Source organism: Novipirellula artificiosorum, from assembly GCF_007860135.1.
Lineage (GTDB): Bacteria > Planctomycetota > Planctomycetia > Pirellulales > Pirellulaceae > Novipirellula_A > Novipirellula_A artificiosorum.
Genome location: NZ_SJPV01000013.1, coordinates 130,373 through 188,043, shown reverse-complemented (window position 1 = coordinate 188,043; position 57,671 = coordinate 130,373). Strand labels below are relative to the sequence as shown.

General features: G+C 55.9%; 53 protein-coding genes, 1 tRNA gene and 1 pseudogene (2 of these 55 running past the window's edge). 21 read left to right on the top strand and 34 right to left on the bottom strand.

What is annotated here, in order from left to right:
• The 7 genes and pseudogenes from Poly41_RS27420 to Poly41_RS27390 all read right to left on the bottom strand — a co-directional run.
• A pseudogene (locus Poly41_RS27420) lies at positions 1-238 on the bottom strand (sulfatase/phosphatase domain-containing protein); its annotated part reaches 170 nt to the left of the window's first position; the annotation flags it as partial.
• An 88-nt stretch (positions 239-326) separates the two neighbouring features.
• Positions 327-1,862, bottom strand: a complete 1,536-nt coding sequence (locus Poly41_RS27415; protein WP_197231683.1) for an alpha-L-fucosidase — start codon at positions 1,860-1,862, stop codon at positions 327-329.
• Positions 1,863-1,957: 95 nt separating this feature from the next.
• Positions 1,958-3,517, bottom strand: a complete 1,560-nt coding sequence (locus tag Poly41_RS27410) for a sulfatase family protein (protein WP_146530551.1) — start codon at positions 3,515-3,517, stop codon at positions 1,958-1,960.
• Positions 3,518-3,566: 49 nt separating this feature from the next.
• Entirely contained in the window at positions 3,567-5,171 is a 1,605-nt protein-coding gene (locus Poly41_RS27405; protein ID WP_146530550.1) for a sulfatase-like hydrolase/transferase, read from the bottom strand.
• Positions 5,172-5,206: 35 nt separating this feature from the next.
• The gene (locus tag Poly41_RS27400; RefSeq protein WP_146530549.1) at positions 5,207-6,721 is read right to left on the bottom strand and encodes an alpha-L-fucosidase; all 1,515 of its coding nucleotides are present in this window, start codon (positions 6,719-6,721) and stop codon (positions 5,207-5,209) included.
• 108 nt (positions 6,722-6,829) lie between these two features.
• Positions 6,830-8,236, bottom strand: coding sequence for a FecR family protein (locus tag Poly41_RS27395; protein WP_197231682.1), 1,407 nt, complete (start codon positions 8,234-8,236; stop codon positions 6,830-6,832).
• The gene (locus Poly41_RS27390) at positions 8,233-8,772 is read right to left on the bottom strand and encodes a sigma-70 family RNA polymerase sigma factor (protein ID WP_146530547.1); all 540 of its coding nucleotides are present in this window, start codon (positions 8,770-8,772) and stop codon (positions 8,233-8,235) included. The genes Poly41_RS27395 and Poly41_RS27390 overlap by 4 nt, the downstream gene beginning before the upstream one ends.
• A 214-nt stretch (positions 8,773-8,986) precedes the next feature.
• Between Poly41_RS27390 and Poly41_RS27385 the strand changes: the two genes are divergently transcribed.
• The gene (locus tag Poly41_RS27385; RefSeq protein ID WP_146530546.1) at positions 8,987-10,420 is read left to right on the top strand and encodes an IS1380 family transposase; all 1,434 of its coding nucleotides are present in this window, start codon (positions 8,987-8,989) and stop codon (positions 10,418-10,420) included.
• Positions 10,421-10,901: 481 nt separating this feature from the next.
• On the opposite strand, the gene Poly41_RS27380 is transcribed toward Poly41_RS27385, so the two are convergent.
• From Poly41_RS27380 to Poly41_RS27345, 8 genes are all read right to left on the bottom strand, one after another.
• A complete protein-coding gene (locus tag Poly41_RS27380) occupies positions 10,902-12,428 on the bottom strand; it encodes a sulfatase family protein (RefSeq protein WP_146530545.1) in 1,527 nt (508 codons plus the stop codon).
• On the bottom strand, positions 12,425-13,813 hold the full coding sequence (locus Poly41_RS27375; protein ID WP_197231681.1) for a sulfatase family protein: 1,389 nt from the start codon (positions 13,811-13,813) through the stop codon (positions 12,425-12,427). The genes Poly41_RS27380 and Poly41_RS27375 overlap by 4 nt, the downstream gene beginning before the upstream one ends.
• Positions 13,814-13,892: 79 nt before the next feature.
• Positions 13,893-15,653, bottom strand: a complete 1,761-nt coding sequence (locus tag Poly41_RS27370; protein WP_146530543.1) for a sulfatase family protein — start codon at positions 15,651-15,653, stop codon at positions 13,893-13,895.
• A gap of 55 nt (positions 15,654-15,708) precedes the next feature.
• Complete coding sequence (locus Poly41_RS27365) at positions 15,709-17,157, bottom strand: sulfatase-like hydrolase/transferase (protein ID WP_146530542.1); 1,449 nt, start codon at positions 17,155-17,157, stop codon at positions 15,709-15,711.
• 26 nt (positions 17,158-17,183) lie between these two features.
• On the bottom strand, positions 17,184-18,689 hold the full coding sequence (locus Poly41_RS27360; protein WP_197231680.1) for a LamG-like jellyroll fold domain-containing protein: 1,506 nt from the start codon (positions 18,687-18,689) through the stop codon (positions 17,184-17,186).
• A gap of 35 nt (positions 18,690-18,724) precedes the next feature.
• Positions 18,725-19,255 carry a sigma-70 family RNA polymerase sigma factor gene (locus Poly41_RS27355; RefSeq protein WP_146530540.1) on the bottom strand — a complete coding sequence of 177 codons (531 nt, stop codon included), beginning with the start codon at positions 19,253-19,255 and terminating at the stop codon, positions 18,725-18,727.
• A gap of 983 nt (positions 19,256-20,238) precedes the next feature.
• Entirely contained in the window at positions 20,239-21,393 is a 1,155-nt protein-coding gene (locus Poly41_RS27350; RefSeq protein WP_146530539.1) for a hypothetical protein, read from the bottom strand.
• Positions 21,394-21,522: 129 nt separating this feature from the next.
• Positions 21,523-22,665: a hypothetical protein gene (locus Poly41_RS27345; RefSeq protein WP_146530538.1), complete on the bottom strand. Its 1,143-nt coding sequence runs from the start codon at positions 22,663-22,665 to the stop codon at positions 21,523-21,525.
• Positions 22,666-22,806: 141 nt separating this feature from the next.
• Between Poly41_RS27345 and Poly41_RS27340 the strand changes: the two genes are divergently transcribed.
• Genes Poly41_RS27340 through Poly41_RS27330 form a run of 3 tightly spaced genes read left to right on the top strand, consistent with a single transcriptional unit; the run spans position 22,807 to position 25,838 of the window.
• On the top strand, positions 22,807-23,280 hold the full coding sequence (locus Poly41_RS27340; RefSeq protein WP_197231679.1) for a DUF1214 domain-containing protein: 474 nt from the start codon (positions 22,807-22,809) through the stop codon (positions 23,278-23,280).
• 40 nt (positions 23,281-23,320) lie between these two features.
• Positions 23,321-24,769, top strand: a complete 1,449-nt coding sequence (locus Poly41_RS27335; protein ID WP_146530536.1) for a DUF1254 domain-containing protein — start codon at positions 23,321-23,323, stop codon at positions 24,767-24,769.
• A 40-nt stretch (positions 24,770-24,809) separates the two neighbouring features.
• The gene (locus tag Poly41_RS27330) at positions 24,810-25,838 is read left to right on the top strand and encodes a DUF1214 domain-containing protein (protein ID WP_197231678.1); all 1,029 of its coding nucleotides are present in this window, start codon (positions 24,810-24,812) and stop codon (positions 25,836-25,838) included.
• 143 nt (positions 25,839-25,981) lie between these two features.
• Here the strand turns inward: Poly41_RS27330 and Poly41_RS27325 are convergent, their stop codons facing one another.
• The 14 genes from Poly41_RS27325 to Poly41_RS27260 all read right to left on the bottom strand — a co-directional run bounded on the left by Poly41_RS27325 (position 25,982) and on the right by Poly41_RS27260 (position 34,081).
• The gene (locus Poly41_RS27325; RefSeq protein ID WP_146530534.1) at positions 25,982-26,185 is read right to left on the bottom strand and encodes a hypothetical protein; all 204 of its coding nucleotides are present in this window, start codon (positions 26,183-26,185) and stop codon (positions 25,982-25,984) included.
• Between the two features lie 260 nt (positions 26,186-26,445).
• A complete protein-coding gene (locus Poly41_RS27320; RefSeq protein WP_146530533.1) occupies positions 26,446-26,913 on the bottom strand; it encodes a hypothetical protein in 468 nt (155 codons plus the stop codon).
• 43 nt (positions 26,914-26,956) lie between these two features.
• Positions 26,957-27,613 (bottom strand): ThiF family adenylyltransferase, encoded by a 657-nt coding sequence (locus Poly41_RS27315; protein WP_146530532.1) that lies wholly within the window; start codon positions 27,611-27,613, stop codon positions 26,957-26,959.
• Positions 27,610-28,179 carry an MPN domain-containing protein gene (locus tag Poly41_RS27310; protein ID WP_146530531.1) on the bottom strand — a complete coding sequence of 190 codons (570 nt, stop codon included), beginning with the start codon at positions 28,177-28,179 and terminating at the stop codon, positions 27,610-27,612. The genes Poly41_RS27315 and Poly41_RS27310 overlap by 4 nt, the downstream gene beginning before the upstream one ends.
• Positions 28,166-29,218, bottom strand: coding sequence for a hypothetical protein (locus Poly41_RS27305; protein WP_146530530.1), 1,053 nt, complete (start codon positions 29,216-29,218; stop codon positions 28,166-28,168). Before Poly41_RS27305 ends, Poly41_RS27310 begins: the two co-directional genes overlap by 14 nt.
• Positions 29,219-29,440: a molybdopterin converting factor gene (locus tag Poly41_RS27300; RefSeq protein ID WP_146530529.1), complete on the bottom strand. Its 222-nt coding sequence runs from the start codon at positions 29,438-29,440 to the stop codon at positions 29,219-29,221.
• Between the two features lie 150 nt (positions 29,441-29,590).
• Positions 29,591-29,797, bottom strand: a complete 207-nt coding sequence (locus tag Poly41_RS27295) for a hypothetical protein (RefSeq protein ID WP_146529479.1) — start codon at positions 29,795-29,797, stop codon at positions 29,591-29,593.
• Positions 29,798-29,896: 99 nt separating this feature from the next.
• Positions 29,897-30,145 (bottom strand): hypothetical protein, encoded by a 249-nt coding sequence (locus Poly41_RS27290; protein WP_231615988.1) that lies wholly within the window; start codon positions 30,143-30,145, stop codon positions 29,897-29,899.
• An 11-nt stretch (positions 30,146-30,156) separates the two neighbouring features.
• The gene (locus tag Poly41_RS27285; RefSeq protein WP_146530527.1) at positions 30,157-31,125 is read right to left on the bottom strand and encodes a hypothetical protein; all 969 of its coding nucleotides are present in this window, start codon (positions 31,123-31,125) and stop codon (positions 30,157-30,159) included.
• A gap of 130 nt (positions 31,126-31,255) precedes the next feature.
• The gene (locus tag Poly41_RS27280; protein ID WP_231615987.1) at positions 31,256-31,714 is read right to left on the bottom strand and encodes a hypothetical protein; all 459 of its coding nucleotides are present in this window, start codon (positions 31,712-31,714) and stop codon (positions 31,256-31,258) included.
• On the bottom strand, positions 31,632-31,850 hold the full coding sequence (locus tag Poly41_RS27275) for a hypothetical protein (protein WP_146530526.1): 219 nt from the start codon (positions 31,848-31,850) through the stop codon (positions 31,632-31,634). The genes Poly41_RS27280 and Poly41_RS27275 overlap by 83 nt, the downstream gene beginning before the upstream one ends.
• A gap of 121 nt (positions 31,851-31,971) precedes the next feature.
• Entirely contained in the window at positions 31,972-33,459 is a 1,488-nt protein-coding gene (locus Poly41_RS27270) for an AAA family ATPase (RefSeq protein WP_146530525.1), read from the bottom strand.
• 59 nt (positions 33,460-33,518) lie between these two features.
• Positions 33,519-33,716 carry a DUF2997 domain-containing protein gene (locus tag Poly41_RS27265; RefSeq protein WP_146530524.1) on the bottom strand — a complete coding sequence of 66 codons (198 nt, stop codon included), beginning with the start codon at positions 33,714-33,716 and terminating at the stop codon, positions 33,519-33,521.
• Positions 33,713-34,081: a hypothetical protein gene (locus Poly41_RS27260; protein WP_146530523.1), complete on the bottom strand. Its 369-nt coding sequence runs from the start codon at positions 34,079-34,081 to the stop codon at positions 33,713-33,715. The genes Poly41_RS27265 and Poly41_RS27260 overlap by 4 nt, the downstream gene beginning before the upstream one ends.
• Positions 34,082-34,232: 151 nt before the next feature.
• On the opposite strand from Poly41_RS27260, the gene Poly41_RS34430 reads away from it, so the two are divergent.
• The 13 genes from Poly41_RS34430 to Poly41_RS27205 all read left to right on the top strand — a co-directional run bounded on the left by Poly41_RS34430 (position 34,233) and on the right by Poly41_RS27205 (position 44,365).
• A complete protein-coding gene (locus tag Poly41_RS34430) occupies positions 34,233-34,388 on the top strand; it encodes a hypothetical protein (RefSeq protein WP_197231677.1) in 156 nt (51 codons plus the stop codon).
• Between the two features lie 63 nt (positions 34,389-34,451).
• Entirely contained in the window at positions 34,452-34,679 is a 228-nt protein-coding gene (locus Poly41_RS27255) for a hypothetical protein (RefSeq protein WP_146530522.1), read from the top strand.
• Between the two features lie 336 nt (positions 34,680-35,015).
• Positions 35,016-35,225, top strand: a complete 210-nt coding sequence (locus Poly41_RS27250) for a DUF4357 domain-containing protein (protein ID WP_231615986.1) — start codon at positions 35,016-35,018, stop codon at positions 35,223-35,225.
• 276 nt (positions 35,226-35,501) lie between these two features.
• Positions 35,502-35,744, top strand: coding sequence for a hypothetical protein (locus tag Poly41_RS34425; RefSeq protein ID WP_197231687.1), 243 nt, complete (start codon positions 35,502-35,504; stop codon positions 35,742-35,744).
• The gene (locus Poly41_RS35805; RefSeq protein ID WP_197231676.1) at positions 35,686-35,838 is read left to right on the top strand and encodes an HTH domain-containing protein; all 153 of its coding nucleotides are present in this window, start codon (positions 35,686-35,688) and stop codon (positions 35,836-35,838) included. Before Poly41_RS34425 ends, Poly41_RS35805 begins: the two co-directional genes overlap by 59 nt.
• A gap of 148 nt (positions 35,839-35,986) precedes the next feature.
• On the top strand, positions 35,987-36,226 hold the full coding sequence (locus Poly41_RS27240) for a hypothetical protein (protein WP_146530519.1): 240 nt from the start codon (positions 35,987-35,989) through the stop codon (positions 36,224-36,226).
• A gap of 456 nt (positions 36,227-36,682) precedes the next feature.
• Positions 36,683-37,780: a hypothetical protein gene (locus tag Poly41_RS27235; RefSeq protein WP_146530518.1), complete on the top strand. Its 1,098-nt coding sequence runs from the start codon at positions 36,683-36,685 to the stop codon at positions 37,778-37,780.
• Between the two features lie 176 nt (positions 37,781-37,956).
• Positions 37,957-38,205, top strand: coding sequence for a helix-turn-helix domain-containing protein (locus Poly41_RS27230; RefSeq protein WP_146530517.1), 249 nt, complete (start codon positions 37,957-37,959; stop codon positions 38,203-38,205).
• 263 nt (positions 38,206-38,468) lie between these two features.
• Positions 38,469-38,903 (top strand): hypothetical protein, encoded by a 435-nt coding sequence (locus Poly41_RS27225; protein ID WP_146530516.1) that lies wholly within the window; start codon positions 38,469-38,471, stop codon positions 38,901-38,903.
• Positions 38,904-39,568: 665 nt separating this feature from the next.
• Complete coding sequence (locus Poly41_RS27220) at positions 39,569-40,291, top strand: hypothetical protein (protein WP_197231675.1); 723 nt, start codon at positions 39,569-39,571, stop codon at positions 40,289-40,291.
• A gap of 149 nt (positions 40,292-40,440) precedes the next feature.
• Entirely contained in the window at positions 40,441-42,039 is a 1,599-nt protein-coding gene (locus tag Poly41_RS27215) for a DNA polymerase (protein WP_231615985.1), read from the top strand.
• 124 nt (positions 42,040-42,163) lie between these two features.
• Positions 42,164-42,616: a hypothetical protein gene (locus tag Poly41_RS27210; protein WP_146530514.1), complete on the top strand. Its 453-nt coding sequence runs from the start codon at positions 42,164-42,166 to the stop codon at positions 42,614-42,616.
• A gap of 513 nt (positions 42,617-43,129) precedes the next feature.
• Positions 43,130-44,365: a tyrosine-type recombinase/integrase gene (locus Poly41_RS27205; protein ID WP_231615991.1), complete on the top strand. Its 1,236-nt coding sequence runs from the start codon at positions 43,130-43,132 to the stop codon at positions 44,363-44,365.
• Here Poly41_RS27205 and Poly41_RS27200 read toward each other — a convergent pair.
• The 4 genes from Poly41_RS27200 to Poly41_RS27185 all read right to left on the bottom strand — a co-directional run bounded on the left by Poly41_RS27200 (position 44,325) and on the right by Poly41_RS27185 (position 47,741).
• Positions 44,325-44,398: transfer RNA gene (locus Poly41_RS27200), tRNA-Val, on the bottom strand. The genes Poly41_RS27205 and Poly41_RS27200 overlap by 41 nt on opposite strands.
• Before the next feature lie 60 nt (positions 44,399-44,458).
• The gene (locus Poly41_RS27195) at positions 44,459-44,917 is read right to left on the bottom strand and encodes a DUF1559 family PulG-like putative transporter (RefSeq protein ID WP_146530513.1); all 459 of its coding nucleotides are present in this window, start codon (positions 44,915-44,917) and stop codon (positions 44,459-44,461) included.
• Positions 44,918-45,453: 536 nt separating this feature from the next.
• Entirely contained in the window at positions 45,454-47,235 is a 1,782-nt protein-coding gene (locus tag Poly41_RS27190) for a GspE/PulE family protein (protein WP_146530512.1), read from the bottom strand.
• Positions 47,232-47,741 (bottom strand): hypothetical protein, encoded by a 510-nt coding sequence (locus Poly41_RS27185; protein ID WP_146530511.1) that lies wholly within the window; start codon positions 47,739-47,741, stop codon positions 47,232-47,234. The genes Poly41_RS27190 and Poly41_RS27185 overlap by 4 nt, the downstream gene beginning before the upstream one ends.
• Positions 47,742-48,263: 522 nt before the next feature.
• Between Poly41_RS27185 and Poly41_RS27180 the strand changes: the two genes are divergently transcribed.
• From Poly41_RS27180 to Poly41_RS27170, 3 genes are read left to right on the top strand one after another with little or no spacing between them, the layout of a single operon-like run.
• Entirely contained in the window at positions 48,264-53,990 is a 5,727-nt protein-coding gene (locus Poly41_RS27180) for a DUF11 domain-containing protein (RefSeq protein WP_146530510.1), read from the top strand.
• Positions 53,991-54,037: 47 nt separating this feature from the next.
• The gene (locus tag Poly41_RS27175; RefSeq protein WP_146530509.1) at positions 54,038-55,072 is read left to right on the top strand and encodes a DUF6807 domain-containing protein; all 1,035 of its coding nucleotides are present in this window, start codon (positions 54,038-54,040) and stop codon (positions 55,070-55,072) included.
• Between the two features lie 42 nt (positions 55,073-55,114).
• Complete coding sequence (locus tag Poly41_RS27170; RefSeq protein WP_146530508.1) at positions 55,115-56,599, top strand: BNR-4 repeat-containing protein; 1,485 nt, start codon at positions 55,115-55,117, stop codon at positions 56,597-56,599.
• A 249-nt stretch (positions 56,600-56,848) separates the two neighbouring features.
• On the opposite strand, the gene dcd is transcribed toward Poly41_RS27170, so the two are convergent.
• The gene (gene dcd / locus Poly41_RS27165) at positions 56,849-57,427 is read right to left on the bottom strand and encodes a dCTP deaminase (protein WP_146530507.1); all 579 of its coding nucleotides are present in this window, start codon (positions 57,425-57,427) and stop codon (positions 56,849-56,851) included.
• Positions 57,428-57,641: 214 nt separating this feature from the next.
• On the opposite strand from dcd, the gene Poly41_RS27160 reads away from it, so the two are divergent.
• Positions 57,642-57,671: the start of an LON peptidase substrate-binding domain-containing protein gene (locus Poly41_RS27160; RefSeq protein WP_231615984.1), read on the top strand. The gene runs 708 nt beyond the window's last position; only the first 30 of its 738 coding nucleotides appear in the window; the start codon lies at positions 57,642-57,644; its stop codon lies off the right edge, out of view.

The window sequence follows — 57,671 nt, the reverse complement described above, 5'->3', positions numbered from 1 at the left end:
GCTCCTTCAGCTGTGCGGCGATGTCGGTGTATTGGGGATCGCCGTAGAGGTTGTTCATTTCCAGGGGATCGCTCTTGACGTCGTAAAGTTCCCAAGCGGGAGGAGTCGGTGCCGCCCCTTTCCCCGGTTTTTCGTCCACACCGTAGAAGAAGATCAGCTTCCACTGCTTTGTGCGGATTCCGAAATGCGCCGGGTTATAGTGATGCTTCATATGCATCCAATAGCGATAGTAGGTCGCGTTTCGCTGGCGGCGAACGAAACGGTTGCAGAGGGCAACATCCCTGCAAGCAGGGTGAAAACCAACAACGAGAGTCTATTCCCTCGCCTCATTTGGTCAAAATCCTTAACGCGTACGCGAATTCGCACGGTTGTTGGGACGGAAGCGTCACGACCAATCCTTCGGAGGTTTGCCGCCACTGCAACGCGCCTTCGTGTCCGACCAGGTCGATCGATTTGATGTTCACGTCGGCACCTTCGGCGAGTGATTCGACCGTCAACACGCCATCTTCAGGCCAATCCAAAGCGATCGCGTAGAGCGTGTCGTCGTTTGTGGTGAAGCGGATGTCCTGCGACGTAAACTTCTGTCTCCAGTCCCACTGCTCTTTCTCTTCGCCTTTGTTGTTGCGTTTGAGCCCTCGTGTGACCGTTGGACCTTCGGCGTGAATCTTCCATGGTCGCGTTCCGTAGATGGCTTCACCGTTGACCTTCATCCAGCGGCCGATGCCACGCATGATCTCTTGCTCCTCCGGCGGGATCGAACCATCGCCCTTTGGCGTCAGCGACAACAGAAAGACGCCCCCCCGGCTGACCACGTCCACAATGCTGCGTACGTGATAGTCGGCGCCGTCTTTGTATTTCTTGCCGTTGACATAACTCCAAGGATACGCGATTGCGCGGTCGATCAAGAACCACGGGCCGACATCGGTCGGCATGTCGCGACCATTTTCGTAGCACTTCAGACCGACTGGGGCAGGGAAATTGAATTCACCACCATGCTTGTTGCAAATCGTTACCGGCTGGTCAACCGCTTTGGCTTGATTGAAGTAATGCGAGATGACATCCAAGACGACTGATTCCGGCGGGTGATTGCCTCGCATCGACGTTCGCAATCCGTCAAACCAGATCATGTCTGGTTTGTAGGTGTCCACGACTTCGGTGATCTTGGCCCTCCATTGATCGGTAAACTCTTCTGTCGTCCCCGTCCATTGATTCCAATACAGTTCCTTGTACTTCGGATCAAGGACGTCCCATGTCTTTCGCATTTGCTCAGTGACGTCCTTCTCCTTCATTCCACCGGTCGTGTACCCATAGCTGCGGCCGTGATGAAATGTCGCCAACAGCTTCATGTCGTCATGCTTCCGCACGGCGGCGGCGATTTCGCCATAGACGTCTCGCTTCGGGCCCATCTGGGCCGAATTCCAAGGATTGACGTTGCTATCCCACAGTGCGAATCCGTCATGATGAATCAGGCAGATGCCGCCGAATTTCGCACCGGCTTCGTGCATCAGGCCGACCCACTCGTCGGCGTCGAACTTGGGCGCCGTGAACATCGGAATGAAGTCCTTGTAGCCGAACTTTTCAAGTGGCCCATACTTTTCAGTGTGATACGTGAACACACCCTTCGCGTCTTTTCGAGAACCTTCGTAGAGATTCCGGACGTAGTCGGGGCCGCCATAGGCAGGCACGGAAAAGACACCCCAGTGCGTGTAGACGCCGAACTTCGCATCCTTGACCCATTCGGGGAGAGCGTTCGTCGAAAGCGAGTCCCACGTGGGCTTGTAGGGTTCATCCGCGATCGCACGCGTGCCGGCAAGGCCAGCGATGAGGGTCAGTAAAATGACGTAATGGTGGAGGCGTTTCATGTCTAGTGTTTTTGGATAACAAGTGTTACGAGTGATCTGCATCCTTAATGCAGCGACTTTTGCGCGACCACAATGCACGCAAAATCAACCAAGAGTTACGGCTGCTCTTGAGTGAACTCGGCGAACGAACCGGGCACGTTTCCGACTGCTTCTCGAAGCAACTGTTGCATCTCTCCAACACGTGTTTGCTGCGTGGGGTCATCGAACAGGTTGTTTCGTTCCAGCGGGTCAGCGGTGATGCTGTAAAACTGGTCGCGGTCGTAATAGTTGGGGTAAAACTCTTTGGCCGGACCTTCTGACCCACGTCCACCCGGTCGGTCGGCGAGGTGAGTGAACGGTTTGGACGGATTTGTTGGAAGCGAATCGGGCAACCGGAAGGCGAGATACTTCCAGCCATCCTTCAGCACGGCGCGAGTGGCACCGATTTCGAAGAACAGGTGATCGTGAATCTGCTGGTCGCTGCCTTTCAGGACCGAAACAAAGCTTTTGCCATCAGTCGCATGCTGCTTTGCTTTGGGTACGCCGCACAGTTCCATAATCGTTGGTGCGAAATCGATGTTGGAGAGATTGACCTTCGACTTTCGGCCTCCCTGAACGTATTTCGGGGACCAAACAAAACTGACTGACTTGATACCGCCTTCGTACAACGAACCTTTGCCACTTTCGACGCCGTGATCGTCAAAGAAAAAGACGATCGTGTTTTCCAGTGCACCAAGTGATTTGAGTTTTTCAAGGACCGCGCCAATTCCATCGTCGAGCCACAGGACATCGTTTGCGGTTGGCTGATCCGCCAGGCCTGCCTCTCTGACTCGCTGTGGAATCGTATTGCGAGCGGGTTGAACATCGAGCGGCTTTTCGAGCAAGCCGGCCGGAGTTGCCAATGGATCGCCGGTGTATTTTTTATAACGCGGTCCCGGACCGTGGTTCAAAGTAGTCGCCATGTAAAGAAAGAACGGTTGTTCCGTGTCCTTCCACTGGTCCAGGAAATCGATTGCGCCACCTGTGATCCAGTCCATGTTGTGGAATTCGAGAGCCTTGCACGTGTGACCGGGCAAGTTTCCGTGATACAGGCTTGCCGCGAAATCAAATCCGTTTGCTTGAAACGCTTCAACCAGCTTTCTCTGCTTGCCCGCATAGTAAGCCGCGACAGCGGGGCTATTTGGGTCAGCATCATCTGCGGGACCTTCGTTGCGGCCGACACCTTTCACTTCAATAACATGGTTCTTGCCAACAGCACCGGTGAGATACCCGGCCTGCTGCAAAGTCCGTGCAAGGTTAGGAGTTTGCGGATCGATGTGGCAGTTCCAAGTAATATTGACTTGCCCGTTGCTGTTGACCGTCTTTTCAAAATTCGCTGAGCGACTGGCGTAGGTACCAGTCAAGGCGGTGAATCTTGACGGAGTGCAGACCGGGCTCGTCACATATTGGTATGGAAAGACAACGCCTTCGGACGCAAGACGATCGAGGTTGGGACTGAGATTACGAGGCTTGCCTTCCTCGTCGCGTCCCTCCACAAGGAAGTTGAATTCCCGACGCTCCTGATCATCGCTGATGATGAACAGCACGTTCGGACGCTTCGTTGGGGCGACGTCGACGGCGTGCAACGCGGTCGGCAATGCCACGAGCATCGGGAACAATGTGAATAGAGTTTTCATTACGGTCGGTCGGTCTCGTTGTAAATGCGATCGTCGGGAAGGTTCTCGGTTACCTGGCCTTAATCGGCCTTTTTCTTGTCTTGGTTCCCGAATCGCTTGCGCGTGCCGGCGGTGTCAGGCCGTCATCGGGTTGGTTCCACATCCGATAGGGGTCGTCGTGCCGCCGCATTTCGGCCAGCAGCAACGCCTCCATTTCGGCCAGTTTCACTGCGAAGCGAGGGTCGTCCGCGAGGTTGGTTTGAGACTCAGATGGCTTGATGCCTGAGACTGCCATGACATTGGGATCGTGGTGTTGCTGAAGAAACTCGTGCGGGTTCTCCGCCAAGTTGAACAACTGAGTTTCTCGTAGATTCTCTTTTGAGGACTCGTACTTGATCAGTTTCCAGTCACCTTGTTTGACGCAGCGCATGCCCGGTTTAGCTCCGCCGCAGTAAACGCCGTACAGGACGTCTCGCACCGAGTCGCTGTTGCCTTCCAAAAGTGGCTTGAAACTCGTGCCCTCAGTGGTCGGTGGTGAATCGATCCCGGCCAGATCGCACAGTGTCGGCAGCACATCGAGCAGATAGATATTGCCTGTCACATGCGAATTCGAAGGGATACCGGGTCCCTTGGCGATAAAGGGAACACGCCAGGTGTGTTCATAGAGATTCTGCTTTCCCTGCAATCCGTGACGTCCGATCGCCATCCCGTGATCCGCGGTATAGAAGATATAGGTGTTGTCCAGCTCTCCCATCGCCTCAAGTTTTTCAAGCACGCGCCCGATTTGGATGTCGATGTTTTCGCTGCACGCGAACTCTCGCCCCAGTTCATTTCGGATGGTCCGCGGGTCACGTTTGTTCCACACACCACTCACGTTCACTTCGTCTCGCACGGTCATGTGCGTGTTGTCGAACGGGTGGCCCGGCAGGTAGTTGGGCGGTAACGGCGGTTGCCGAGAATCGGCGGGCGGAAGGACGCTCTTGTCGGTGTGGTTCACCGCACCGTACTTGGCCAAGAGTTCCGGTTTGCCGTCGCGCACGTCGTGGGGATGTGAGAAACCGAAGTAGATCAGAAACGGATCCGCGTCCTTGGACGCTTCTCGTTCTTTGAGGTAGTCGAGCACCTGCTCAGCGTGCCATGCACTGCCTGTTTCGTCGGTTCCTCCCCGCCGGGTCTTATCACTACGGACCGCAAACAGCTTATTGGCCGCTTCGAAGGAGTTGCCGTTCTTACAGGTCCGCACCGTGTCGTAGCCGCCACGATTGAAGACCGCCGGCAGCGTGAACGCCGCCAAATCAGGAGGTACCAACACGGGGTTCGTGATGTGCGGGTTGTTGACTCGCCCCGGTTTGTTGGGGATGTGCCAGAGAGTGCGACCCGACATGACCATATGCCTTGACGGCGTACAGACACCGCCCGTCCAGGCACCCATATGATGCGCGGCGTCGAACACCATTCCACCGGCTGCCAGGGCGTCGAGATGGGGAGTCTGCAGCGTCGAATCGGGGTTGTAGACCTTGAGATCAAACGGCGACTGATCGTCGGCGATGATGAACAGAATGTTTGGGCGATTCTCTGCGGCCGATGCGTCTTGAGTGAGACCTTGCGCCGCGAGCGACAACAGGATCAGTAAGAATGCAAACTTCATCGATGGATTGAGTTGTATTAGGGGCATGGTTGAACGCGTGATGGCCTGACTGGGAGCTTGCATTACTTTTTGGGAAGATGGATCTTCAAGCAATACGCGAAATCGCACGGTTTTTCTTTCGGCATCTTGATTCGCAATCCGTCAGGATGGGATTCCCATTGGACGTCGCCTTCATGGCCGAGCAGTTCGACAGATTGAATCTCGCCGATCCGCGTATTCCCAGGAGAAAGAAACGCAAATTCGACATGCGGCCTGTTCTTGGGCGGCCAGTCAAGGAGAAACGCATAGAGGTATTCACCCTTTGTCGTGTATCGAACATCGCGCCAGGTAAACGGTGACTCGACCACAAAGTGTGGGATCTCGTTCGTCTTGCCCTCGCCAAACACGTACCACGGTCGAGTGCCATAGATTCCCTCGCCGTTGATTCTCAGCCAGTCCCCCATGTCCTCAAGAATCTGTGTAGCCTGTGCATCGAGTGTCCCGTCAGCCCGGATGGGAATGTTCAACAACAAGTTTCCGTTCTTGCTGACGATGTCGATCAGTTTGTCGGTTTGTGTGTCAGCTGTCGTGTAGGGACTCGATTTGTTGTAGCCCCACGAACCGATGGAATCATCCGTTTGCCAGGGCTCGGCGAGGATGTGACTGGCTTTCCCACGTTCGTAGTCGAGCGTGGTCATTCCGTCCGCATACAGTCCCTGCCAGGGGCGTTCTTTGACGCACATCACACCCTCCGGACGCCGATTGTAAAAGTCCGCGATCACATCCATGCCTGTCTGCCCCTGATCGGCTCCACGAAACGGTACGGAGCAATCGAAGTACAGATGATCCGGCTGGTAGTCGTCGACGAGCTGTTTGATTCGACGAGCCCAGTCCTCGCGCCATTGTTTCGGCGGGTCCAGCGCGGCGCGAGGGTGAGTGCTCTGTCCATCGTTACTTGGATAGAGGCCCTTTGCTTTGCCCTGCGCCCCGTCGTAGGGAACGCCCTTCATCGGCCCATCGGAATCCGATTGGTTGGCAACATTCAGCCAGCTATAGCTTCGCGAAAGATGGGTCGTGACACCGAACCGCAACCCGGCCTTGATCGTGGAATCACGCCACATTCCGATCAAATCTTTCTTCGGTCCTTTGTTGACCGAGTTCCACTCATGGTGCTTGGAGTCCCAAAGGTCAAAGTTGTCGTGGTGAACCGCACAGGGCGAAAAATACTTTGCACCTGCACGCTTAAAGAGCGCCAGCAGGGCATCCGGATCAAAGTTTTCGGCCTTCCAAAGGGGGATGAAATCTTTGTAACCAAACTTTGACGGATGGCCGTAGTGCTTCACATGATATTCGTAGTCTTCGCCGCCCTCCTCGTACAAACGCCTGGCGTACCACTCGCCACGCTCGGCGACCGAGTAGGCGCCCCAGTGCAAGTAGATTCCGAATTTGGCATCGCGAAACCATTCAGGACACTCGTACTGTTGCAGCGATTCAACGCTGGGATCGTACGTTGCCTGGCCCTGTGCGGCCGCAATTTGTGCAAAAGCGATCCAGCACGTTGAAACGAGCGTGGCTGCGAGCAATCGATTTGCGATCATGTTAGCCAGTTCAATTTGTAGGGTGAGGGGAATTAAAAGTTCGATCTAATCCGAGGACTGATTTTGACATTCATGCTCGGTGTTTTCAAAGGAGCGAGGACTTTGAACTCATTCGGATTGATCGCTCCACGTCGGGCTGGAGTCATCAACAATCACACGGATCTGGTCCAGCGCGGTTCCGGCCGCCAGATTCAGGATTAGTGTCCGTTTGTCCGCGGCGAGAATCACGGAGTCTCGATCTGGCTTTTCCAGAGGAACGCTTTGAGGAGGTTCGATGCCGCGACGATCCTGCCCGTAGACGCCTTCAGGGTGCCCCAAAACCGCGTCCGACTCAGCCAGTTTCTTCGTTCTCGCGATCAATCCCAGAATCGGCTGATCAAAGGTGATTTGCCCCATGGCCATCGCACGTCCGCGGCCGATCGGATTGAGCTGCAGCAAGTAGCTCCGCACCGGATTCATCGTGGAGAGCGATTGGGGTGGTTCATCGCGAAGCCGGCGGTATTCTCCCGGCTCCAAGACGTCGACACGCAACGCAGCGTCCAGGAGTACTCCTCGCCGTTCCGGAAACACGACAATGTGCTCGCTGTCTTCATAACGACCTGGGACGAACCCTGGGTCGGGCGAGACGAACTTCATCACTCCGGTCGTTTGCAACACCCCGGAGTTAATCGGCCAGGCTCTCTCGAATGGGCCGGTTTCGAAATCGACCGGCTCAATCGTCGATGACGTTCGGGTGGCACGGACGGCTTGGCCCTGGACGATGCGCTGTGCCAGGACGTGGCCAGATTCCTCCGCCTGCGGATTCACCTCGACTTCGCCTTCGAACACCGAGACGTTCGTCAGGCCATCGTTGCCGACAGAAACTCCAAAGGCTGTTCCAAGATCCAACACCTGCAGGGCAGGCGTCTCGATGCGAAACCCGATCGCTGATTCCGGAACGTGGGCTGTCAGGATTCCGCTGTGTAGCCGAGCCTGATCACCGCTGATGACCTCAAATTGCGACGGGCCCTGCAACGTCACCGAGGCACCGTTGGCGAAATTCAAATTCGCCAGTCCGGCGTCCAACTGTAGGATTCCGGTTCCAATGACCTCACCTTCTTGTCGTTGACTTGCCCATCGCGCGCCTGACTGATGCACAATCCGGGCAATGCTTGACGTTGTGGTCGCACCGTCTGGATCATCGAAGCCGAAGAATACAAATGCCAGCGTTGCGGCTGTCGCCAGTGCGGCGGCAATCAACCCATAACTCGGCCTCGCCTGCCAGCGAGATTCACGACCGGCCGCAGCGGCGTCATGCAAATCCAACTCATCCGCCTTTTGCACGGTACTCAACGCTTCGTGTTGAATGCCGCGACGCTTCAACGACCTCCTCAGATCGGTATGCAATTCGGCGCGCCGAGCGAGCGACTGTACGTGTTCGCGGTCGAGCTCCAGCCAGTTCACAACGCTTTGATGCTCCTCCGGGGAAATATCGCCGTCGAGGAATCGATCGAGCAGCTCATCATTCACACTCATCGCTCGGCCTCCATCGCGAGTCGTCGATGGATGCATTCAGTCAGCGCACCACGAACCCGCGTAAGCAGAACGCGAACCGAACCAGCCGTCGAATTCGTTGCGGTCGCAATTTGGCTGGCTGGCATTTCCTCGAGATAGCGGAGGTCGAGCAAGTGACGAGATCGCTCCGGCAGATGTTCCAGGCACTGTTCCAGCGCTTCGCGTCGCTCATGTCGTTCAGTGGATTGCTCCGTAATGGCCTGGCCAAGCTGGTCGAGAAGCTCGTCGGAGAACACCAAATGGTCACATCTGCTGCGCCGATAGAAATCGATCACCCGCGACTTGGCAATCCAAAGCGCCCAGGACACGAAAGGACGGTCGGGGTCGTACTGCTCAAATCTCCGGGCCAGTTCCTGGGCGATCTGCTGAACCACGTCCTCGGCATCATGAAATCCGGAGACAGACGCGAATACGTACGCCGACACCGATGGCTCGGCCTGAAGCCATAGGTTCGTAAACTGTTGTCTTGATTCGCTTTCGCGTGATTCTCGGTGCACTCGCTGACCTCCTTTGGGTAGTATGCCGCGTGGCCCCCATGAATCGTTAACAACATAATCGCATCTTGGCTAATAATTGATGCCACCGTAGGCTGGCTACACTTCAGCAAGAGCACTAGCCCGGATTATTCACGACGTTTGAACAGAAAGAGCCTTTGAAGCGTCCAAGTTGGTATCTGACATCAACTTACAACGCCAACAAAGGCTCAGTTCTATGATACGCGATGCACAGCCAGCTTTGTTCGATTTTTTCCCTCGACTTGGCATTGAAATTCTGCAAGTCGACGAACAGGTTAGCTCCGATGGAGGACTGGTTGTTTTCCGACAACTCGACCAAAAACTAAGACTGACCGAAACCTTTACGCAGCAGATCGAAGATGGACGCAGTGATCCCGATCAATCGCTGCTGAGCGTCGTTCGCCAGCGTGTCTTCGGTATTCTCGCCGGCTACGAAGACCAGAACGATCACGACACGCTCCGCAGCGATCCCGTCTTCAAGCTCCTCGCTGATCGCAAGCCAGATGATCGCGACTTGGCCAGCCAGCCAACCATCTCTCGTGTCGAAAACGCGGTCACCCCCGCTGATCTGCTGCGGCTAGAAGATTGGTTCATCGACCGATTCGTCGAATCATTCGACGAGCGTCCAAACCGAATCACCCTGGACATCGACACCTTTGCCGACTCAGCGCACGGCGATCAACAGCTCACGTTTTTCAACAACTTCTACAAGAAGAATATTTATCAAGTTCGCGTGATCACGTGCGCCCAAAACGATCAGGTTGTCTTGCCGGTACTCTTGCACGGAACAGCGCACGTATCGCTTGGTGCGGCCGATGACTTGACTCGCGTGATCAATGCGTTGCGAAAGAAATTTCCGGATATCGAAATCCACGTCCGCGCCGATGCCGGATTCGCCGTTCCCGATCTCTACGAAGTACTTGAATCTCTTCTTGGGGTGACGTACAGCATCGGCTACCAAATGAACAAGTTGATGCGGGAAAAATGCGAAGAATTGATGAGTTTGACGCTGCAGCAATTTGAAGAATCGGGACAGCCAACGAAGAACTATATGTATCTAAGGCATCAGGCGCGAGGGTGGTCCCACGCACGTGATCTCGTCATCAAATGCGAAGCCAATGACCAAGGAACCAATCGCCGAATCGTGGTCACCAATCGTCCCGGAGCCAGCCAATATCCTGATGGCACTTACCAGGAATATGGTGATCGAGGAGAGAGCGAAAATCGCAATAAAGAATTGACGGTTGACTTGAATGCTGATCGCTTGAGTGACCATCGTTACATGGCAAATTTGTTTCGCATCATGATGCATTCTTTATCGTGTAATCTATTGGCGCGTCTCCGCGGAGTGGCCGCTGATCCACCGCCGGAACTCGGTCCAGATGTTGACGGGATCCCGCTGGAAGCGGGAAGCGAAAATCGCAAGCAGACCGCTCGCAACAGACGTCGTCGCAGCGACCCGTTGGGACGCGGTCGAGCGATGACATGGCGGACGCTGGTGATCAAGGTTGCCGCTCGCGTCGAGGCGACAACGCGTCGCGTGCGTCTCTTCATTCCGTCGAGCTGGCCCCATGCCCGTTTTCTTTTCAAGGTGAGCCGTTCTCTTGCGGCATTCTCACCGAGCGGCTAACCGCACCCATCGCGAAACAAACGCAACGCCCAATCGACACGATTATCGCCGGGGGAAGGGGGCCTTCTGCGCGGACGGAAATTTTCGGGTCAAGAATCTCAATTTCAAGCAATTTGCCCATCACCGATGAGGGGACGTGAATAATCCGGGCTAGGCACGCCACATTGGCACCCTGCCCCGGGGATCTATAGGGTGGATTATCAGCCCTTAGCCGCTCGTCACACAACAAGTCTACCTGCGGGCGGTTGCATCGGCCGAAGCGAGTTCGCAAACACGTCAACTCGCGTCGGTGAACACACCGATGCAGATCGAGCAAACTCGCTTCGGTCTCCGACACCGACCGCAGTTTGGTCGATTCGTTCGATGCTGAAGTTGGTCCAACCGAATGCACAAAGGAGACGTGGAAAGCCGCGTCGGTGAAGCGATCGAATGAAGAACGGGAGTCATAATTGAATAGGGAGTCAGAGGCTTAGGTCCATCACTAGTGTGGCAGATCTTGCCCTTGGTATCTCTTGGGCAACTGATTTTTTTGCCTCGCCTGCTTCCTGGTTTCCCTTCTTTTCTGTTTATCAGTCAGCTTTGAGGGTTCCGGCTTTTCCGTCGGCTCGGCCCGCTTCGGTCGTTCGGGTTTTCCTTTTTTGGCCCTCTTGGCGTTCTTGGGATCTACCGTTGAGAACGCATCATTGAGCATCTCCATCTCGGCTCTCAGCTGTGCGTGCATCTCCCGGAGTTTCTTAGTGTACTCAGGGTTGTCGGCGAGATTGTTCAACTCCCACGGATCATTCTTGGTGTTATAAAGTTCAAACTCAGGATGCTTCACCACACGGTCGATTTTTGCCTGAGCTGTAGGATCCGTTTGTGCTTTCTCCAGCCAGGTACTCCATGCTTTGGCAAAGGTCTTACCGCTGTTGGGCTTCATCAAGACATCGAGGTAGTAGTCTACCTCTCGTTCAGGATTCCAAACCAGTTTGAACTCCTTGTTGCGAATGGCTCTTTGCGTATAACCGCCCGCTTGATGGACCAGGTATGCATGGTCGCGATGATGAGAGGTTTCTCCTTGCAACACGGATAACAAACTCTTACCGTCAATCGCAGGAGCCTCTCCTCCGGCAATGTCCACCAACGTAGGAGCGATGTCACAATACATAGCAACTGCGTCGGTGACGGCCGGCTCGATTTTCCCCGGCCAACGCACCAGGCAGAGCGCCCGAGTTCCGTAGTCATAGATCGACCATTTGCCGTTCGGCAAGGCGGTTCCCTGTTCACTCAAAAAGATCAACACCGTGTTGTCGGACAGCTTCATGTCGTCCAGCAACTTCATGGTGGCGCCAACCTGATCGTCGAGAACTTCCACCTCAGCCGCGTGTATCGCCAATGCCTCACGCGTCATCGGAGTATCCACCATGTGGGGCGGAACGACGATCTGATCCAGGGGAAAATTGGACGGATCACCAACGGTCCATGGGTGATGGGCATTCACAGATGCAACCACCACGCAGAATGGTTGATTCTCTGATTGAGATGTTTCCATGAACTGTTTCACCCCACTCATTTCCCAAGCAGGGGCGCTATGATTCCCGTTGCTTTCGAAGCCGGGAATCTTATGGAAATCCGATACGTCGAAATGGGTCTTCCCGGTCAGTCCGACCTTGTAGCCTAAATCTCCCAGGTAGTTCGCGATGTTTTGATAGTCTCCCCTGGGTTTACTGCCATTGCTGTAAACACCACTGGTCGGTGGCAGCAATCCTGTATAGAGCTCGTGCCGCGTAGGGGCACACTGTGCGGAGGAGCATGAGAAATTCGTAAAACGAACCGCCTGGCCAGCAAGCTTGTCGATATTCGGCGTCCGGGTAAACAAGCCCCCATCAACACAGCCAAAACTGGACCAGCTGACGTCGTCCCCCAGCACGATGACAAAGTTGGGCCTGTCGCCTGCTTGAGGATCTGCCGCTTCGGCCCGCAATGGAGCGACGAAGAAAACAGCGAGTAGTAACCAATTAGCTTTCATCTTTTCTTCTCGCGATTCTTCTTGGAAGACTCTTTCTCTCTCGTCTTCAAATAGGCGGCTTGGCCGGCGTCGAACGGCGCCTCCAGCGAGTGTTGATCGAGATCCTTTTGGAAGGCCTCGATCGCGGCTTCAAGCTCCTGCACGACCTCCGGATGTTCCGCCGCAACATCTTTTGTTTCTCCAATTTCCGACTGAAGATCGTAGAGTGCGGGGTTGCCTCTGCTGGTCAGTTTAAAGCGGCTATTGCGCGCACCGGTTATTTTGGGGAGATTGCCCGCATAGTAGATGTACGGATGCGGCGACTTTGCCTCGTGAAGACACTGCATGATCGGGAAGATATTCTTGCCGTCGATCTTTTGAGGGGTCTTCGGCTCATTCCCTGCAAGCGCAGCAAAGGTAGGCAGAATGTCCATCAGTGATGCCATTTCCCCGGTCTCGTTTCCTTCCGGCAAGGTTCCTGGCCAGCTGACGACGAACGGTACGCGAACACCTCCTTCCTCGCTGCTACCCTTCCAACCTTTGAGCGGCAGGTTCGACCCTTTCTCTACATTGCCGTTTCGGTCAGGCTTTGAATCCGCCCCATTGTCCGAGGTAAAAGCGACAATCGTCTTTTTCTCGAGGCCGTTTTCTTTGAGCGCTTGGAGGACTTCGCCTACCGACCAGTCAATCTCCTCGATCATATCCCCGTAGAGACCATGGGCACTCCTGCCCCGGAACGAGGCATCCACAGTGAAAGGGTGATGTGGTGTGTTGTGAGCAATGTAGAGAAAGAACGGCTTGCCCTTGTTCTCTTTGATGAACTCGACCGACTCGAGAGTGTAACGCTTGGTCAGTTGCGTGATGTCCGTCGGCCACTCAATCACTCGAGCATCTCGCATCAGGACCGTTGAACGTCCGTGAGTCCCCTTGTCGGCATCGGCTTGATAATCCTCCATCGTCAAACCTCCGCCCGGTTTAAAGCCGTCGGCAACCGGCAACCCATGATTCATCGCATCGCCGTGGTTGGTTCCCGGAACTCCAAAGTAGGAGTCAAAGCCCTGATCTGTCGGTAGATATCCGAGCGCATGCCCCAAGTGCCACTTTCCAATCAGAGCACTGGTGTACCCTTTCTCCTTCAGCACTTCCGGAATGGTGACGGTCTCCTTGCACATGCCAACACTGGAGTGGGGATAGACGATCGAACCTATACCCACCCGAAAGTTGTAGGCACCACTCATCAGCGATGCCCGGGCCGGAGAACATTTCTGCCGCGCATAGAAGTCGGTAAAACGCACGCCACGGGCAGCCAGCGCGTCGATGTTTGGCGTCTTGATGGTCGGGTGTCCATAGCAGCCCAGATCGCCGTATCCCTGATCATCAGTCATGATGAACACAAAATTCGGCAACTCCTTGGCATGGCCGTGAGTGCACCAGGCAACTGCGGGCAGGCTCAGAAGAAACAGCGTGAAAAGAAATCTCATGGGATTACTTGCCCGATTCGTTTTTCTTCTTTGACTTGGCTTCTATGCGAGCCTTTCGGCGCGCTTCGCGTGTCGCTTTCTTGTCCGCTTTGTCGTCGGGAACCGGTTCGTCGGTAACTCCCAGGTTTTTTCTCAACGCTGCTGGTACGTTTATCTTTTTGCCCTGGATTTCGATTTGTTTAACGATCTCGATCTGCTTGTCGATCTGGCCCGGTTCGGCGGCGTTCCCTCCAGGAATGAACTCTCCGAAAGGACGACCAATGACTTCGAGGTCGTGCTGCATGAGATCTCGCATCTCTTCGATGCGATTGGCATGAGCCTTCTCATAAGCCAGGTTCTTCATCTCCTTCGGGTCGCTCTTCAGGTTGTAGAGTTGATCTTCGTCGAAGAACCCTGGGCGATCTGCGCCTCTAATTCCGATGCCCAAACGCCCGATGTAGGACATGGCTTTAGGTAAGTTCTGCGGCGAGGCTTTCTTGATCGCAGCGATCTGTTCTTTGGTGTGGCGAACGGCAATGTAGGACCAATCCTTCGTGACCGTTGCCCGCGCCGCTCCCATTTCGAGATAAAGATGGTTCCGCCAGTCTTTGGCTTTTCCGTATTCGAAAAGCGGGGTGAGGCTCTGTCCATCGACTCGGTAAGCTTCCGGTTTCTCCGCTTTACCCAGTTCGAAGAAGGTGGGAACAAGGTCGATATTCTGGACGAGTTCTTCGCATACCTGACCTGCGGCGATTCCCTTTGGCCAACGCATGATCATTGGCACTTGACAACCACCGTGTGAAAAGACGGATGCTTTGCCATCGCGACCGTGATCCGGCGCGAAAATCACCAGCGTGTTGTCATCGATTTCGAGTTCCTTGAGCTTCCGGAGAATCGCCCCGAGCGAATCGTCGATCCACGCTTCGCCAGCCACTTGGCTATCAGGATCGAAACCTTTTTCAGCGATTGTCTTGAGAAGCTCGTCGCGCGGCGTCATGACTTCGGGAAGACTCTCAACTTCCCCCTCGCCGGTTACAAGCGGGTAATCCATGGAGTTCCGCCAGGACCGATCCGGCCCGTGCAGCAGGGTGCTGCAAAGATGAAGGTAAAAGGGGCCGTCCTTGTTCTCTTCAATGAATTCCAGAGCTGCCACCGTCGTCCACTCTGGGTTGTGCATCGAATAGGGAGAATGCAAGTTTTCCGGGTAGACGTTCTTCGCCCACGAAAAGCCGAGCGTCTTGAGATACCGACGCATCCAGCGTTCGTTGTGTTGGAACTGGGCGGAGGTTTTCGGCCCAGGCTTGGCGTCTCTGGGAATATTGATCCACCCGTCCTTGCCTTTGTAAAACTCTGGAAAATCCAACTTGGAACCAAGGTGGAATTTCCCGACAAATCCGGTTGTGTAACCGGCTTCACGGAGAACATTTCCAACGTTCATGTTGTCGCGTTCCAGTGCGACATTGAAGTTAGGAAGCCCCTGATTCTCTTTGCCACCGACCGCATCGAGGTAGAGCTCGCTGTGCGAGTTACCAGCGAACCGACCGGTCAGGAAGCTGTATCGAGAAGGCGTACAAACCGAGCTGCTGGCGTAAGCGCGGGTGAACTTCATCCCTTCCTCTGCCATGCGGTCGAGATTGGGAGTGTAGGTATCGCCCCCAAACGCGGCGACGCTCGATGGGTTCTGATCGTCGATCAGGAACATGATGATGTTCGGACGCTCCGCCTGAGCAACGGTGGCAACCATCGCCGACAAGAAGAAGATCGAAATTGAAATTAAGGTTTTCATGGTGAGGTTTTTGGATATCAGGATGTGTGGTGGACCGCGCTTCCTACAGGGCGGATCATTTGGATGATTCGGGAGTTTGGCTGTCCTGCTTTGCTTCGCGTGCTTTGATGCGTTCGGCTTTCGCTTGTTCGCGTGCTGCTTTCTTTTCTTCTTTCGTCATGTTCTTGGCTGGCGCGTTTTTGGCGAGTGCTCCGGCATTCGGGGTCCAGCGTTTGCCCTGCTTGCTCATCGGGTCCGCCATTTCGTCGAGCCATGTGTTGTATTTGGTCGTGAGCTGGGAAACGACTTTCGGGTGCTTGGCAGCGAGGTCTGTCGTTTCGCTGAGATCCTTTTCAAGATTGAAGAGCTCAATACGTTTCTTCTCGGCGACCAGCTTCCAATTCCCGCTGCGAATGGCCCACTTTCCATTGGCGCCCGCAGAACTCCAGTACAGTTCGTCGTGGAGTTTGTCGGTTTCACCCTTGAGGGCGGGCAGGATGCTCTTGCCGTCCAGAGGCTTGTCCTTTGGCATGGGAAGCCCAGCCGCGTCGAGAGCCGTGGCAAACAGATCAGTCGACCACATAGGAACGTCGCACTTCTTCCCGCCTTCCAGTTGAGCCGGCCACGAGACAATGAAGGGGACATGAATGCCGCCTTCGTAGTCCGTCTGCTTGAAGCCACGAAGCGGTGCATTGTTGGCGTGCATGGCGCCGCTGCCGCCATTGTCCGTCAGCAAGATCAGCAGAGTATTATCAAAGATGTCGTGTTTCTTCAGCGAACTGACAATCTCCCCGACTCCCATATCGAGGTGCTTGATCATTGCCATCAGAATGTCACGCGTTTCGTCTCCCGTGACTTTCTTGATGTCTTCTTCCGGTGCCTCCGGTGGTGCATGCACGGCGTTGTAGGCGACATAGAGAAAGAAAGGCTCTTCCTTGTGACGGTTGATAAAATCGACCGCTTCCTCGGTGATTCGAGTGGTGAGATAGCCTTCTTCTTTGATGGGTTCGAGACCACGATAAATGGGGTGATCCATGTCGGAGTGGTCAAAGTAGGGATGTGCCCCACGTCCCATGAAGCCATAGAACTCATCAAACCCTCGATTCATGGCGTGGTATTCTTCAGTGAGTCCTAGATGCCACTTGCCCAGTGCGCCAGAGACGTAACCGGCTGGCTTCAGTCGCTGAGGAATGAACACCTCATCAAGTGGGACGCCGGAGCCTCCTTCGCCCGCTGTATAGATTCCGAATCGCTGCTGATAGCGACCCGTCATGAGTCCGGCGCGAGTCGGCGAACAGACGTGACCGCTGGTATAGCCGTGAGTGCAGATGGTGGACGAATGCGCGAGGGCATCGATATTCGGTGTGCTGACTTCTGGCGGAGAGTGCGGGTTGTAGCTGACATCGGCATAGCCCTGGTCATCGGTGAGAATGATAACAATGTTCGGTTTCTCGTCCGCCAAGGCGATGGAGGACAGTCCGACCAAACTGAGGGTCAGTGTTTTCAGTGCGTCTCGAAGTCTCATGGTTATCATTCAGGTCTGTTCAAGGTTTAGATGGATGGGGTGAGCTGAAACAGGTTTTCAATCTGTTCGCTGGTCAGAGCTGATCCGAAGAAGGCAAGTTCATCGATCCGTCCGTGCCAGAAGCCCGATCTTTGACGTCGTTTCTTGACGCCTGAATCTTTTGGGATTCCCCCGATGCTGAGAGGGTTGTGCGATTGTGCTTGAAACCCATTTAAGGACTGGGAGGAAACGAGGGCTCCGTTTCTGTAGAGCCGCAACTCTTCCGTCGTCTTGACGACAGCAACATGCGTCCAGTCTTCGAGAGGTAAAGGTGACGAATCCACGATCTGTAGAGTCCGCATTGCATTGGCGATGGTGAGGCCCAGATGCCCATGATCGCCCACAAACCCAAAGCGAAGTGTTTCTTCGCCCGAGAGATTCATGTCGGAGACGAGAACCGCCTTCCTTGGTAATGTCTGGGTGCGGATCCAAGACATGATAGTGAACTCGGTTGTTGGGAGTTCGAGGGCAGAGGAGATGTGCGCATACCCTCCCGCCTTAGGCCCACCCAGACGAAGCGATGAACCGATACGGCCCGGAGCGAATGGTTGGCGCCGCGTATCGCCTTTCACGACGGAGGCCGTATTTCCATGACCTCTGGCAGCATCCTTCAAGGTATGCCCGTCGTCCATGACCCCCATGCGATAGTAAGCGAGCGGCAGGAGCTCACGAACTTGTCCACTATAGGTTGGCTCCGGCTCATCGAGACTTCTGAGGAATCTCTGATCGTCGACGGAGATGCCGAGAGGGATGAGAGTCGAGTGATCGATGCGAGTCGCCTGATTCGTGACCAGACGAACGGGAGCGATCGCGGTATCCTGCTGCTTGGGTTGGACTTCCACTTCCCCTTTGAACACGTGGACTTCAGTGCTGCGCTGGCCCACGACTTCGATGGCGAATTCTGTGCCGTAATCAACCACTTCGGCATCGGGCGTTTCCACGGTGAAGCCGACACCTTCCGGAGTGACATTGGCCGCCAGACGTCCTTCATTCAAGATCATGAACTCAGGGCCATGAATCTCGAAAGAAGCCGGTGATTCGATGACCACTTCGACACCTGATTCAAAGGTGATCTGCGCAATGCCTTCGTCGAGTTGGTAACTGCCGATTCGTACGGGGCTGCCAGTGTTGAATTCAGACGAAGCGCCGGACAGTTCCAGGCTGGCGGCCACGCTGCGCGTCAAAGAAGCGACCGTTTCGCCTGGTTTCATTTTGGATGGTGCGTCCCATGGTGACCACAGGATCACTCCGGCCAGCACCAGTGCAGCGGCCACGGCCAGTGGTTTCCAAGAGCCGAAGGAAACGGAGGGAGGTGCGGGCGTGTCGGAAGGATCCAGCAACTGAAGATCCACCAACAGACCGTGTTCCCATGCCAACATGGTGTGAATCTGGCAGTATTCGAGGTACTGCTGCTTCGCCTCCGGATGCTGGCGAATCACCTCCGCCAAACGATGACTTTGTTCCGACGAAAGCTCGCCCTCCGTAATTTCCATGAGGAGAGACTCCAGTTCTTTATTCTCTTGCTCTGTCATACAGCTTCCTCCGGGCGCTGACCTTTGACGCATTCGATTAAAGCGGCACGCGCTCTGAAAAGGGCCTGCTTGATTGAGTTCTCCGACTGACCGCTTTGAGCGGCGATGGATTTCAGAGTGGCACCTTCGGTGTATCGACGGCGGATGAGTTCCTGGTACCGCTGGGTTAGTTTCTCGATGCAGTCGCCCAGACGTCGTTGTCTTTCTCCCTGCCACTCGCACTGCTGCTCCGCCTCTTCAGCGATGCCTTGAAGAAGGTCATCGTCGAAGACAAGGCGATCCCGGGTGAGTCTGCGGCGGTGAGCCATGACCTGGAAGTAGGCAACTTTGAGCATCCAGGCACCGAAATTAGTGCCGGGTTTGAAGTCATGCGCCTTACGCCAAAGAACGGCATTGGTCTCCTGCACGACATCCTCCGCCTGACTGCGGTTGCCAAGAAGCGACATTACATAGGCGTATAGTCGGCTCTGATGGCTGGTCAGAAGCTGAACGAATTCGAAGGATGGTTCTGGTCGTTTTCCGGGCATGTATTTCCGTTCGTTTTCCGGGCATCAATTCCGGCTGGTCAGGAAGGATATAGCGCGGGAGTATGGATTGGTTACGGTGGAGAGCAAAAAAGAAGGCCGGCAATTATTCCGGTGCAAACGCATTTTCTCGCTCGCATACGTTTCATACATCAAATCGTGCATTCATCCTGCAAGTCGGGTACTGAGCGCCCCTACTCTGAGCCTTGCCTCTAAGAGGCGGAAGGTAAGGGCGGCATGTCCACCCCAAAGGACGTGAGCCAAAAGGAGATGAGGCGAATCTCAACGCCTTTCTTTCCGCATTCCGTGCAGCGACCGATGCCGCGAACGCGCTTTTCGAAGTGCTGTCGGTTGCATCGGCCGCTAGCTTGAAGCCCACGGCAAAACTCGCAGAGGTGTCTCACGACCGAGGACACTGAAGCGCCCAACGGAGATTGCTTCGTGCGTTCGAGATGGTCCAACCTACTGCACGAAACGAGAACGCGAATTGCACGAGGTCGTTTTCACCGAAGCAGCGAAAGCTAAGGCTGTCCATAACCCCGCATTCGCTGATCCGAATCCCATTCCCGCAACTTGAACCCCACGGTAGCGAGATAAAGCGACCGCGGGGTTTTGCTTTGCGCTGGGGGAGAGACGGGGTGGTCAATCTCCAGGATCCGCAAGGGTTTGCGACGGTTCGTTGACGAATGGGGGCTCTCTTCCGTCACCGCGCGCGACCCGCTCCATTCACACGCCTTGCCCTCCGACGCCTCGATTCTGCCCCAAACTCTCGGCCGTCTCTCAGTCTCACCGGCCCTGGGTTAAGAGGTGTTGGCTTCGCTCTTTCGGTCCCACCCCCCCAAGGTTGGCTTCTGTGAGGGAAGGCAACGCGAAAACACTCGATTGCTCGCCGGCACCCCCGCTACCAACCCGCCACGCCTTCCTGTCCTACGGACCAACGAGCGGCGATACGCCGTACCGTTCAGTGGGTTGTTCGGCTGTGGCTATTACCAGTAGCCGGCTTCATGGCAGGCGATGCCTGTCTCTCGGTCGAAGTAGTAAGTCGCCCCGGCGGCACTCCTCCTGCGCGGTCCTTCATAGCTTGTCGCGTTCTCCAGCGGCTCCCACACGATGGGTTTGTCAAAGATGATTTCCGTTGAGCGAACCCTCGGCTCGTAGCGGCCCACCGGAGAGCCTTTGAGCGCTGCGGTGATACTTGCCTCGCTGTAGTCGACCCACCGCTTCGGCTCGGCGGCACGTTCTTTCCGATAGCGCTCCCAGACTCTTGCGAGGAACGTGTCGAAAGCCTCCGCCGAGATGCGGTAATGCGCCATGTGCCCGTTACGATCGCTGATCAGTCTGATGTCGGTGGCTTCCGCCGGCAGGTAGCGCATGATCCGGGGATCGGAGAGTTCGGATCCTTTTTGAAAGCGGTGCATGCCGGTCAGGAATTCAGGCTCCTCAGGTTTCTGGGGCGCTTCACCTGTGCGGGCTGTCGCCCCACCCATCGAGATCTGTCCGGCAGGCAGATTCTCGCTGTTCTGAATGGAGATCTTTCCGTCGCGGGTGACCACCATCTCAAATGCCGGTGCCGGCACATCCTCCTTCGTGACCGCCTTATTGCCCTGTTTTCCGGGCAGACCCCGCCGGGTCCAACTGACTGTCTGTTTTTCCGCATCCCATTGCCCCATCAAGATAGTTGGTAGGACCTTTGGCTTTTGCTCGAGTTGCGCCTCGGAATAGTTCACGGGTCCAAAGCGGACCAGCATCAGGCCGAATTGTTGGTTTTGATATTCGGGCATCGCCACGATATTCTCGACGATTGCGTGTTGCGGATTCTCGACGGGCCATGACCAGATCAGGTTCCAGGTCGATGCCATGCCCCCTTGCGAACCGCCCGTGATCACGAGTTTGCCTGTCCGGGCGGTGGTGGTATCGCCATCAACGGTCTCCGCCTTGAACGACCACGTTCCGCGGGCTGCGTTGAGTCCTTTGAAGAGGGCAATCTTATCGGGGGAAAAGCTTTTGGGCAGTGTCCATCCAAGGGCCTTCCACTCGGCAGAGACTTGCGACTCCGGCGTCTGGGCTACGGCTTGCCGCGAAGAAGGTAGGAGGGCCGCGCTGCACAGGAACATCGTGGCAATTGCGATTAGTTGTTTCATCTTTTTCCTTTTGTTGTCGTGCTGTCGAGTGCCTGCCTTCAGGATCGGCGCTATTTTGGCCGACCCCTTCAGGACGAAACAGACGAGCCTCAGGTTACTGTTGCGTCTCAGGGAACGCAGTGGGTTGCCTTATCGCTGCTCGCGGACCGCATCGGGTTGTAGCTTCGCCGGTCCGGCCGTTGCTTCGCTATTGGCTTTCATTTTCTGCAGCAAACGATTGCCTGCGGCAGGTTCTCCGATCAAATCCCAGAAGATCGCTCGCTGTTCCGCGGTCATGATCTGCTCAATCTGTCGCATACATTCCAGTACCTGCTGCTGACGCTCCGCAAGCACAGCCGCTCGCTCCGCTGGGTCTGACGGCAATGCCTCCGACCCAAAACTGACCGCCCGCACCTGTTTCTGCACGCTTTTCAACTGCTCCTCGCTCCACTGCAATGCCTCAACGGGAGGCGTCAGGTACGGCACGTTATTATCCATCCACGTCCCCGTATCCAAGGGCTTTCGATCCTCTCGAGCAGATCGAAAATCCATTTGCAAGATGTCAAATCCAGCGAACGGAAAGATCGATTGCAGTTCCCGCTGCTTCCAGCGCTTTGCCTGCTCCGGGGTCAGGATTCGGTTCCACTGCTCATCCCGCCGTGGGACAAAATCCCAGGCCACCCGAGCCACGTCCGCCCCGTACTTCAACAGTGGTCCGTACTTGCTGATGTCCCGCTCCTCCGTGTGACGCGGATACCGGTAGCGACAAGGCACCTGCTCCAGCGCATACTGGATCCATTGAGTTTCCAGCTCATGCAACTGCTCATGCTGCTTCTCGGTCAGTTTCAGGTTAAACCGAAACGCCCCACTCGCCTGAACGGGAGACTGAAAGTTCAAAGCCAGCATCTGATGAAACAGCTGATGCTGGCCGTCATCCAGCAGATCGCTGATCGCATTCCTTAGCAGATTGTCACGCCGCCGCTCGTACGGGCCGCGTTGCTGAGCGGCAGGTCGAGCTTCGTACTTGGACTTCGCAGTCAGAAACCGAGCCTTCCCGTCGCCCAAAACATCCTGCAACTGCTCCTGCTGTTCGCCAGTCAGCTGAAGCCTGCTCAGCAAATCAGCCGATTCGCAAATGGAAATCTCCGCAGGCACGCCCATCGCGCGAAAGTTCGGCTCATCAGCGGCCCGGCTTACCACGCACCGACCCACCACCAAGATCATTGTGATACCGATTATCCTGAACATTTTCATCATGCCTGCGGTCTTCACGTATTCGCTGAGTTTGGTCATCTTTCTTTGCCTCGCGTAATCTAATCTGCGGCAATCGGCAATGCTTCGGCGCGAGCCCTCGCTTTCAGGCCACGCAACGCAGCGCTCTATTACTATCCGGATCGTCGATGGTACACGTCCTTTAGCGGTGGCCATGACTTCATGAACAACGGAGAGATGGTTCTCGATGATCGCATTATCATGCACTTTGTTGCTACTGGCATTACCCCTGCCATGGTCACGCCGAAAGTAGGCACAGGATCGTCCTATGCGTTTACTCCCCATGACGCGAAGGGCGACTACCTCGATGGCGGAAAGACGTATAAAGTCACCTTGCCCGCGCCGATTCCAGTGAACAACTTCTGGTCCTTCATGGTCTATTCCGGCCAACATCGTTCGATGCTCGAGACTGATCAAAAGTTAGCTGGGCTGGACAGCAACAGTCCGTCCATTAAGCCAAACGATGATGACTCTTATACCGTTTGGTTCGGGCCAAAGGCACCAGCAGGGCAAGAGGGTAATTGGATCCAAACGATTCCCGGAAAAAGCTACAACGTCCTACTACGCCTCTATGGCCCACTGGAGCCTTGGTTCGACAAAACCTGGAAACCGGGTGATTTTGAGTTGGTGAAGTAGTCACCATCCATCCCAACTCTCCTTATTGATCAATTGAGCCATGAAATACCACTTACTCTGCACCCTCCTCGTACCGGCAACGCTCTTCCTAAGCGGCTGTGAAAAACCGTCTGATCCAGCTGCTGCCCAGAGCGACGTCACGCCTGAGGAAGCCCAGGCCATCGCCAAGGAAGCCTACCTCTACGGCTTCCCCATGGTCATGAATTACAAGACCATGTGGAACTACGCCGTTGACAAGGACAACCCGGAATACAAGGGACCTTTCAACGAAGTCTCCTGCGAAGCGAGGCTGTTCACGCCGGAAGATAAGGCGGTGATCACACCCAATGCAGATACGCCCTACTGCATGTTCTGGATGGACCTGCGGGCGGAGCCGCTCGTCCTGTCCGTTCCCAAGATGGAAGGGGCACGATACTACAGTTTTCAGCTGATCGATCTCTACACTCACAACTTCGCGTATGTCGGCAATCTAACGACGGGCAATGAGGCGGGCCACTACCTGCTCGCTGGACCAGGCTGGGACGGAGAGAAACCGGAGGGCATCACCGACGTGATCCGATCCGAAACCGACGTGATCTTCAATGTCACCCGGACGCAGTTATTTGGTCCGGATGATCTGGAGAAGGTCCAGACCATTCAGGGCCAATACAAGCTTGAGCCGCTGAGCGCTTTCCTAGGTGAGGAAGCCCCGGCTGCCTCGGCCAAGCCCGACTTCCCGGAGTGGGTCGAGAGCTCGCAGTTCGACGAGCGCTTCTTGCTCTACTTGGACTTCATCATGGACCTGCTCGAGAAACCTGGGCAGGGAGAAGATGCGCTTTGGCAGGATCTCGCACGCCTCGGGGTTGGGCCCGGTAAGACCTTCCGCCTCGATGCTCTGCCTGACGAAACCGTGCAGGCGTTGAAAGCCGGAGTGAAAGAGGGGTTTGCCGAGATCGAGGCCTTCATTGGCAGTAATGCCAGCGATCCCCTGGCCAGCGGCAAATTCTTCGGCACCCGGAAATTCCTGAACGAAAGCGCCAGGGAGAACTTCGGACTGGACCGGCCAGACATGCTTCGCTCCGCGGGCGCCCAAGCGGGTCTCTACGGCAACTCGGCGAAGGAAGCGATCTATCCGACCTATTTCACCGATACCGATGACGCGCCGCTGGACGCCTCGAAACACAGCTACACGTTGACCTTCCCGAAGGGGACGCTGCCGCCGGTGAAGGCCTTCTGGTCCTTGACCATGTACGACGGGAAAACCCAACTCTTCATTGAGAATCCGCTCGAACGTTATCTCCTGAGCTCGGAGATGATGGACCAATTCAAGCAGGAAGAAGACGGCTCCTTGGTGTTGCACATCGGAAAAAACTCTCCCGGCAACGACCTGGAGTCCAACTGGCTTCCCGCGCCCAAGGGCCCCTTCTATATGACCATGCGGCTGTACGGGCCAGAGAACGATGCCCTCGAAGGTCGCTGGTCGCCACCCCGGGCAACGAAATCTGAGTAACGTGCTGACACGAAATCAAACCACATCAAAAGATCGAATCATGAAAACAATCATTACCCCAAGCATCGCTGTCTTCGCGGCGACAATCCTTGGTTCAACGGTTCTCGCCGACGACAACAAGGAATCGGTCAACGTGTCCAACTTCGTGCGGGCCGAGTCGGATCACATGATCCGCGAGAACATGAAAGGGTTTAACCTTGGATTTGATAAATTCTTTCACCTGCGGGAACCTACGACGGCGGACAACCAACCGACGATTCGTATGAATCAGGACACGCTTTATTCCTCGATGGCCTTGGATCTCTCGAAGCCCGTGAAGATCACTCTGCCGGAGGTGGGTGGGCGTTACATGTCGCTGCTTGCCGTCAGCCAGGATCACTACATGATCGCAGAGTCAGAACCGGGGACTTACGAATTGACCGAGGATTTGGTGGGCACACGCTTCGCCCTAGTGACCATTCGAACCTTTTATGACGCGGGTGATCCCGACGACCTTGCTAAAGCTCACGCGGCCCAGGACAAGATCACGGTAAGCGGTGGTGGGAAAGGGCCGTTCGAGGCACCAAACTGGGACACGGAGCAACTCACGGTTGCGCGCAAGGCGCTCAGCGATCTCTCTACCCTCGGGTTCGACAGCACCTACGCGTTCGGTAGCAAGGAAGAGGTCCGGCCGATCGACCATCTGGTCGGCACCGCCGCTGGCTGGGGCGGCATGCCAAGCACTGCCGCTTTCTACCTTGTAGACAGTGTAGAAAAAAACGACGGCAAGACGCCGCATGTTGTCATGGTGAAAGATGTGCCCGTGGATGCCTTCTGGTCGATCACGGTCTACAACGCCGACGGGTATTTCGAGAAAAACGAGCTGGGCCGGAACAGCTTCAACAACTCCTCGGCCAAGCCGAACGAAGATGGCTCCTACACGTTTCATTTTGGTGGAGATCCGGAGAGCACCAACTACCTGCCCATCACGGAGGGTTGGAACTACGCGATCCGCATGTATCAGCCGCGCAAGGAGATTCTTGACGGCGCCTGGACCTTCCCGGAAATCAAGCCATCGAATGGCAAGTAACCGAAGATGCCGAACAAGACGGTGCTGGACAGCCCTCTTCCATCACGACGTGCGAAAGACTTCCTTCAAGTGATACTGCGAGACAGTGGTCCCCACTCGCGTCCAAGTTGTGTCGTAAATGACCGCGGACGAACCGTCCCGAGTCATTCACGATCAAGTTGCCAGGCTGCTTCGGTCACTTCGACCGAATGCAGTTCGCGAGCTTTCAAAATGCACGAATTTGGACCATCCGAGGCAGATTTCACGATCAGGCGATTGCGTTCGGTGTTGGAGACCGAAGCGAGTAACTGTGATTGGCCAACTTGCTCAAGCCGTACAGAAACCCCCGTTTTCAAGTACGGCAGCATCGTCGGGACGGGGTCACGCTATGTGCTCCGGTTTGCCGCTTCCCGGCGGGCCGATCATGATCATGTTGTGTTCTTGGGGCGGGGTTGTGGCTTGTCAGGTATTCGGACAAGGAGCGACAAAGCAAGTGACCGACAACTAACTTCGACTTCGCGTTATTGAAATTCGACGACGCGTTTCAATCACAATTGAGCCACCAGGGGCTAAAGAAAAAAGACCATCACAATCAATGGCGTTCCCCATGATTGTGATGGCCCAAGCGTTAGCTCGCTTCGAGCCGACCTTTGAGCGATTCAATCAACTCACTGGCTTGGCGGATGGTCAGTTGTTTGGGTGATGAAACCGCGAACTCCTGTTGCAGTTGACTCGCTAGATGCACGTTCGCTTTCGATGCGATCGCGTGGATTGCTCGGATTTGAGCGTCGGTTGCTTCACGGATCCGCGACTGTCCGTTGCTTTTGGCTGAAGTATGGCCGTTGAGCCGAGGAGCTTCGTTTGATACACGATGCGACGAGGTTGGTGTCGCACTCGGTGCATCATCCCCAAGCTCACGTTCCACTTCTTGCCGGCATAGTCGGTAGGCTTCTTGTATGCGTACAGCCAACTGATCGCTTTGGCCGGACAGCGAGTCGCCGCCGATTTCAAAGTCGATATGGCAGCTTGCGCCGTGACTGCCGTAGTCAGGTTGGCCTCGTTTTCGGTTTAGGCCAACCGTGATTCGGGTCGACATTCTGAGTTTCTCCATGCTAGGTGTGTTTGAAAGGGTGTAAGCGTCAGTGAACGACGAGCTCACCGGCGAGCAGGTTCAGCGTGGTGTCTTGATCGAGTGGCAGATTCCGCAGCCAGCGTGTGAACTGGTGGACCATCAGCCCTGCTGCGATCGAAGCGGCGTAGATCGTGCCGTGTGACGTGCAGGTGCCCTGCTGGGCATCTGAGGCGGCGAACAGGGTTGAAGCGTAGTAGGCCGACGATGAGAGGTCGTGAGCAGCTAGTACGCGAATGACTTCGCCTAGCATCCGTCCGTCAACAAACAGTTCGGTTCGGCCCCGCACAGACCGCCAAATGGCGGAGCGTGTGGTGATCGAGTCGACACAACAGAACACAACATCGCCAGTGTTCTGCTTCGCTCGGTAGCGATCGACGACCATGTCGACCTCAATCGCCGAATCAATCTGCCCGATCGCTTGTGACGTTGCCGTCACTTTCGTATTGCCGATGTCGGACGCCAGGTAGCCTTGTGTCGTCACATTGGTCGGTTCAACCGTGTCGAAGTCGATCAATTGAATCTGACGCACACCGACCGACGCCAGCTGCAATGCAACCTGTCGCCCGATGGCTCCGACTCCGATCACTGTGACGGCAATCGCGGACAAACGGTCTGCCGGGACGAGAGCCGATTGGCGAACAAAGCGATCTTGAGCCTCCATCATGATGCCACCCACTCCGTTGCGTACCAGCGCAGTGCGTCAATCTCCGTCGGATCGCACTCCAGAGCAAACGGATCGTCCACGGTGGACGGTGCCCTAGCGAATGGGTCATGAATGCGAACGTTGGCGTCATATTCCTCCAGCCATCCGTCGGAATCCGATGCAGGGAAGTCGGTTGAATAGTCAACATCGACTGCCAATCGCACCGAGGCACCGGGACCGGTGTTGAAACGCAAACGGCCGTAGGTTGCTCCGCTCTTGGCCAAGATGAACATCACGGCCCAGTCGGGAATAGCGAACGATCGATCGAATGTTTCCTCATCAGTCCCGCTAGGCATGGCCGAACATCCGGGATGGGTGTGGATCCATATCCGTGCGAACTGGTCTGGAGTGCGTCCAGCGTCGACTTGTCGGTCAAACAGATCGGCAACCGATTCGTCATCGAACTCGACCGTGACCGTCGTGCAGGACTGCTTCACCAGATCAATATCGATGACCAAAAGCGGATCGTCGGGGTCGCTGATGCCGAATCCGCCCACTTCACTTGGCCCAGCGTCACGCAGACACAATAGCTTCGCCCACGCGTAGGGAGTGAACCGTATCTTCGTCCGTGACCGGCGCCGATGATTCAACGCCGGCCTCTTCCTGCTCCTTCTTTTCCAGGCAATCATCACATTGTTCTCCTTTGTTAAGGCAGTCTTGGCAGACCGATTCGCCACAACCCGAACATCGGGTCAGGCAGCATCGGCAGTACTTGTTTTCACACGACTTGCATGGATGACGGCAGTCATCGCAAAGCGATTCACCACAGTCGTCGCAGCTGGTCGAACATTCATTGCAAAGGTCGCAATGACAGTCAGAACACTCACTCGCCCCATCTTTGTTGATCGTCGAACCACAATCACGGCACTCGACGCCCTCCCAATCGTCCAGCGTCACGTAGGCACTGGCGGGGTTGTAGCTGTGCAGAATCTGGCGGACGATCACGAAGAAGTCGTGGACACGGCCTTCGCTCAGAGCACGTTTAATAGCCGAGTGCCCATCGCCTTCGCACAGCCGGTCATCTTGCAAATGGGGATGCGTGTTGGATTCACAGATTGAAGCTGGGTTGGGATCGCGAGCGATAACGCTGTAGCAGCTAGAGTTACCGAGGTGACGCCACTGCAGCTGGATCTCAAACGGACCTAGGGAAACTCCATCTAGCACGATCTCTTCGGTAACGACCGATACGGTGCCGTTCTTGCGGTCGATGTTCACGACGCCGAAGTCTGCTTTGAGTCCTGTTAGGCCATCAAAGATCTCGCGGACCGAATTCACTTGGGATAGGTTTGGCTCCGATTCCAACCGGTCGAGCTTTAGGGTCGCCTGGTTGGCGAGCGCGCGGACCGATTGGATGAGATGCTGATCAAGCTGCACCGCCGCGGACTGCCAATGCAGCCGTTCCGCTGTCTGTTTCCGCTGTTCGAGTCTGGCAATCCGGTCCAAGACCTGCGGGTCGATGCTGACGCTTTCCGGGCGATTCTGCGGTGACGCGATCATCGCGTGGATCGCAGTGGCCGCCCGATACCGTTCCGTCATCGTCCTTCGACGCTTAGCGGCTGGTCGCATCTAAACCGCTCCTTCGATCTTGATCGGCGTGATCGACACTCGGTCGCCGTCTTGCAGTCGTTGGTCCGCGGCCGAGGGTTGTCGATTGACGCGGATCAGGTAGTTGTGCTCCTTGCCTTCGCCGACTCGGCTGCTAAACAGCTCGCCAACGGTCAGATTGTCAGAAACGTCGATGTAGTTGGCGAAGCCGCCACCGTCGTTATTGATGTAACAAATCTTCATCGTTTGGTTTTCTTGGGGTTGTGAGTGGAATTAGGTTCGTAGTGACGGCGGCAACGAAAACGGAGTCGTCGCCGACCACGGCGTGGCTGACATGCGGATGCCTGCCAACCACGCCGTGCGTTTGGGTTTGAGAACCGGGGACGCGAGGGATTAGCCCAACACGAAGTCCAGTTCGGGTTCTTCACTTCGAAATGCATCGAGTTCATCCCAGTCGAGGACATGGGGGCCGAGGAATTCGGCTTCCGGGTCGCTGATCGGCTGCGAGGGATCGGCGATCAGAAAGCCAAGTCGTTTGATGGTTGCAACCGATTCTCCGGTCGCTCGTGAAACGCTGCGGTAGAGGTCGAGTTGGGTCATGGGAGGGATCTCCAGTGGGTTTAGGGACAGAAACGAAAAAAGCCCTCTTCGCAAACGATTGCGAAGAGGGCTAGGGAAGTAACGATGGGTGCTGAAACGCTAACGGTTTTTCACCGTTAGCCAGTGCTCGCCCAGCCATGCGATTTCTGCTTCGAGGGCGAGTCGACGTGTTGGGAACGGGCCGAGGACAGGACCGTCAACCGGTGACAGATCCGCTGTCCATTGGCCTGCTGTGTTAGGTTCAACGTGAGAGCCACGACGAATATTGACCGTTCCAAGCTGGGACAGATCGATCGCATCGTCATAAACGCAGCGAACCGATCCATCGGGGGTAATAATCAGTTGCATTGATGGCCTCACTACTTGGATCGTCGCAGGATGCTGCGACGTGGCCGATCGGTCATCCAGCCGTCGAGAGAGGCCTCGACGCGAGTCAGGTTGCAAGCGACTTGTTGCCGCATCGTGGCCTGGTCACGAAGATCTTGGGGCTGGACACCGCCAATCACTTGCCGGGCGTCCGCAACGAGCCGATCCAGCTGGTCATCGGAGCGGATGTTGAGCCTTTGAAACCGTTCAAAGAACTCGAGTAGATTGGTCACCGCCGTGTCGCGAAAGACTTTGGGTGAGCCATCATCGCTGCCGGTGAGACGTTCGGCCAAATGGTTGACCAATTGACCCAGCTCGTCGGCAAACGCTTGTTCGGCCAAACGGACCGATTCGTCGAAGCGAGTCTGTACGCGGGCACACTCGCTGTAGTACAGCTGTGGGCTGACCTGCAGCAGGTATTCGGGCGGATTGCAGCTGGGGTAATCCCACTCGATACCGAACTGATCACGCAGGTTGGAATCGTAGTCACCCGGATCAAACAAATCGCCTAGCCGCTCTCGTGCCTGATCGACGAGCTCGTCATAGTGACGCTCGAGCTCTTCGACGGCTTCGGTCAATTCCGCTCTCGCCGATGTCAACTGCATGTCAAAGGCAGCGACATCATCGCGACGAATCAATCGCATGCCGGGTTCGGTGTAAGGCAGTGTGTTTAACTTCCAGTAGTCGGCTGCCTTGGTTTTCACCGCGGTGACCGCTCGAAATGCCGGATGGCTGGTGTCGAGCAGTTTCTTGGACGCCGAGACCGACTTGGTGTCGGCATCGAACGTGCCGGCTGCCTGCCGGGTTTGATCGGTACTGAGTGTCTTGCGGACACCTGGCCAACGAATATGCAGCCGCACGGCAGTGGTTTCCGCTTGCAGTCGCTCGCCAACACTGGCGGTTGGATTGACGATCGCAGCATTGGCATTTGGCTGCGTCGTCGGTTCGAGGGCTACGCTCATGGTCGAGTCCTTGTTTGTGGTTGAGTAACAGTACCAACGCAAACGCCCCGCCGGTTGTGTCAACCGACGGGGCGATACTTTGGATCGAAAGTAAGGTTTGCAGTCAGAAAACACACGGCTGGGCCGGGTGTCATTCCTCGCCAGCAGCGAGGCGTTTTGGGGCGGGTGAAGCGGAGATTCGCTTTGTGTCCCCCGAGGTAAGGTTACGGACCGCAACGACCTCGTCGAGCATTGCTTCGCATACTGCTTGCGATTCCTGCTCTCGCTTACGTGGCCAGAGCAGCACGGCAACCAATAACAGGGGGAGTGAGCAGCAGATCAATAATGCAGATGCCGAGATCACGGCAGCCAAAACAGGCTCACTCCGTTCTCGCTCATCAAACTCGCGTCGATCGGATTCCAGTAAATCACGCTGCTTGCCCACCTCGGCTCGTTCGTCTTGGAGGGCCTGTTGGATTTCGAGCCACTGCAGGTCGCTCAGATCGCGGCCCGATGGTCCGCAGCCACTAAGGACGATGATGATCGGGATCCAAACGAGAACCGCCGTCGTGAATCGGAACCGATTCTCCGGCGGCATTGTTTTCCGCATCAAGTGGGTCCTTTCGTAAGAGTTGATGGAGCAGTGCCTGCAGCCCTCGCCGCTGTCGCCTCAGTTGCAACACCATCAGCGAGACAATCGCCAATGCGAACGAGAGAATCAGACACACCATGAGGGTTGGAGCCAAAGGTTTCTCCTATTTAAGGGAAAGAGCCCATCCCGGTCGGAGATGGGCTCAGAAGTGAATACGTGACCGTGCCCGCCACAATGGCCAATCCACGGCTCGAGCAGCGAGCGGGCATGGTCATCTAGTTCGTAGAAGGCTGTGTTGAAACGCGTCGGCGACGATTCGACGTTGTCGGGGCCGAGCGATAGATACCGGCATGATCCGACGCCAAGCAGCGACCATCGGCCCAGTTTCGCAGTCGTTCCACGGATTCAGCCGAAGTGACCGCCACAGGCACAACGTTATCCGCTGCTTGTGCCAGGGGAGTATCCAGCAGCGTAGCGAGCCGGCAGCACGATTTAATCTCCGCCCCAGTCCAAAGGTCATCCTTGGGACAAGGCTCATCATCGCTGATCCCATAGCGGTCGCGATACAACCGCCAGATCTCATCCTTCTGTTGCCGACTCGGTAGGTCGAGGAAGAACACACCGTCAAATCGTTCGGCGCGACTTAGCTCGGGTGGCAATTTCTGCACATCATTTGCGGTACAAACAACGAAGACATCCGATTCATGGTCATTAAGCCACGTTAGAACCGTTCCCATCATCCGCGACGACACTCCACTGTCATTGCTGCCACCGCCCGAAGCACCGGCAAAAGCCTTCTCCACCTCGTCGATCATCAGCACACAGGGTGCCATCGCATCGACAGTAGCCAATGCTTGGCGGGTTCTCTCTTCCGATTGGCCAACAAGTGACCCCATCAGCGAGCCGACATCAAGCATTAACACCGGTCGACTGACCTCCTTGCCGAGACACTTGCAGAATTCTGATTTGCCGCAGCCTGGGGGCGACAACAACATCACTCCTCGAGCATGCACCGAGCCACCGGTTCGCGATCGCAACAATGCTCGTCGTGTGAACGCCTTCAAGGCTGACAGGCCACCGAGGGAACTGAAGTCCGAATCGCCCCGATAAAGCGACAGCAGACCGGAGTGCTTCAGTGTTTGGGTTTTGATCTCCCAAATCGCTGGAGGCCGCAAGCATTGGTGACGAATCAGGGATAGCGAGAACGCATTCTCGGCTTCCAGTCGAGTCAAGCCCGCAGCGGCATCGATCACCGCTTCGAATTCAGGACCGTCTGGCAGTTCATTGCCTTCGGTAGCGATCCCACGGGCGATCTCCGCAAGTTGTTCGCGGCAAGGCCGGGGGTGTTCGACCGTGACGAACAGGGTTTCCAGTTCGGGCGGTAGCTGCACACTTGGTGACAGGATCACCACGAACGTTCGTGCCGTTTTGCCATCGACAACCGCCCGGTAGACCGCTTGCACGATCTCGGGTGACTGCAGGAAGCGATGGTAGTTCTTCAGCACCAGCAGCGTGGTGCCATCGCCTTGACCGAGCGTGCGAAGCGATTCAACCGCCGACAACGGGTCCGCGGCCTCGGTGCTATGATCGCCACCGCTAAAGCTATGCAGTCCGCGATTAACGTCCCACAAGGCGAGCTGCCAATCTTCTTCGCCGCACAGTCGGCCTAATTCGCTGATGGCATCTTCGTGTTCTTGGGACTCGATCCAGATGCCTGTGAAGCAGGCGTCGACGAGCTCCCTCATTCGTTGAGTCAGTGTCATGCACTGGTCTCCGATTGCTTGAGTGTTGAATGGACATAAGAAAAGCCCGGCGAGCGTCTTTAGGAAGACTGCTGCCGGGCTTGTTGTGTTTGGCTGGCCTCGGTTCGATAGAACTCAGCCGTTCGGTGGTCGCTGCATTTCTGGCCAAGCGAGCGTTCCAGAAACTCACTCGCCTGCTGGCATGTACTGCCAGCAAACCCTTTTGTCTCGACCTTGGTTGAACCACCGGGCGAGACAATCACTTCGATCGTTTTCACGAGGCACCTCCGACCTGGACGGTCACCTTGATCGAGCCGTCACTAAGCGACTGCTCGCTGACCGAGTAGCCCTTGCGTCGAGCCTGGAGTTTTGTGGCCTCAACCGCATAAGCCTGCAGGAACTCATCGAGCCGCTGTTGTTTTCCCCAGCGTCCCTGGTAGTTATCGAACTTGGTTTCACCGGTTGCTGTGTCAAACACCACCGGATACCGCCAATCCCGAAGCCGAACAGCCAGTCCCGTAACGGACTCGCTAAACAGCTTCACCGTCTCAACGACCGGCTCCTCAAGCCCCAGCCGTCGGCACCCCGCCCGAGCCGCAGCTGCGTCTCGGACTTGAGTCGAAATCTGCACCACATGCGACATTCGCACGTCTCCTGTAAGTGAAAAAGAGAGGTGACGGCAGCTACGTCACCCCCGTCACCTAGATGTAGCGCAGAAATGATTGGGATTTAGCAGTGTTTGGCGATCAAACGCATCGATCCGCGTTCCCTGTGGTACGAAACGAGAATCAGATGTGATCGAATTTGCTTCGCCGGCGGAAGGTCGGGTTGGCGATGTGGTTGGGGCGCTCGACGCGATCTTTGCAAAGACCGGAAAGCCGGTTTCGGCGCGGGCCGTTGGCGATGTGGTGGGGATGCAATCGCACCAAACGCTGGTCTACCTGCATTAAGCCAAAGACCAAGGACGCGCCCGGCCGGTCCCGACTATCAATCCCAAGTTCACCAAAGGATGGGTGCCGGCGGCCGTCGATGTTCCCGAATCGGTTCTCGACGACGGCGCGAAGCTGGTCGCCGCGACGCTGGCCGATCGGTTCGAGGGCAAGCCGATCAGCGGATCCGCGATCGCTCGAGCGGTCGGCCGCGATGTTCGACACGTTCGTTTGTGGCTCGCCCACGCCGAAGCCCTGGGACTGGTTCAACAGACCGACACGCGGCGCGGATGGATCCCCGCCACACGCTAGCCACCTAACGGCAAGGACACATGAACGAAGACACGGAAGTCTCGATCGAACTGGCCGACGACGCTCGCGCGGCCGACGAAGACACCGCGCGACTGATGAGCGCGTGGGCCCGGTGAAGTCGAGCTTTCGAGAATCAGCGCCACACAGACAAAAGATAGTCGTGCGTGCCGTAGCCTCCTGTTTGGCGGCGATGTGTACCTAAGGTACAACTGGCAGGCCGAATCGACGTAAGTCGAGTACACCCCAGAGCATTCGCTGTTCGACGGACCAGCATCACATGGTAGGTAAATCGCTTCCACGGTATGCGCCATCGGCCAACCCATTGCCCTCAATGCGTTGGTCGCATCGGGCGTCTTGGAAGAACGAGAAGACGCCTACTACTTCACTCAAGACTATCTCTTTCCAGCCCCGAGCACCGCGGCGGCCGTCGTTCTTGGCCGATCGGCAAACGGTTGGACGGAATGGAAAGACAAGAACGGATCGACGCTAAGCGAGATTCACCGAGATGCCGAGGACGGTGACGATTCAAGCGAGGACGTTTCGTAAACGAATGCTCGTTGTCGGCCGCGCCGACAAACAAGCCCATCTATCTACCCAACCAGCAAACACGCCCGCGACGTCGCCTTTGTGCGGCCTTGTCGCGGGCATTTCTTTTAAACCGTTGGCCAACGTCCCCCCCGCGTTTTTCGGCACACGAAAAAGTTCTGCGAATAACTGGCCGACATCGCTGGGAGTGTTTCCGAACCAGAGGTAACTGTGCGGGCCCGTTGGTCACGGTGGCCAACGCGGAATAATCGAAACCCCAACTACGGGAACACAAACATGGCTACGAAGAAAACCACCACCACTACCAATGCCCCCAAAAAGCAGCACGCCAAAACGACGAAGGCGACCACGGCGAAGATGCCTGCCGCTACGAAGACGGACGCCAAGAAAAAGCTCAGCCAGATCGACGCGGCCTTGGCGGCCCGCGAAGAAAAGCCGAAAACCGCTTTCATGCAAGGAAATGGTCGAAGCGATGGCCAAGGCAAAGCTTTGGACTTCACCGGGCGGCAAGAGGCCTGACGCGACCCTCTACGCCGCCATCCTCAGCGACATGCGAAAAGGCAAAGGCGCCCGCTTCAAGAAGCCAGCGCCCGGCCGGTTCATGGGCGCGTAAGCGAACCGCCCGCTGACGCTAACCACCACCGCGAAGGTCTTTTCAAAACCCTTCGCGGTTTCTCGATTTCGCACCAACCAAGACGACCAAACCATGAAGACGTTTTACGTTGCCACGCTCGCCCGCTACGTCCTCATCGACGCGGCCGATGAAACCGAAGCTGCGTCCGTTAGGCCAAGATGCCCTGCACGCGTTGTACGCCGACCTGCGGGCCAAGCACGGCCAAGACATCCCTGTCGAAATCCAATCCGTTCGTCTGGCGACGGACGCAGAGATCGACCTTTGGCAATTCCACCAACGCATAACTCGCGAAAACGGTGGGGCCAATGGCCAACCGCAAAACGCAGACGAATCCGGCCGTTGGCTACATCCGCAGGTCAACGGATAAGCAAGGGGAAAGCTCGAGCAGCAACCTGCCGATTTGAGCAACAGCCAATCAAGTGGCTTGGCGTGATTCACTCGTTCTGCATGGTGCTCCCTTCAATTTGGACGAATTCTTTGATGGGCAAGAGGCGACATACAACATTTCCGCCGGCTGATTCATTAGCATGGTTTGGGGCGCTATCGCGGCCCATTCAACTGCTTCTACTTAGGGGGTGGGTCCGATACGCGACCTAAGCCACATCAGCCAATTACTCGAAGTAATGAGTAACACACAAAAGACTGCAACAGGGTATCCAGTGACTCGCCGAGAAGTATGCGGATCCGATCCTGGATTTGTTTGCATTCATGACGATGTTTTGCCCTCGGGCGTTAGTCGGCCCCAAACCGTCCGCCCAGTCTTGACTGGATAATTATTGCAGCACTGCCATGCGACTCTCTTCCTCAATAAAGGCGTAGTAGGATGCCAGATTTTGTCGATGAACTACAAGCAGTAGCAACCGCACCGGCGATCAGGTGCGTGATTCTCGGACTCACAAATATAATTGTGGACGCCGACGAGGACCGGACGATTTATGACAAAGAATGTCTAAGGGACGCTGAGGAATACGCTGCGAGCATTGGCGAGTTTGGAAACCGAGGTTCGCAAATTGCACACTTGGGAGACTGGCCCCTCAAAGAACGCGAGACAGTTAGTGTATTCGTCTACGGAACTGAAGAGACATTGAGGCTGAAAGAGCGTTTGTATGAAGAGAACCATGACTTCCACGACATGTTCGAATTGGACCCTAGAGATTCTGACTTACTGCCACATGTTGCTTACGCCAAACTGAAACGTGTTTGGCCTGAAGAGGAGCTACTCGAAGGAGCCACTTTAGACACCGAATTGGAAGATGAGCCAGATTTCGATGTCTCTGTCGCTCGGAGTGCACGTAAACCCAGCTTCTTTCACATAGATAGGTGCTTACGTGGCGGCGTCTTGGAGAAGCAAGAGGCTGAGGGGCCCATCGTTCGGTTTGGCGCCGTAGCCGAGAGCTACTACCAGAACCAAGACGAAAGTGAAAACGAACCTATGCTCTTAGTTTACCAAGCCAACATTAAGAACGCTGCCAGGGCGGCACTTGCACACCTGAAACGTGGTCGTCTTATCCAAGAGATGAGATCGGACACCGGTGAAGGCAAAACGGATCAATCAGTGGCGGCGTCAACGGGGGTAGGAAACGGAAGCGAAGAACTGCCCGAAACAAAGCCTACACCAACAAGGAATGCGCAGATTGAAAGCCTCTCAAACCAGCCCAGGATCGCGTTATTGACATATGATGCTGCTTTGGACTTCTTGGGTGGCACCAAGGTTGACGACGCCGAGGCCTATGAATGGGCGAAACAGCAATATGGTAGTGAGCTCCCCTTCACGAACGTTAAGACCTTTTCTAGAACCCTGAGGAGAGCGCGGAACCCTCTGGGAGAACAAAAAAACAAACGTCGACTCCCTAAAACAACACGCAGCATCATCAAAGCCGGGGATGCTGACGTCGACGGTTCTGACGAAAACGGACAATAGGCTTCAAACCGGACAAAACCGGACAGAGATTTTTTTTGCCTGAAATTGTCAACCGCTGAATCGCTGAGTCAGCTTTCCCGTGCCCCCGAAATACCGTGTCCGGTTTTGTCCGGTCCGTAAGAGTTGTAGCTCGAAACGCTTTTGAGCAGCAAAACTCCTACGAGCAGGACGAGACGATGACTGAAGGTGTTGGGGAAGGTAGTAGCGTTGAATTACCCGCAATGATGAGCATTCGGGATGTCGCTCGCGAGCTGAATTGCTCGGAGCGGCACGTGCGACGACTAAGCGATTCCGAAAGGATGCCAAGCCCACTTAAGTTGGGATCTCTTCTGCGGTATCGACGACAGATGATCGACGAGTGGATCGCCAACGGTTGCCCCAACACCCCAAGCATGACGGATGTTGACGAGAGCGGCTCGTCGTAGATGGGGCGGACTACCACCGCAATCCCTTCAATTGCTCAATTGAAACTCTATCGCCAATCGAAAAGGAGGCAACAACTAGACCGGTCTGAGGAATCAACCGGCAATAGCATGACACGACAATCGCAGAACTATCCGAGCCGAGGTCTCGCCACATCTGTGGCGACCTTCGCACGACCGCTCCGGCACGCCAATGCCGGAAGCGGTCACTCGAAGCAAGTTCTCACCTTAAATGATCCAAATTTTTGCGACCTGGAGTATTTAAAATGAGTGAAGTAAGTCTAGCCGAAAGGCCGTCTTACGGCAAGATGTCCGTTCCACGGAGTCGGACAAAACCGTCTCGCAACTATTCACGACGAGCCGGTGCAGCCTTCCAAAATTCCTTCCTCAACCTCATCGAGTTGTTCGACGAGGATGAGGTGCTGGACTGGAAGACGTTGGCTGCCTACGGCGTGGATTTGAGGCTGCTGTATGGTTCAGAACCGGCCGCCTACCTGGAGGCGGCCCGGCCCAATGGACGTGTAAGTGGTGGGTACCACGAAAACGGTATCCGGTCGATCACCCTGCTTTGGCGAGTTGCTGAGCTGCTTGAAATCGAGCACGAGGTTGAAGATCGCCTGAATGGTGATGGCAGCTTTGGTGCCCTGAAGACAGCAGTCGTCGGAGTGATCGACGGTTTCCACACGCAGCCGTTTGCCTAGTCATGGCTAGGTAACCCGTAGCGGCCATTCGCAGCACTAGCTGACCGTGGTTTGCTATTCCAGCGACCCTGGCTTTGCGTCAGGGTCGCTCCTGGGGCCAATGTTCACGTTGTCCACCGCCCCGTTCGTACGCTTTCGAGATCGAACACATTCGGTCCGAAGCTTTTTCGTCCTTCCACTGGACACTTCTTATTTGTTGGAGAGATAGCCTGAATATTTTTACCCCCATTGAACTCGAGAACTTGGCTGATGCGGTCGCGGAACGGGTTGCCGATCGCTTGGCAAACCGGCGGCGGTTACTGTCCCGTCACGAGCTGTCCCAGGTGATAGGCGTATCAGTGCCGAAGTTGGACACGATGTTGCGGGACAACGCATTGCCTGTGATACGGGTGGGCCGCAAGGTCCTGTTTGACCCACACGCCGTAATTGCACACTTAGCCCAGAACTCACGCGGCGAATGATGCGAGTTCTTGCACAGCAACGTGGCCGGCCGCCACCAACGTCGAGTGTGCAGTGGGTCGCAGGCGGTGCGACCCCATGCAGGTGCAACAGCGCCGGACCGCAAATAGGCTTGAGACCGTCTTGGTTGCAGCCAACAAACAGCGAACAAAACACAAGCGGCCGACATCGGACCATCCGGTGTCGGCCGAAACTAGGAGTCCACTATGGGCGACAATAGCAATAATGAACGGCGCGTACTTAAGAAAATTAAAAAGAGCCGGGCAACCGAAACGCCTCAGCTCGAAACACAACCCAGCGAGGCGTTACCGTCGGACCCTCCGCCGGTTGCCACGGAAACGGCTACGGCCACGGCTACGGTAAAGCCCGAGTCGCTAGACCCGTTTGATCCGGCGGCACTGCGACTGAATCCAAACACGGCCTCAGGCGCGATTGGTGTCAAGCGTAAACTTGTCACTTTGAAATGTGGCAAGCCCGATAAGATGGAGTTTTGCCGAGTGCATCCTGACCCCGTGTACCGTATCGATACGGCCATCATCGAGGACAAGGTAAACCACGAAACCTACTTGGTCGCCCCGGCCCTGTGGCCTGAGCTACCGGACTTCATTTCGTTGGTTCGGCTCTGCACAGCTGTGAATCGGCACGGGACACCCTTTCTTTGGCAAGCGAAGTTACCGGACCCAAACGGCCGGCCAATGGATTGGCACACGTCGATGCTTGAGGCCCAAGAACTAGCCGTCAAAAGCTGGGTGCGTGTGCAAGCCGACATGTCGGCGGGGTCGTACGCCGTGTTCGAGGCCACTGGGAATTTGCCCGAGCCGGAATGGCCGGACCTGTCTTTGCGTGAACTCTTGGAGCTTACGTTCAAGACGAGATTCATCGATTCGTTGAATCACGCATTCCTGCAAGAGCTGTTTGGAGCCGCGTAGTGGACTGGCGAAACCGATTCGATTCGGTTTGGTCGATCGACTTTGAGTTCTCACAACCACCAGGTGAGCGGCCTGCCGTCGCTTGCCTGGTGGCCCGTGAGTTTCATTCGAAGCGGCTACTCCGAATCAGCAGAGATGAACTCCGTACGATGACACGCCCACCGTTCGATGTTGGTGAGCGTTCCCTATTTGTCGCCTACTTTTCCTCCGCCGAATGGAACTGCTTTCTCTCACTGGGTTGGCCCGTTCCGGTTCGCGTACTCGATCTGTACTGCGAGTTTCGGAATTTGTTGAACGGCATTACGTTACCGGCAGGCCGGGGCTTACTAGGTTGCTTGTCTTACTTCGGATTCGACTCGATGCTGGCGAGTGAGAAAATGGAAATGCGGGACTTGGCTATCCGTGGCGGTCCATTCACTGCCGGCGAGATGTCGTCGCTGCTGGACTACTGCCAAAGCGACGTTGACGCGTTGGATAAGCTGTTGCCTGCAATGCTGCCGCGAATAGACTTCCCTCGAGCGATCTTGCGAGGTCGCTACATGCGGGCGGTGGCGTCGATGGAAACGGCAGGCGTTCCGATCGACTTGGAAACACTAGCCTTGTTCCGTCGGCATTGGGGCGGCATCAAACTGCGACTGATCGAATCGGTCGACGCTTCGTTCGGTGTCTTTGACGGGCGTACGTTCAAGCAAGACAGGTTTGCTGCGTATTTGATCCGCAACCGCATACCGTGGCCTACGACCGAATCTGGACGGCTGGCGTTGGACGACGACACTTTCAAACAGCAGGCCAGGCTCTACCCAGCAGTTTCACCTTTGCGTGAACTCCGGCACGCATTGTCGGAAATGAAGCTGGAAAAGTTGGCCGTAGGATCCGACGGCCGAAATCGAGCGATGCTGAGCCCGTTTTCGAGCCGATCCGGCCGTAATCAACCTTCCAACAACAAATTCATATTTGGTCCGTCAGTGTGGATGCGTGGACTGATCAAGCCGGCCGCCGGACGTTCCATCGCTTACGTCGATTGGTCGCAACAAGAACTTGGCATAGCAGCTGCGTTGTCAGGAGATGTTGCTTTATCCCAAGCATATGCGTCGGGGGATCCCTATTTAGAATTCGCGAAGATGGCAGGCGCCGTCCCACCGTCGGCGACAAAAAAGTCGCACCCAGACGAACGGTCGGCCTACAAGGTTTGCATGTTGGCGACCCAGTACGGGATGGGCGAACGCGGCCTGGCGGCGAAGTTGGACAAGTCCGTGGCATTCGCTCGAAACCTACTACGCAGGCATCGTGAGACGTTCCCCGTATTTTGGCGTTGGTCGCAATCGCAGGTTCACACGGCGATGTTGGTCGGAGAGTTGCAAACCGTATTCGGTTGGACGATCCACACAATCGGCGGCGACAACCCACGTTCACTCGCGAACTTCCCAATGCAAGCGAACGGGGCCGAAATGCTGCGGCTGGCGTGCTCGATGGCGACCGAGGCCGGTATCACGGTTTGCTGTCCCGTCCACGATGCAATTCTGATTGAAGCCGACACGGGGCAAATTGACGAGGCAGTGAACGAAACCCAGGCGATCATGCAAGAAGCTGGCAGGATTGTGCTAGACGGATTCGACTTGGAGTCAGACGCGAAAGTGATCAGCTATCCCGATCGGTACATGGACGATGACCGGGGTCAGGAAATGTGGGATCACGTTTTTCGACTGGCTTCTGAGGCCGATGTCTGTACGGAACGGAATGTCCCGTGACCGGAACGGAATGTCCCCGTTGCGGAACGGGTTGTCCGGAGAGCGGAACCGAATGTACGACCCGAACCATCTTATTAATATCTTATTACTGGTTTCTTGTTACTACTTTCTCCTATAGGTATCTATGGACCTTAGCTCATTCACAGCAAATCCGAATGACATGACCGCGCTGTTCGCCATTCGTGGTGAACCGCAAACTGCAAAACGAGGTAAAGCCAAACCGACGATGATACCTCTCCCCAAGCATGCGAAGGGTGAACGCTTTATACGGGGACCGATCCCACTAGCCTGGTTCAAGCTCGCCTCCGGATGTGGTAACCGAGCTGAAGCAGTGGCGGTGCTGCTCTGGTACATGGCTGGGTGCCAAAATCGCAATCCGGTCAAGATGACGCCGAACGTTCTGTCGGAATTGTCTGTCCACCCCAAGACAGCCAGACGTGTACTGCAAAAGATGGCTGACAAGGGTTTGGTGCTCGTGGAATTCAAACGGGGGCGTTCGCCACTGGTGACGATTGTTTCACCCGAGTCGGCCGAAGCAATTAGGCCTACTGCATCCACTGACGGATCCAAGGAATGAACAGGGCGATACCGATACCAACCACGTCAACAAGTAGAAAACCGAGGACCACAAAAGTGAAAAGGGAAAGCACTGGGCGGTCGTCCGACCCGTGATTAGGAAGCTGTCTCGGATTCTTGTGTTTCATTGGTTAAACCGCGCTGGTGAAGTGTCCGGTTGCCGAAACATCGGTGACGTGCAGGAATATCGACTCATCGCGGTGAAAGCCCCGGGTCGAACTGGGTTGCCTTGTTAGTATGACTGAACCGCCTCTTGGCATACAGCCGAGTGCCGGTCCCATCCCGGCCGGAGGTGGTGTTTTCCTCAGATGGTTCAACTGCGAGAGAAGATTTAGTGGCAAGTCTACGCTTAGAAGATGACCGAGGCCGCAAGGGCTATCGGCTGCAGTTTCGTGATGCGGAAAAGCGAAACCGAACGATCTGGCTTGGGGACGTTCCCGAGTGGCGGGCACAGGAAGTGAAAGAGCACGTCGAACACTTGCTAGACCGAGTGAAGAAAAAGCGTCCGCCGGAAATGGCAACGGCCGATTGGCTTAGTGGTATCGATGACGACTTGCGCAACAAGTTGGCTCGATGCGGTTTGTGTGAATCAGTCGCGAAACGTGTTGCCCGTGTTTTGACGTTGGAAAAGTGGATCGATGAATACATCGGCGAGCGTCAAGACGTAAAGGATTCAAGCAAAATCAGTTACCGGCAAGCGAAAGCGAATCTGATCGACTTCTTCGGCCGCAAGAAAATGTTGCGGAACATTACGCCTGCGGAAGGAAAGCGGTGGCGTGTTTGGTTGAAGACCAAAGGAAACCGGCGGGACAAAAAGAGAAAGACCATGGCCGAAGATACGGTCAGACGTCGAACGGCAACCGCGAAGCAGTTTTTCGCCGAAGCGGTTGAACGCGGCTACATGCCGGCGGACCCCTTTGCCAAGCTACCGAGCGCAATCCAAGGAAACGAAAAGAGGCAGTTCTTCGTTGAGGCAAGTGTCATCGAGCGCTGCATGGAGTATTGCCCCGACTTGGAGTGGCAGACAATCCTAGCTTTAGCCCGCTATGGTGCGATGCGTTGTCCAAGCGAGCTGGTAGCGTTGCGATGGTCGGACGTAGATTTGCCAGCCGGCCGCATGGTCATTAACGCAAGCAAGACGGAACACCATTCAACCGGCGGGGTCCGTGTCTGTCCCATCTTTCCTGAGTTACGGCCCTATTTAGAAGCGGCATGGGACGCGGCGCCCGAAGGAGCAGAATTTGTAATCAACCGCTACCGGCAATCCACTCAGAATTTGCGGTCCACGTTTCTGCTGATTTTAAAACGTGCCGGCATAACCCCATGGCCGAAGCTATTTCAGAACTGCCGCGCTAGCCGCGAAACGGAGTTGTTAGCCCGCTACCCCGCAAAGGACGTTGTGGGGTGGGTGGGAAACTCGATTCCCGTTGCGATGAAGTCTTATGCCATGGCAACGGATGAAGCGTTCAAGGCGGCATCGGACCCGCACGGGCAAACCATCGCTCCCCCCTCCGAGCCAAACAACGTGGCCCGTGATTCAGAACGAGGGCACAACGCGGATTCAGGATGCAACCGCGGTTGCACTGGCGGTTGCATTTCGAGCCAATCTGGCGCTATTGAGGACTTGGGCGACCCAGCCCTAAACGAAGAAAACACCGCAAAAAGCGGTGTTTTTATAGTTCAGGATAGCGTAGGAAACCACTACTTGATGGGCGATACAGAATTCGAATCTGTGACCTCTGCGGTGTGAACACAGCGCTCTAACCAACTGAGCTAATCGCCCCTTCCTTTCGATGCTTCTAAGTTAGCTTGCATTTTGATCGCCGACAAGTCGGGAAAATGCCTAGAAACTTTCCTCGCTGAGGACGTAGGCTCGATTGGGCACGTCCGCGTGTTTCCCGCTCGGCGTCAGCAGGGCTTGATAGACGCGATAGTCGATGGTGCTGCTGATGAACCGCGTGCCGCCGTCTGCCATCGCGGCGTTGAATCCGTTTTGATGCGCGGATGAGGGACGGGCCAGGTCAGAGGCATTGGACGGAGTCATCCGGTTCGTCACGGAATCGACGGTGGCTATCCGGTGCACCGGAGCCACCTTCGAGGCTCCATCGGATCGTTCGTCGTCTTCGTAATGCCACACCATTCCCTGCGTGAACCTCGCTGCAATCGGATACTGCACATCATCCTCATCCTCACGGATCAACAAATCGCCTGCATTCGCAAAGCCGGCACGATGCCATGGCATCGCCTGCAGGCTCTCCGCATACAACATTGTATTTCCTTGGCCATCCTTGAAATCATTCATTGTCACATTGGGGCCGACAGGGACCGCTGTGCCATCAACTCTCAAACCGGGGAATTTGTTATTGAAAATGGTATTGGGAATGGCCGACAACGACCGTCGTCACGACCACCTCAGCTTTTGTTACAGCGGTTCTCGCATTCATCGGTCACGCCTCACAAGAAGCCTTTGCGAATTTGCCAACTCCGACTGGATTCTAACACCTCGCTCGCTTTATTGCTACAATTCCGTAGAGTTGATCCGAAATGGAGCTTGTTGATTTTCTTCATTCGCTAACCGGTGGAATGGCGGCCGACGTTCTCACTATGTCTCTTTTCTTTTCCGCAGGATGCGCCACACTTTTCACGAAGGGTTTCACCAGATGGATGCAGCGAAGATTCTTGGGGCCATGATCGCCCAGCGTGTGAATCGCGGCAAGAAGTCGAGTATTTGAAGGCAATTGCACACAACCTTCGCATCGACCCGCGAACGTGCAACCAGATTCACCATCGCTTTGGGGCACGATGCATTTATTGATGCACGCGTGTCAATTCAGTGCGTCAATTCAGCGCATCGGCAGTCACATCGCCGGCGAGCAGATGCTTGACCAGCACGTCGTGAATTCGAGGCAGTCCCGCAGCGACTGCGGACGCGTAAAAATCGTTGGGATCGTTGTTTTGCCGGATCGCCGACCGAGCCGACGAATCAATCGGGACCACTTCCATTGCGGTCACGTTTCCTTGGTAGCCCACTTGTCCGCACGTGGCACAACCCGACGGCCAAGCAACCTGTTGATTCGGTTCGAGTTTCAGTCGGCTCGCCAGTTCAGCGGACAACGGGACGTCGTGTCGACAGTGGGGACACAATCGGCCAACACGCTTCTGGGCGACAACCACGGACAGCGCCTTGGCTAGATCGCCTGGATCGACACCGAGTTGGTTCATTCTCGCCACGGCACTGGCCGCATCTCGGCTGTGAATCGTCGCAACGACCAAGCAACCTTCGGTAGCCAGTTGAATGGCCATGGCGGCTGTTCGATGGTCATCAAGTCGATCGATCGCCACCACGTCCGGCAGCTGTGCAGACACCAACTCGATCGCTTCTGCTTTCGACATTCCCGGCAACTCACAGAGCGAAAGTTGGTTGACACCTTCGACATCCACCCAGGCTGCATCTTCGACGCTGCAGACGTGCACTTCGGGCGTCTTTCGGTCGGCAAGTGCTGAATAGAACGTGGTCGTTTTGCCGCTTCGGCGTGGGCCAGCGATCAAGACCAATCCCGATTTCTGATGCAGAACACTGTGGAAGCAGTCGTATTGAGTCGGCTGAAAACCGAGCTCACGAAGTCGGCGCGGTGTCGAGGTTGTCTTTCCCCGGACCATCGATACCATTGCCCCACCCACCGCCGGGCAAAACGTCGCTCGAATCGGCACTCGGTGATCGTTGTAGCGAACACGAAACTCCCCCGTTTGTCCGCTGGCAATCAACGTTGTTTCGAACGGTGCATCGCATCCGACTCGTGAAAGCACTTGTGAAATCAATCGTTTACCCGCGGAGCGATCAAGCGTCTCAAGTTCATACATCCCGCTGCCGTGGCGTGCTCGGATTCGAAACGCTTTCCCAATCGGTTCGATCAAGATCTGTTCAACGAAGCCTTGCACTAAGTGGCGGAGCACCCGACCCAACGATTCGTCACTGAGAGCGGAAGTAGGCGGGATCGAGGCGGCCTGTGGTAGCGACAACGAGCACGACCCTGTATCGGAATTGACCGACGCAACGGCTTGTGAGTTTTCACGATCGTCAACTTGCAAGTGCTCACTCGTTTGCGAGTCCTCGCACATGGGGTAGAGCGTGGAAAGCAAACGGTCAACCACCGCAGTGGGCGCGAAGAAGGGTCGCATTTGCCGGCCCGTCAAGGTGCGGACTTCGTCTGCCAGCAGCAGGCTGTCAGGCTTGGTGATCGCAACTTCAAGCGTCTTTCCGTCGTCACTTAACGGAGTGATTCGATGAATCCGACACCACTTGCTTGGCAACGATTCGTGGATATCCGGGTTGATCGGTAGAGGTTCGTTGCTGGGCGGATCAAAAAGCGGCAGCAGGTAGTGTTTTGCGTATCGCTTGGCCTCGTCGAGGCTTGTTTCGTTCGTCGCTTCGAAAATCGGCAATGTCGAATCGGGATCGCTCGACTCGGTTTGCGGATCCACGTGGCAAATCTGCGGGCTGCTACCGATGTGATTCGGAGCCAATACTGCAAATCCATTGTCGTCAAAGCCGTCACTGAAACCCGCGTCGCTCGGATGATGGATCGGTAGCGAGAAAATTGGCGTCATTGCGTTGTTCATCGTTCTAGCTTTGCTAGTGACATGCCATTGGAGAAAGGTGAATGCCCGATTGGAGAGGGCACCAATGACGGTTGAATGGACGATTCGGAAGCGGAAAACCCAGAAGGCTTGAAAGTGATCTGATAGGCACCATAGAGCGGGGAAGCCCCGGCACGAACCAGGTACAGTCGCCAGAAACAATCGGGGTTGTTCGCAGATGGCGTGGGAAACGTTTCAAGCGGTCCGATCGAAAAATGGGCGGGGGCGGGAACGGACAGATCGAGCTGCACGAGCGTGTCGGCGTAACGGCCCGTCCGTGCAAAATACAGCTGCTGTGCCGATTGAACCTCCGCCAAGTATTCAAACGCCTCTGCGGCGTGCCCCGTTTCGAGGCTTTGCGAACGGACGACGAACAGCACACCGCCGATTCCAACGACGGCGGCAATCAGCGCGATCACGGCGTACGTGGACATTCCACGTCGGCAGATTTGAGGCATCCATTCCGTTTTGGCAACTTGTAACTTCATAACAATCCGCTGTCGTGCTTTATCAATCTCAAGAATCGGTGGGGGGGGGAGCGGTTTGATCAGCAAGGGTGTCCAACGTGAGGGCAGCTACTTAAAGGGATAGCTTGCAGTCAGCAAAACCGACCCGAGGAACCGGGACAAAGCGCCACCGTGATCAGCGGATTCGTGAGAATCGTGCCGGTAGTAGTGGTCAGAACGAGCAGACGAGGGGTCGCGAGGGGAGCTCGGCGCTTGGTTTCGTGTTGAGACCCTCGACGACGCTCGGTGGCAGTGGACTGCCACCCGGTCCGAGGTCGTACCGTTTTTATCTTGTTTTTAGATCGAGCTTCGCAACGTTACCAGCCACTGCGACGGTCCTGCGGATCCGCCAAGCGGCTGGCTATCAATCATCCCGCTCTACTCAGTCAGCGAATTCGACGCAATCACACCAAATCCCCTAGGCCTCTTGTTTTTAGCTGGTTCATGTGGCAAACAAGTGCTTCCTCATGATCCAACTCTCCTAGGAAAAATGGCGCGTAAACGATGTCTCGACAGCGATTTTTTCGGCGTTCGTCCCTCAACTCGTTCTTTTCCGCAGCCAAATCGCGGTCCAATCGCCGGCGGCTCGGGCTGGAATTGCTGGAAGATCGTCGAGTTTTAGCGGCTGCAGTCGATTTGGCTTCGATTCAAGGCCAAGTTTTTAAGGATCTCCTTGGCGACGGCTACACGGCCGGAGAAGAAATTGCCGGGGCGTCCGTCGAGCTTTATCGGGACAATGGTGATGGGAGTTTCAATCCAGCAGCGGGGGACACTTCGCTAGGAACACGGACGACCGACGCGGGGGGCAACTACGTCTTTTCGCGATTGACCGCGGGAACCTATTTCGTATTTCAGCCAGCTCAAAGCGTCGACGGGCGGACGATCTCGCAAGCGGTTTCGCCGGCGACCAACCTTGATGCGACCGCGGTTCAAGGGGTGATTGTTGACACGATCGATAGTTTTGACCAAACCGAGCAGTTGGTTCTCGATACCACCAATGACGGGACGCCGGTCACATCGTCGGTTGCCGCCCCCGAGGTGATCGGCGGCGAACGCGATTTGTTTGTCAACAAGACCAGTGTTAACGGATCGGTACAGCTGAGTGTCGACAACCCGCTACTACCAAACTTGTTGACTTTTGATTCCATCCTGTCCGGGAATGGAGAGAGACGCGTCAGCTGGGATGGAGTCGATGGTGACGCGGCCACGATCGATGACACCGGACTCAGCGGAACCGATCTGACACGTGGTGACACGGCGGCGGGGATCCGACTGCAAGTGGGCGCAGACTTAGCCGGTGGCACGGCCATCGTTCGTCTCTATAGCGATGATGGTGCGGCCGGCACTGCAACCCGTTTCAGCACGACAACGCTCGCGATTCCGGTGACCGGTGGTGACCCGTCGGCTGCGGAGTTCATCGAATTTACTGCGTTCACCGCTGGAGGTGGCGGCGGAGCGGATTTGACCCGTATCGGTGCCATTGAGTTAGAAATTAGTGGCGCGACCAATGTCAATGGAACGGCCGAATTGGTCGGTTCGATCGGACCAACATTCTTTACACAGAACTTTGCGAACTTTGAAACAGCCGATCTGAGTTTGACCAAGACGGTGGATACGGCAGCCCCTACCGTGGGGCAGAACGTCACGTTTACAATCACGCTTAGCAATGCTGGCCCCAACTCGGCGACAGGCGTCGAAGTTACCGATTTGCTGCCTGCCGGATTGACGTTTGTCAGCAGTTCGCCATCACAGGGAACGTACGACTCCACAACCGGTTTATGGGACGTGGGCACGATCGCCAACACGACAACCGCGACGTTGGCGATTGTTGCAACCGTTGCGGTCGCGGGCGTCCAAACGAATTCTGCGGAGATCACTGCGTCGGACCAAGTCGATCCCGACAGCAGCCCCGGCAACGCGGCCACCCTTCCAAACGAAGACGACACGGCGTCGGCCGTTGTATCCCCTCAAACGGTCAACGTCGCATTGTCAAAAACCATTGACAACGCGTTGCCAAACTTTGGCGAAAACGTCACCTTCACCATCACGGCCTCGAACTCAGGGCCCTCGACTGCGACCGGCGTGATCGTTCGTGACGTTTTGCCGGCAGGCTTGTCGTTCGTTTCGGCCGTTGGTAGCCAGGGCAGCTACAACACGACCGACGGAACATGGAATGTCGGTAGTATCGTGGTGGGCGCAACACCGACGTTGACTCTCATCGGCACCGTCAATGCGTTGGGGTTGCAAGTGAACACAGCGGAGGTCATTGCCATCGATCAAACGGACACCAATAGCACCCCGAACAACAATGACCCGACCGAAGATGATCAAGACTCAGTCTCGTTCGATACGCCGGTGGCTGATTTATCCTTGACGAAAACTGCAAACAACGATCGCCCGAACGTCAACGAAGCCATCAGTTTTACGATCACGTTGGACAATGCAGGGCCGGCACCTGCGACAGGAGTCGCGGTCACGGACATCCTGCCCGCGGGAGTCTCGTTCATCTCTTCCACGGTCAGCGTCGGCGACTACAATGCATCGACGGGGATCTGGACGGTGGGAAATGTCGCCGTCGGCAACAATCCAACGTTAACGATCAACGCACGACTGGATGGCCAAGCCGCCGCAACCAACACGGCGCAAATCAGTGCGGCGGATCAGACGGACTCGGACAGCACCCCGGGGAACAACGTCGAAGCGGAAGACGACCAGGCAACCGTGACCGTGACCCCTCGAACCATCGACCTTTCGCTGACAAAGGCGGTTGACGTCGCTCGCCCCGCACCCGGGGAAAATGTCGTCTTTACGGTCAACGTTACCAACGCCGGACCCGATACGGCGGCGGGAGTGGTGGTTTCCGACACGCTGCCTGCAGGCCTTTCCTTTGTTTCGTCGACGGTTACCGACGGCGTCTTCTCGGACGGTACTGGCCTCTGGACGATCCCCGAAATTCCGACTGGAGCCACGTCGACGTTGACGATTACGGCTCAGTTCAATGCGACTTCGGTTTTGTCGAACACCGCACAAGTGAGTGCCGCGAACGAATTCGATATCGACAGCACGCCTGGAAACGACTCCCCCGCCGAAGACGATCAGGCCTCGGTAACCTTATCGCCCGCGACCGCCGATTTGTCCTTAACCAAAAACGTTGACAACGGCGTGCCGAACGTCGGCGAAAATGTGGTCTTCACGGTGACGGTCTCCAATGCGGGGCCCGATTCAGCAACAGGGGTTGTCGTTCGCGACCTGTTACCGGCCGACACCACCTTTGTTGCCTCCACACCCAGCGTCGGAGCCTACAATCCGACGACAGGGCGTTGGGACCTGGGAATGCTCGCAGCCAGCGGTTCGGCAACGCTTTTGATTGAAGCGACGCCACAATCGACCGCCCTGATTACCAATTCGGCAGAGATCATCCAGGCGGATCAATTCGATCCAGATTCCACGCCCAACAACAACGTGTTGACCGAAGACGATCAAGACGACGTCGCGATCCAGTCACAGCAGATTGATTTGTCGGTAACCCAATCCGTCGACAATGCAACTCCCAATGTGGGTGAAGAAATTACGTTTACCATAACGGTTTCCAATGCGGGTCCAAGCCGGGCAACGGGCGTCGTCGTGACCGATTCCTTGCCCACCGGAGTGACGTTGATTCGCAGCGTACCGAGTCAAGGGAGCATCAACACCTCGACCGGCGCATGGTCGGTTGAAGCCGTACGAGCGGGCGAATTCGCCACGCTGACGTTGGTGGGCCGCGTCGATGCTTTGGGCGACTACACCAACACGGCGCAAGTGACCGCAGCCAACCAAGTCGATGTCGACTCCACGCCTGCAAACAACGTGGAAAGTGAGGACGATCAAGCAAGTGTTGCCTTCCGCACGCCGGTGGCGGACCTTTCGTTGATCAAGAACGCGACCAACCTGTCGCCCAACATGGGAGAGGCCGTCACCTTTCGGATTGAATTGACCAACGATGGCCCTGATCCGGCCACCGGAGTCCGGGTGACCGATATCTTGCCGCTCGGCACCTCTTTCGTTTCAACCAGTTTGACGGCAGGGACCTACGACGCGGGCACGGGACTTTGGGACATCGGGACCGTTGCGGCACAGAGCATGGTCACGCTGAACATCGTGGCAACCATTGACACGCCAGGTTCTAAGACCAATACCGCGCGAGTGACCACAGCGAATGAAGCGGATCCTGATTCCACGCCAGGCAACAATATTTTGGCGGAAGACGATCAAGATGAAGTCACCGTGACACCGCCATTGATTGATTTGTCCCTCACGAAAACGGCCAACAACGATCGGCCAACGCTTGGTGACAACGTTGACTTTACCATCACCGTGACAAACGAGGGTCCCAATGATGCAACCGGAGTCGTTGTCACGGATACGTTGCCGGCGGGATTGAGTTTTGTCAGCAGCACGTTGTCAGCGGGTAGCTACAGTTCGGCAACAGGCATTTGGACCGTCGGCGATCTGGCGCAAGGTGCATCCGCTACGCTGACACTGACCACAACGGTCAATGCGTTCGATGCCCTGACGAACGTGGCCGAAGTGACTGCAGCAGACCAAGCCGACGTGGACAGCACGCCGGGAAACAATCTTGCGAACGAGGATGACTATGCATCAGCAACCCTCACACCCGCCAGCGCCGATTTGTCACTGACCAAGACGGTCGACAATGCATCACCCAACGTCGGCTCGGAAATCACTTTCACGCTAACGCTGGCCAATTCGGGACCAGATGCTGCCGACGATATCATCGTGACCGATCCGTTGCCCAGCGGGTTGAGTTTTGTTCGCAGCACGCCGACGGTAGGAACGTACAACGAAACCGACGGTCGTTGGCAAATCCCAACTTTGGGTACGAATGGTACGGCAAGCTTAGAGATCGTTGCGTCCGTGCTGGGGCAAAACGAAATCACCAACGTGGCGGAGGTCACGGCGTCGAGCCAATTTGATCCTGACAGCATTCCAGCGAACGACAATCCGGACGAAGACGATCGAGCCGCCGTGACGCTGACACCTCAGCTGATTGACTTGGCGTTGGCAAAGATCATCGACGAACCAGCACCCAACGTGGGCGAAACGATCGAGTACACGTTGACGCTCAGCAATTCGGGACCGTCCACCGCGACCGGTGTGGTTGTCACCGACCTATTACCGAATAACTTAACCTACAGTTCGTCAACGCCAAGCCAAGGCAACTACGATCCCGCGACGGGGCTTTGGACCGTCGGCAATGTGGCCGTTGACATCACACCCAGCTTGGTGATTCGCGCGGTGGTGCAGAACACCCGCAGTGAAACGAATGTTGCCGAAGTCACCGCAGCGGACCAAACCGATGTCGACAGCACGCCCGGCAACAATGTGGCCGGAGAAGACGACCAGGCCTCGGTGATTTTTTCCACTCAGGTAGCTGATTTGTCCCTCACGAAAACGGTCAATCAATCGGAACCCGATCGCGGTGCCGACGTCACGTTTACGGTCCGCGTGGCAAACGCGGGCCCCAACGCTGCTACCGACGTGACGGTGACCGATTCATTGCCGGCTGGTTTAACCTTTGTTTCCTCGACCGCAAGCGGTGGGACCTATTCCGCAGCCAACGGCCAATGGGTGATCGAGCAAATTGATTCAGGCGGACAAGCTTCGTTGACCATCACCGCGACCGTAGATTCCGCAACCCCAAGCACCAACCGGGCCGAGGTGACCGCGAGTCGCCAATTTGACCCGGACAGTACGCCTGGGAACGGCGTCGACGGTGAAGACGACCTTGCCACGGCCACGGTAACGCCAAACGTTGTCGACATGTCGGTTGCCACCAGCGTCGATAACGATGCCCCACTTGAAGGTGAAACGATTGTGATCACGATTCAAACTGCAAACGCGGGGCCTGCGAATGCGACGGGCGTCGCGGTGCGCGTGGTTGTGCCGACCGGGCTGACCCTGTTGGCGTCGAATCCGTCGCAAGGAACCTATGATCCGGCGACGGGCGTTTGGACCGTTGGCTCCGTTACGGCGGACACCGAACGCGAGTTGGTGTTGACCACGCGAGTGGACGAACGAGGTTACAAAGAACTGGATGTGCAAGTGATTGCAACGGATCAGTTTGACATCGACAGTACGCCGGACAACAATGTCGAGGATGAAGACGATCAAACAACGCTGATCATTCGGGCTCCTCGGTTGTTGACAAAGCGACTGTTCTTGGCGAGGTAGCGTGGTTTGTTCAGGCGTTCTCGTTCCCTTTCCTTCAAGTTCCTACCATGAAGCCCCTCCGTTTCTTGTGTTCTTTGTTCCTGCTTTTGGCCGCTGCGTTGAGCGACTCCAGCGGGCAAGAGCCGCGCGTCCGATGCGAACAGACCGATGATGCAATTTTGGTTTCCGTTGATGGAAAATCCGCATTGCGATACAACAAGTCGATTCAAAAACCTCCGAAGAATATGGAGTCGGTTTACCAACGCAGCGGCTACATCCATCCGGTTTACTCACCAAACGGCCAAATCGTCTCGGGTGATTTTGCACCGGATCACGCTCATCAGCACGCATTATTCGGTGCCTTCGTTCAGACGACATTTGAAGGGCAGCGGCTTGACTTTTGGAACCAATTGAAGAAGGAAGGACGCGTATCGCATGTGGCTGTAACGCGTGTCGAGAGCGGCAATCAATCCGGCACCTTCTCGGTCAAGTTGCTTCATGAATCGATTCGCGATTCAGCGCATCCCGTCGCCGTGCTCGAAGAGGTGTGGACCGTAACGGCCTATGCGACCGGGGAGCCTGCGGTCGTTTTTGACATCGAGTCCGAAATCACCTGCGTCGCGGAATCGGAGCTCACCATCAACAAGTATCACTATGGCGGAATGGCGTTTCGTGGTAGCAATCAGTGGGTCACCGAAGCGAGTGAAAAAGCGATGGGGCAGTACATCAAGAAGGCAGCGGAGCAACCCGATTTGCCACTACCTGAAATGGAAGTCGCACGGCATCAATTTCTGACGAGCGATGGCAACCGGCGTTTCAAAGGGAACGCATCGCACCCAAAATGGGTCAGCATTTATGGCCCGGTTGATGGCCGGTTGTGCGGGATGGCGATGCTAAGCCACCCCAGCAACTTCCGCTTCCCTCAGGCGGTGCGCTTGCATCCGAGCAAGCCCTACTTCTGCTTTGCACCCATGGTCGATGGTGCCTTCGTTCTCAAACCGGGTGACAAACTCCGGGAACGCTACCGATACGTCGTTTTCGATGGTGAGCCCGAGGCGGACATGCTGCACGGCCAATTCGATGACTTTGCATCGCGAAACTGAACCATTGCTTCGATCACAATACTCGCAAGAAAGACCATTCCCATGAGATCCCTCTCGATTGGCTGGATTGTCTGCGTCGCCACCCTTTTGCCCGATGCGGCTTTCGCTCAAGAGCCCGAAGTCGAAGCCGAGTCAACACGGCGGATTGACGGCTACAAGGGCATTTGGTTTACACTCGGCCAATTCTACGGCAAGGGTTCGGATGGCGAAGTCTATGCAGCCAGATCGCGAGATCCAACCTTTCCATTTGGCGATAAGTATTCGGGTGGTTTAGGAACCTACACCGCAAAACATACCCCCTTGGCGATCTATTGCGCCGACGTCGAGAAGACCTTTTTCGTGTACGGTGGAACCACGGGGCCAGATCAACGCCACTTGTTGTGCATGGTCTCGTACTACGATCACAAGACCAACCGCGTCCCAAAACCGGTCGTGGTTTATGACAAGAACGGCGTCGACGATCCCCATGACAATCCAAGCTTAGCCGTCGACGATCGTGGCCACATTTGGGTGTTCGTTTCTGGACGCGGATCCGCTCGTTCCGGTTTCAAGTATCGCAGCGTGAAGCCGTATCAAATCGATGCATTCGAGCAGGTCTCTGAGGAAGAGATGACTTACCCTCAACCTCATTTCGTTGCAGCCCAAGGGTTCTTGCATTTGTTCACCAAGTACACTGGCGTTCGCGAATTGTATTTTGAACGAAGCCGAGATGGACAAGATTGGAGCCAAGACCTCAAGCTAGCCGGTATCCGTGAACCAGGTGATCAAAAGGGCGGGCACTATCAGACCAGCGCCCGGACCGGCAACCGGATCGGAACGTTTTTCAATCGGCATCCCAATGGAAATGTCGATGCACGTACTGATATCTACTATGCCCAAACCGAAGACATGGGGACAACATGGACCTCCGTTGACGGAAGCACGTTGTCGTTGCCTCTCACGGACGTTGAAAATCCTGCTCGGGTGATCGACTACGCCTCTCAGGGACAAAACGTGTACCTCAAAGACATGGCGTTTGACGACCAAGGAAACCCGGTCTTCTTGTATGTGACCAGCTCCGGTCATGAGCCTGGCCCGCCCAACGATCCACGTCAGTTCCGAATCACTCACCATGATGGTGCCAAATGGAAAACAAGCATCATCTGTTCAGCCGACCACAACTATGACATGGGAAGTCTGTATTTGTTGAACGATCGATGGATGGTCTGTGTTCCCGCAGAGACGGGGCCGCAACCCTACCAAGCCGGTGGCGAGATGGTGATGTGGGAAAGCCGAGATGATGGCCAACATTGGCGACTGTCGCGACAATTGACGGTCGATAGCCCTAGCAATCACAACTATGCTCGACGGCCGATCGACGCAAAGGATCCCTTTTTTGTCTTCTGGGCGGACGGAGACCCCACGACACTTAGCCAGAGCCATCTGTACTTTGCCGATTCCACTGGCCAGCACGTGTTCGAACTGCCGTACGAGATGACCGCCGCGGAAGCAGAACCAAGCCGGATGGAGAAACGGGAGGAACGTTGAGTCACCCTGGAAAAAAAGGCCAGCCGTCCGGAGGGAAATTGGACGACTGGCCGATCTTCTTCTTCGGTTTGCGCCGCAGGGGGCCAACAAAGGCGTCCGGTGGCAGGTAGAGTCCACGTCGAGACTCCTCGCCCCCATCTTAATCAGAAACGCCGCCAACGTCAGCGCAAAAAGAATGGGTGGATCGATTCAATTCTGCCCAGAAAAACGGGAGATCGTGCCCGAAAGAGACGTTTTCTCTCGATTGCGTCAGCGAACGCCGTGCAGCAGTTCCTCGAAATTCAGCTCCAATTGCTCGTCACGTTGGTCGCAATCGAATTCCCGAAAGATCAGACTCGGCTGGATATCGCGGCTATTTTGATACTTGTCACTGTAGCCATGGTTGCATTCGCCTTCGATTTGCAGGTAGTAGATCTGGCAAACCCGCATGTTCGGGTAGATCCGCACGGGCTGCACGCAGTGCATTTCCAAGGTCCATGTACCGCAATAGCCAACATCGCCCAGTGCTCCACCGGGATTGATAAACAGCCCCAATCGTCCGAACGAGCTGCGGCCTTGAATCATCGGCACCAAACCGCGAGTCTCGGTGTATTCGACGGTGCGTCCCAGATACAGTTGGCCGGGCTGTAGCGTCAGCCCCTCGTCGGGAATTTCCAGCCGCCGGTAGCGGTTCGGCGTGGCTGCATCGAGTACCACTTCCTCGTAGACGAGCAATTCGTGGTGCAGCGACAAGTCGTAGCTGTTGGGGTTGATCCGGTCAGCGTCAAACGGATCGATGACCAAGTCACCGTTTAACCTACGCCTAATTTCGTCACCCGATAGAAGCATTGGTAATCTTGTGGGGGTTCAGTGGAAGGCTTTGTCGAAAAAGTTCTCGCCACGGCGATAGATCTGATTGTCTGCGACGATTGGGCTGGAGTCAATGATTTGTGGGCCCACAAGATGCTCTTGGTCGGATATATTTGTGGGTAGATCCGACCGGGTTGTCTTTGACGGTTCATCGCTTGGGGAAGATCAGCGTGTGCGAATCAAGAGGTTTTGAGTGAACGACTTGGACGACGTGATGCAGTTG

Bases quoted from the DNA above. Each gene is read 5' to 3' on its own strand.
- Poly41_RS27415 (WP_197231683.1), bottom strand. From the start codon at position 1,862: ATGAAACGCCTCCACCATTACGTCATTTTACTGACCCTCATCGCTGGC.
- Poly41_RS27410 (WP_146530551.1), bottom strand. From the start codon at position 3,517: ATGAAAACTCTATTCACATTGTTCCCGATGCTCGTGGCATTGCCGACC.
- Poly41_RS27405 (WP_146530550.1), bottom strand. From the start codon at position 5,171: ATGCCCCTAATACAACTCAATCCATCGATGAAGTTTGCATTCTTACTG.
- Poly41_RS27400 (WP_146530549.1), bottom strand. From the start codon at position 6,721: ATGATCGCAAATCGATTGCTCGCAGCCACGCTCGTTTCAACGTGCTGG.
- Poly41_RS27395 (WP_197231682.1), bottom strand. From the start codon at position 8,236: ATGAGTGTGAATGATGAGCTGCTCGATCGATTCCTCGACGGCGATATT.
- Poly41_RS27385 (WP_146530546.1), top strand. From the start codon at position 8,987: ATGATACGCGATGCACAGCCAGCTTTGTTCGATTTTTTCCCTCGACTT.
- Poly41_RS27380 (WP_146530545.1), bottom strand. From the start codon at position 12,428: ATGAAAGCTAATTGGTTACTACTCGCTGTTTTCTTCGTCGCTCCATTG.
- Poly41_RS27370 (WP_146530543.1), bottom strand. From the start codon at position 15,653: ATGAAAACCTTAATTTCAATTTCGATCTTCTTCTTGTCGGCGATGGTT.
- Poly41_RS27365 (WP_146530542.1), bottom strand. From the start codon at position 17,157: ATGAGACTTCGAGACGCACTGAAAACACTGACCCTCAGTTTGGTCGGA.
- Poly41_RS27360 (WP_197231680.1), bottom strand. From the start codon at position 18,689: ATGGAAATTACGGAGGGCGAGCTTTCGTCGGAACAAAGTCATCGTTTG.
- Poly41_RS27355 (WP_146530540.1), bottom strand. From the start codon at position 19,255: ATGCCCGGAAAACGACCAGAACCATCCTTCGAATTCGTTCAGCTTCTG.
- Poly41_RS27350 (WP_146530539.1), bottom strand. From the start codon at position 21,393: ATGAAACAACTAATCGCAATTGCCACGATGTTCCTGTGCAGCGCGGCC.
- Poly41_RS27345 (WP_146530538.1), bottom strand. From the start codon at position 22,665: ATGACCAAACTCAGCGAATACGTGAAGACCGCAGGCATGATGAAAATG.
- Poly41_RS27340 (WP_197231679.1), top strand. From the start codon at position 22,807: ATGAACAACGGAGAGATGGTTCTCGATGATCGCATTATCATGCACTTT.
- Poly41_RS27335 (WP_146530536.1), top strand. From the start codon at position 23,321: ATGAAATACCACTTACTCTGCACCCTCCTCGTACCGGCAACGCTCTTC.
- Poly41_RS27330 (WP_197231678.1), top strand. From the start codon at position 24,810: ATGAAAACAATCATTACCCCAAGCATCGCTGTCTTCGCGGCGACAATC.
- Poly41_RS27325 (WP_146530534.1), bottom strand. From the start codon at position 26,185: ATGCTGCCGTACTTGAAAACGGGGGTTTCTGTACGGCTTGAGCAAGTT.
- Poly41_RS27320 (WP_146530533.1), bottom strand. From the start codon at position 26,913: ATGTCGACCCGAATCACGGTTGGCCTAAACCGAAAACGAGGCCAACCT.
- Poly41_RS27315 (WP_146530532.1), bottom strand. From the start codon at position 27,613: ATGATGGAGGCTCAAGATCGCTTTGTTCGCCAATCGGCTCTCGTCCCG.
- Poly41_RS27305 (WP_146530530.1), bottom strand. From the start codon at position 29,218: ATGCGACCAGCCGCTAAGCGTCGAAGGACGATGACGGAACGGTATCGG.
- Poly41_RS27300 (WP_146530529.1), bottom strand. From the start codon at position 29,440: ATGAAGATTTGTTACATCAATAACGACGGTGGCGGCTTCGCCAACTAC.
- Poly41_RS27295 (WP_146529479.1), bottom strand. From the start codon at position 29,797: ATGACCCAACTCGACCTCTACCGCAGCGTTTCACGAGCGACCGGAGAA.
- Poly41_RS27290 (WP_231615988.1), bottom strand. From the start codon at position 30,145: ATGCAACTGATTATTACCCCCGATGGATCGGTTCGCTGCGTTTATGAC.
- Poly41_RS27285 (WP_146530527.1), bottom strand. From the start codon at position 31,125: ATGAGCGTAGCCCTCGAACCGACGACGCAGCCAAATGCCAATGCTGCG.
- Poly41_RS27280 (WP_231615987.1), bottom strand. From the start codon at position 31,714: ATGCGGAAAACAATGCCGCCGGAGAATCGGTTCCGATTCACGACGGCG.
- Poly41_RS27270 (WP_146530525.1), bottom strand. From the start codon at position 33,459: ATGACACTGACTCAACGAATGAGGGAGCTCGTCGACGCCTGCTTCACA.
- Poly41_RS27260 (WP_146530523.1), bottom strand. From the start codon at position 34,081: ATGTCGCATGTGGTGCAGATTTCGACTCAAGTCCGAGACGCAGCTGCG.
- Poly41_RS34425 (WP_197231687.1), top strand. From the start codon at position 35,502: ATGGCTACGAAGAAAACCACCACCACTACCAATGCCCCCAAAAAGCAG.
- Poly41_RS35805 (WP_197231676.1), top strand. From the start codon at position 35,686: ATGGTCGAAGCGATGGCCAAGGCAAAGCTTTGGACTTCACCGGGCGGC.
- Poly41_RS27240 (WP_146530519.1), top strand. From the start codon at position 35,987: ATGAAACCGAAGCTGCGTCCGTTAGGCCAAGATGCCCTGCACGCGTTG.
- Poly41_RS27235 (WP_146530518.1), top strand. From the start codon at position 36,683: ATGCCAGATTTTGTCGATGAACTACAAGCAGTAGCAACCGCACCGGCG.
- Poly41_RS27230 (WP_146530517.1), top strand. From the start codon at position 37,957: ATGACTGAAGGTGTTGGGGAAGGTAGTAGCGTTGAATTACCCGCAATG.
- Poly41_RS27225 (WP_146530516.1), top strand. From the start codon at position 38,469: ATGAGTGAAGTAAGTCTAGCCGAAAGGCCGTCTTACGGCAAGATGTCC.
- Poly41_RS27220 (WP_197231675.1), top strand. From the start codon at position 39,569: ATGGGCGACAATAGCAATAATGAACGGCGCGTACTTAAGAAAATTAAA.
- Poly41_RS27215 (WP_231615985.1), top strand. From the start codon at position 40,441: ATGACACGCCCACCGTTCGATGTTGGTGAGCGTTCCCTATTTGTCGCC.
- Poly41_RS27210 (WP_146530514.1), top strand. From the start codon at position 42,164: ATGGACCTTAGCTCATTCACAGCAAATCCGAATGACATGACCGCGCTG.
- Poly41_RS27205 (WP_231615991.1), top strand. From the start codon at position 43,130: ATGGCAACGGCCGATTGGCTTAGTGGTATCGATGACGACTTGCGCAAC.
- Poly41_RS27195 (WP_146530513.1), bottom strand. From the start codon at position 44,917: ATGAATGATTTCAAGGATGGCCAAGGAAATACAATGTTGTATGCGGAG.
- Poly41_RS27190 (WP_146530512.1), bottom strand. From the start codon at position 47,235: ATGAACAACGCAATGACGCCAATTTTCTCGCTACCGATCCATCATCCG.
- Poly41_RS27185 (WP_146530511.1), bottom strand. From the start codon at position 47,741: ATGAAGTTACAAGTTGCCAAAACGGAATGGATGCCTCAAATCTGCCGA.
- Poly41_RS27180 (WP_146530510.1), top strand. From the start codon at position 48,264: ATGTCTCGACAGCGATTTTTTCGGCGTTCGTCCCTCAACTCGTTCTTT.
- Poly41_RS27175 (WP_146530509.1), top strand. From the start codon at position 54,038: ATGAAGCCCCTCCGTTTCTTGTGTTCTTTGTTCCTGCTTTTGGCCGCT.
- Poly41_RS27170 (WP_146530508.1), top strand. From the start codon at position 55,115: ATGAGATCCCTCTCGATTGGCTGGATTGTCTGCGTCGCCACCCTTTTG.
- dcd (WP_146530507.1), bottom strand. From the start codon at position 57,427: ATGCTTCTATCGGGTGACGAAATTAGGCGTAGGTTAAACGGTGACTTG.